The organism is Bifidobacterium sp. ESL0682 (assembly GCF_029392815.1).
In the GTDB taxonomy this organism is placed as follows: domain Bacteria; phylum Actinomycetota; class Actinomycetes; order Actinomycetales; family Bifidobacteriaceae; genus Bifidobacterium.
On sequence record NZ_CP113942.1, the window covers coordinates 920688 to 978358 of the forward strand.

At 54.2% G+C, this 57671-nt stretch carries 34 protein-coding genes, 1 tRNA gene and 10 pseudogenes (2 of these 45 cut by a window edge); 34 read left to right on the forward strand and 11 right to left on the reverse strand.

From position 1 onward, the window contains the following. The 7 genes and pseudogenes from OZX57_RS03905 to OZX57_RS03935 all read left to right on the forward strand — a co-directional run. Positions 1-1365 carry the 3' portion of a CTP synthase gene (locus OZX57_RS03905; RefSeq protein ID WP_277162795.1) on the forward strand. It extends 315 nt beyond the left edge of the window, so only the last 1365 of its 1680 coding nucleotides appear in the window; the start codon falls outside the window, past its left edge; the stop codon is at positions 1363-1365. A gap of 317 nt (positions 1366-1682) precedes the next feature. Next, positions 1683-3179 (forward strand): Fe-S cluster assembly protein SufB, encoded by a 1497-nt coding sequence (sufB, locus tag OZX57_RS03910; protein WP_277162796.1) that lies wholly within the window; start codon positions 1683-1685, stop codon positions 3177-3179. Between the two features lie 3 nt (positions 3180-3182). Further along, entirely contained in the window at positions 3183-4406 is a 1224-nt protein-coding gene (gene sufD / locus OZX57_RS03915; RefSeq protein WP_277162797.1) for a Fe-S cluster assembly protein SufD, read from the forward strand. Beyond that, positions 4407-5183, forward strand: coding sequence for a Fe-S cluster assembly ATPase SufC (gene sufC / locus OZX57_RS03920; protein WP_277162798.1), 777 nt, complete (start codon positions 4407-4409; stop codon positions 5181-5183). A 304-nt stretch (positions 5184-5487) separates the two neighbouring features. Beyond that, on the forward strand, positions 5488-6759 hold the full coding sequence (locus OZX57_RS03925) for a SufS family cysteine desulfurase (protein ID WP_277162929.1): 1272 nt from the start codon (positions 5488-5490) through the stop codon (positions 6757-6759). 2 nt (positions 6760-6761) lie between these two features. Continuing rightward, a pseudogene (gene sufU, locus OZX57_RS03930) lies at positions 6762-7320 on the forward strand (Fe-S cluster assembly sulfur transfer protein SufU). A 185-nt stretch (positions 7321-7505) separates the two neighbouring features. Next, positions 7506-8081 (forward strand): metal-sulfur cluster assembly factor, encoded by a 576-nt coding sequence (locus OZX57_RS03935; protein ID WP_277162799.1) that lies wholly within the window; start codon positions 7506-7508, stop codon positions 8079-8081. Positions 8082-8162: 81 nt separating this feature from the next. On the opposite strand, the gene glgC is transcribed toward OZX57_RS03935, so the two are convergent. From glgC to OZX57_RS03950, 3 genes and pseudogenes are all read right to left on the reverse strand, one after another. Beyond that, positions 8163-9404, reverse strand: a complete 1242-nt coding sequence (gene glgC, locus OZX57_RS03940; protein ID WP_277162800.1) for a glucose-1-phosphate adenylyltransferase — start codon at positions 9402-9404, stop codon at positions 8163-8165. Between the two features lie 187 nt (positions 9405-9591). Beyond that, positions 9592-10523, reverse strand: a pseudogene (locus OZX57_RS03945) (RNA methyltransferase). A 151-nt stretch (positions 10524-10674) separates the two neighbouring features. Continuing rightward, positions 10675-10763 (reverse strand) — tRNA-Leu (locus tag OZX57_RS03950). A gap of 234 nt (positions 10764-10997) precedes the next feature. On the opposite strand from OZX57_RS03950, the gene OZX57_RS03955 reads away from it, so the two are divergent. The 7 genes from OZX57_RS03955 (at position 10998) to era (ending at position 18025) form a co-directional block, all read left to right on the forward strand. Then, positions 10998-12383: a polysaccharide deacetylase family protein gene (locus OZX57_RS03955; RefSeq protein ID WP_277162801.1), complete on the forward strand. Its 1386-nt coding sequence runs from the start codon at positions 10998-11000 to the stop codon at positions 12381-12383. 157 nt (positions 12384-12540) lie between these two features. After that, a complete protein-coding gene (locus OZX57_RS03960) occupies positions 12541-13338 on the forward strand; it encodes a 16S rRNA (uracil(1498)-N(3))-methyltransferase (RefSeq protein WP_277162802.1) in 798 nt (265 codons plus the stop codon). A 97-nt stretch (positions 13339-13435) separates the two neighbouring features. Continuing rightward, entirely contained in the window at positions 13436-13768 is a 333-nt protein-coding gene (locus OZX57_RS03965; protein WP_277162803.1) for a histidine triad nucleotide-binding protein, read from the forward strand. Between the two features lie 7 nt (positions 13769-13775). After that, a complete protein-coding gene (locus OZX57_RS03970; RefSeq protein ID WP_277162804.1) occupies positions 13776-15062 on the forward strand; it encodes a PhoH family protein in 1287 nt (428 codons plus the stop codon). Then, positions 15059-15625 (forward strand): rRNA maturation RNase YbeY, encoded by a 567-nt coding sequence (gene ybeY / locus OZX57_RS03975; RefSeq protein WP_277162805.1) that lies wholly within the window; start codon positions 15059-15061, stop codon positions 15623-15625. The genes OZX57_RS03970 and ybeY overlap by 4 nt, the downstream gene beginning before the upstream one ends. Positions 15626-15639: 14 nt before the next feature. After that, positions 15640-17046 (forward strand): CBS domain-containing protein, encoded by a 1407-nt coding sequence (locus tag OZX57_RS03980; protein ID WP_277162806.1) that lies wholly within the window; start codon positions 15640-15642, stop codon positions 17044-17046. After that, positions 17039-18025, forward strand: a complete 987-nt coding sequence (gene era / locus OZX57_RS03985; protein ID WP_277162807.1) for a GTPase Era — start codon at positions 17039-17041, stop codon at positions 18023-18025. The genes OZX57_RS03980 and era overlap by 8 nt, the downstream gene beginning before the upstream one ends. Before the next feature lie 273 nt (positions 18026-18298). Here era and OZX57_RS03990 read toward each other — a convergent pair whose 3' ends face one another. Next, positions 18299-20341 (reverse strand): AMP-binding protein, encoded by a 2043-nt coding sequence (locus OZX57_RS03990; RefSeq protein ID WP_277162808.1) that lies wholly within the window; start codon positions 20339-20341, stop codon positions 18299-18301. Positions 20342-20583: 242 nt separating this feature from the next. Beyond that, complete coding sequence (locus OZX57_RS03995) at positions 20584-21621, reverse strand: alpha/beta hydrolase (RefSeq protein ID WP_277162809.1); 1038 nt, start codon at positions 21619-21621, stop codon at positions 20584-20586. A gap of 250 nt (positions 21622-21871) precedes the next feature. Between OZX57_RS03995 and OZX57_RS04000 the strand changes: the two genes are divergently transcribed. The 4 genes and pseudogenes from OZX57_RS04000 (at position 21872) to OZX57_RS04015 (ending at position 26997) form a co-directional block, all read left to right on the forward strand. After that, positions 21872-22537 carry a 50S ribosomal protein L25/general stress protein Ctc gene (locus OZX57_RS04000; protein ID WP_277162810.1) on the forward strand — a complete coding sequence of 222 codons (666 nt, stop codon included), beginning with the start codon at positions 21872-21874 and terminating at the stop codon, positions 22535-22537. A 271-nt stretch (positions 22538-22808) separates the two neighbouring features. After that, entirely contained in the window at positions 22809-23936 is a 1128-nt protein-coding gene (locus tag OZX57_RS04005) for a branched-chain amino acid aminotransferase (protein WP_277162811.1), read from the forward strand. Positions 23937-24193: 257 nt separating this feature from the next. Beyond that, a pseudogene (locus tag OZX57_RS04010) lies at positions 24194-24906 on the forward strand (TRIC cation channel family protein). Between the two features lie 177 nt (positions 24907-25083). Further along, a complete protein-coding gene (locus OZX57_RS04015) occupies positions 25084-26997 on the forward strand; it encodes an ABC transporter ATP-binding protein (protein ID WP_277162812.1) in 1914 nt (637 codons plus the stop codon). A 249-nt stretch (positions 26998-27246) separates the two neighbouring features. Here OZX57_RS04015 and OZX57_RS04020 read toward each other — a convergent pair whose 3' ends face one another. Together OZX57_RS04020 and rpsT are read right to left on the reverse strand one after the other, a co-directional pair. Beyond that, entirely contained in the window at positions 27247-27411 is a 165-nt protein-coding gene (locus OZX57_RS04020; RefSeq protein ID WP_277162930.1) for a helix-turn-helix domain-containing protein, read from the reverse strand. 106 nt (positions 27412-27517) lie between these two features. Next, on the reverse strand, positions 27518-27778 hold the full coding sequence (gene rpsT, locus OZX57_RS04025; RefSeq protein ID WP_277162813.1) for a 30S ribosomal protein S20: 261 nt from the start codon (positions 27776-27778) through the stop codon (positions 27518-27520). Between the two features lie 279 nt (positions 27779-28057). Between rpsT and lepA the strand changes: the two genes are divergently transcribed. Continuing rightward, positions 28058-29950 (forward strand): translation elongation factor 4, encoded by a 1893-nt coding sequence (gene lepA, locus OZX57_RS04030; protein ID WP_277162814.1) that lies wholly within the window; start codon positions 28058-28060, stop codon positions 29948-29950. Between the two features lie 48 nt (positions 29951-29998). On the opposite strand, the gene OZX57_RS04035 is transcribed toward lepA, so the two are convergent. Next, the gene (locus OZX57_RS04035) at positions 29999-31306 is read right to left on the reverse strand and encodes an ATP-binding protein (protein WP_277162815.1); all 1308 of its coding nucleotides are present in this window, start codon (positions 31304-31306) and stop codon (positions 29999-30001) included. Between the two features lie 430 nt (positions 31307-31736). On the opposite strand from OZX57_RS04035, the gene hemW reads away from it, so the two are divergent. The 10 genes and pseudogenes from hemW to metF all read left to right on the forward strand — a co-directional run bounded on the left by hemW (position 31737) and on the right by metF (position 48486). After that, a complete protein-coding gene (gene hemW, locus OZX57_RS04040) occupies positions 31737-33062 on the forward strand; it encodes a radical SAM family heme chaperone HemW (RefSeq protein ID WP_277162816.1) in 1326 nt (441 codons plus the stop codon). A 209-nt stretch (positions 33063-33271) separates the two neighbouring features. Continuing rightward, positions 33272-37856 (forward strand): annotated as a pseudogene (gene gltB / locus OZX57_RS04045) (glutamate synthase large subunit). After that, positions 37856-39397: a glutamate synthase subunit beta gene (locus OZX57_RS04050; RefSeq protein ID WP_277162817.1), complete on the forward strand. Its 1542-nt coding sequence runs from the start codon at positions 37856-37858 to the stop codon at positions 39395-39397. The pseudogene gltB and the gene OZX57_RS04050 overlap by 1 nt, the downstream one beginning before the upstream one ends. A 129-nt stretch (positions 39398-39526) precedes the next feature. Continuing rightward, entirely contained in the window at positions 39527-39979 is a 453-nt protein-coding gene (locus OZX57_RS04055) for a tripartite tricarboxylate transporter TctB family protein (protein ID WP_277162818.1), read from the forward strand. Between the two features lie 78 nt (positions 39980-40057). Continuing rightward, positions 40058-41281, forward strand: a complete 1224-nt coding sequence (glgA, locus tag OZX57_RS04060) for a glycogen synthase (RefSeq protein WP_277162931.1) — start codon at positions 40058-40060, stop codon at positions 41279-41281. Positions 41282-41701: 420 nt separating this feature from the next. Beyond that, positions 41702-42562, forward strand: a complete 861-nt coding sequence (locus tag OZX57_RS04065) for an ATP-binding cassette domain-containing protein (protein WP_277162819.1) — start codon at positions 41702-41704, stop codon at positions 42560-42562. A gap of 44 nt (positions 42563-42606) precedes the next feature. Then, entirely contained in the window at positions 42607-43554 is a 948-nt protein-coding gene (locus OZX57_RS04070; RefSeq protein WP_277162820.1) for an NAD(P)-dependent oxidoreductase, read from the forward strand. Positions 43555-43839: 285 nt separating this feature from the next. Continuing rightward, positions 43840-45030: pseudogene (locus tag OZX57_RS04075) on the forward strand (hypothetical protein); the annotation flags it as partial. Positions 45031-45214: 184 nt separating this feature from the next. Then, positions 45215-47557 (forward strand): 5-methyltetrahydropteroyltriglutamate--homocysteine S-methyltransferase, encoded by a 2343-nt coding sequence (metE, locus tag OZX57_RS04080; RefSeq protein WP_277162822.1) that lies wholly within the window; start codon positions 45215-45217, stop codon positions 47555-47557. A 77-nt stretch (positions 47558-47634) separates the two neighbouring features. After that, on the forward strand, positions 47635-48486 hold the full coding sequence (gene metF, locus OZX57_RS04085) for a methylenetetrahydrofolate reductase [NAD(P)H] (protein ID WP_277162823.1): 852 nt from the start codon (positions 47635-47637) through the stop codon (positions 48484-48486). Here metF and OZX57_RS04090 read toward each other — a convergent pair. From OZX57_RS04090 to OZX57_RS04100, 3 genes and pseudogenes are all read right to left on the reverse strand, one after another. Then, positions 48470-48904 carry a hypothetical protein gene (locus OZX57_RS04090; RefSeq protein WP_277162824.1) on the reverse strand — a complete coding sequence of 145 codons (435 nt, stop codon included), beginning with the start codon at positions 48902-48904 and terminating at the stop codon, positions 48470-48472. The two genes, metF and OZX57_RS04090, sit on opposite strands and share 17 nt — an antisense overlap. A gap of 172 nt (positions 48905-49076) precedes the next feature. Further along, positions 49077-49934: an ATP-binding cassette domain-containing protein gene (locus OZX57_RS04095; protein ID WP_277162825.1), complete on the reverse strand. Its 858-nt coding sequence runs from the start codon at positions 49932-49934 to the stop codon at positions 49077-49079. 40 nt (positions 49935-49974) lie between these two features. Continuing rightward, positions 49975-51131, reverse strand: a pseudogene (locus OZX57_RS04100) (ROK family transcriptional regulator). Between the two features lie 196 nt (positions 51132-51327). Between OZX57_RS04100 and OZX57_RS04105 the strand changes: the two are divergent. The 5 genes and pseudogenes from OZX57_RS04105 to OZX57_RS04125 form a co-directional block, all read left to right on the forward strand. Next, positions 51328-52499 (forward strand): annotated as a pseudogene (locus OZX57_RS04105) (sugar-binding protein). A gap of 85 nt (positions 52500-52584) precedes the next feature. Then, positions 52585-54140 (forward strand): annotated as a pseudogene (locus OZX57_RS04110) (sugar ABC transporter ATP-binding protein). Positions 54141-54192: 52 nt separating this feature from the next. Continuing rightward, positions 54193-55368: pseudogene (gene mmsB / locus OZX57_RS04115) on the forward strand (multiple monosaccharide ABC transporter permease); the annotation flags it as partial. A gap of 109 nt (positions 55369-55477) precedes the next feature. Further along, positions 55478-55735 carry a carbon starvation protein gene (locus OZX57_RS04120; protein ID WP_277162826.1) on the forward strand — a complete coding sequence of 86 codons (258 nt, stop codon included), beginning with the start codon at positions 55478-55480 and terminating at the stop codon, positions 55733-55735. Positions 55736-55784: 49 nt separating this feature from the next. Further along, positions 55785-57671: pseudogene (locus OZX57_RS04125) on the forward strand (bifunctional [glutamine synthetase] adenylyltransferase/[glutamine synthetase]-adenylyl-L-tyrosine phosphorylase) (it continues 1319 nt past the right edge of the window).

Here is a 57671-nt window from a genome sequence, read left to right on the forward strand (position 1 = left end):
ATTTATCAGTCTGTGTTGGACAAGGAACGCGCCGGCAAGTACCTCGGCCAGTGCGTCCAGGTTATCCCGCATGTCACCAACGAGATCAAGAGCCGTATGCGTGCTCAGGCCGCAGACGACGTTGACGTGATCATCACCGAGATCGGTGGCACCGTCGGCGACATCGAGTCCCAGCCGTTCCTCGAGGCTGCACGCGAGGTCAAGCGTGAGCTTGGTCCGCACAACTGCATGTTCGTCCACGTCTCGCTGGTTCCGTACCTGCCTGCCGCCCATGAGCTCAAGACCAAGCCGACCCAGCATTCCGTAATGACCTTGCGCCAGCTCGGCATCACGCCGGATGCTCTCGTTCTGCGCAGCGACCGTCCGTTGAACCAAAGCATCAAGGATAAGATTTCCCTGATGTGCGACGTCGACGAAGAGGGCGTGGTCAACTGCGTGGATGCTCCGAGTATCTACGATGTGCCGAAGATCCTGCACAACGAGGGTCTTGATTCCTACGTGGTTCGTTTCCTCGAGATGTCTGGTCATGACGTCGATTGGGCCGAATGGGACGACCTGCTGGAGCGTGTGCACCACCCGAAGGAAGAGGTCAACATCGCCGTCGTCGGTAAGTACATCGACTTGCCCGATGCCTACCTGTCCGTCATCGAAGCTGTCAAGGCCGGTGGCTTCGGTAACTATGCCAAGGCCAACGTCAAGCTCGTCGCAGCGGATCTGTGCGAGACCGAGGCGGGTGCCGATGCCGAACTGCGTGACATGGACGGCATCATCGTGCCCGGTGGTTTCGGTGTGCGTGGCATCGACGGTAAGATCGGCGCGCTGCGTTACGCTCGCGAGCACAAGTTGCCTGCCTTAGGTCTCTGCCTTGGCCTGCAGTGCATGGTCATCGAGTATGCGCGTGACGTGCTGGAGCTCGAGGACGCGGACTCTTCTGAGTTCGAGCCTGACTGCAAGAACCCGGTCATCGCCACGATGGAAGAGCAGAAGGATATTCTTGCCAACGGCGACATGGGCCATACCATGCGCCTCGGTGCTTATCCTGCAGTGCTCAAGGACGATTCGTTGGTCGCCAAGCTGTATGGCACCACCAACGTCAGCGAGCGTCATCGTCATCGCTATGAGGTCAACGTGGCCTATAAGGATCGCCTGCGTGAAGCTGGTCTCGAAATCTCGGGTGAAAGCCCCGACGGCGAGCTCACGGAGTTTGTGGAACTACCACAGGATGTGCACCCGTTCTATGTCGGAACGCAGGCCCATCCCGAGTTCAAGTCCCGCCCGACCAAGCCGCACCCACTGTTCCAGGGTCTGGTTAAGGCCGCGCTCGACCACCAGGCAGCCCGCAAGAGCCAGTCTGAAGAGGACTGAATCTAAGCGCTGAGAAGGACTCCGATTCTGTCTCATCAATAGATGTGACAGTTATCGAGATTGTCTAGATTGAACGTATGAAGACCCCGCTTCGGTGGGGTCTTCTGCTATAAGGAACAGGTGGTAGGGAACGGCCGACGAAGATAATAGCGATAGCGGCAAAAGCTGTGTAAGTACACAGAATTAAACGATATATACAACACATGTGAATTAAATCACTTTCATTATCAGCGTTGTTTTTCATGCAACCCTAGTAATAAAAGTCCAATTCTGTTAGGTTTATATAGAGTGTAGTCAATGATGGGAGGCAGCGTACGGTGGTAGAAAAACAAACGCCAAACGCCGCGTCTGATACGGAGATGAGCCAATATGTGGCTGATCGTGAACGTGTCAACGAGGATAAAATTAAACAGGATGACGAGATCATCCAGGAATTCGGTGAGTACAACTACGGTTGGCACGATTCCGATGCGGCCGGTGAAGCCGCGAAGAAGGGCATTGACGAGAATGTCGTCCGTGCCATTTCGGCAGATAAGCACGAGCCTGAATGGATGCTGGAGATGCGCCTCAAGGGCTATCATGCATTCATCGATAAGCCCATGCCCAAGTGGGGCGTGGATCTCTCTGACTTCGATGCCGACGATTTCAAGTACTATGTGAAGCCGATTGACAAGCCCGCCAAGAGTTGGGAAGAGCTGCCTACGGACATTCGCACCACTTATGACAAGCTGGGTATTCCGGACGCCGAGAAGAAGCGTCTGGTCTCCGGTGTCGCCGCGCAGTACGAGTCCGAGGTCATCTATAACTCCATCCAGGAGGATCTCAAAAAGGAAGGCGTGATCTTCACCGATACGGATACCGCATTGCGCGAGTATCCGGATTTGGTCAAGAAGTATTTCGCGACCGTCATTCCCTACGATGACAACAAATTCGCAGCGCTCAACACGGCGGCATGGTCCGGTGGCTCGTTCGTCTACGTCCCCAAGGGCGTCCATGTCGATATCCCGCTGCAGGCCTACTTCCGTATCAATACGCCGAACATGGGTCAGTTCGAACGCACGCTGATCATTGCCGAGGAAGGCTCCTACGTCCACTACGTCGAGGGCTGCACGGCTCCGATCTACGCGACGGATTCGCTGCACGCGGCCAACGTCGAGATCATCGTCGGCAAGAACGCACGTGTGCGCTATACGACGGTGCAGAACTGGTCGAACAACGTCTACAACCTGGTTACCCAGCGTGCCTACGTCAAAGAGGGCGGCACCATGGAATGGGTCGATGGCAACATCGGCTCCAAGGCAAGTATGAAGTACCCGTCCTGCATCCTGGCCGAGCCGTATGCCAAGGCCTCCACCATGTCACTGAGTTTTGCCGGCAAGGGCCAGTATCAGGACACCGGCGCCAAGATGATTCATCTGGCACCGCACACCAGTTCCACCATCGTGGCCAAGTCCATCTCGCGTGGCGGCGGACGTTGCGCCTATCGAGGACTGGTCAAGGTAATCGACGGAGCCAAGGCCTCGAACTCTTCGGTGGTCTGCGACACCCTGTTGGTCGACGACTATTCGCGTTCCGACACATATCCGCACGTCGACATCCGCGAGGACGACGTGACGATGGCACATGAGGCGACTGTTTCCAAGGTCTCCGAAGACCAGCTCTTCTACTTGATGAGCCGTGGCCTGGAGGAGAAGGAAGCCATGGGCATGATCGTGCGCGGCTTCGTCGAGCCGATCAGCCGTGAGCTGCCTATGGAATATGCGTTGGAGCTCAACAGGCTGGTCGAGTTGCAAATGGAAGGATCGGTGGGCTGATCGATGGCCGAACAAGAAGTGAATATTCCAGTAGCGGATCCTAATGATCCCTATGCGATGCCGGCAGCCATGCCGTCCAGCGCCGACAACGAGCGCCGCTCGTTCGAGGTGGACGACTTCAAAATGCCGACACGCAAGCAAGAGCCCTGGCGTTACACGCCGCTCGAGCGCATCGAGGAGTTCTTCGATGTTTTCACCCTCAGTGGTGAGACGGAAGTGTCTGTCAGCAATATCGATGGCACGCCGATTGACGAAAAGAAGGTCACCAAGTCGGTCATCGACCGTACCGCGGCACCTTCCGGCACGGTGATGAAGCCGAACGACCGTGTTTCGGCTGTCGAATGGAACAGCGGTGACAAGACCGTTATCGTCTCCATCTCCGGAGAGCTGGACCAGCCGGTTCTGGTCGATGTCGAGGGCCATGGCACCGATCTTGATTCGTTGCACTTGGTGCTGCAGGTCGCCGATCGTACGCACGGCGATATCGTTGTGCGTCATGGTGGTCTGGCCCGTCTTGCCGAAGGTGTTGAAATCATCACCGGCAAGGATTCCCACGTTTCCACGACTTTCGTGCAGGAATGGGAGAAGGGCTCCAAGCATGTAGGCAACCAGCGCATCCACGTCGGTGACAACGCCTCGCTGCGTCACGCCGTGGTCACCCTCGGCGGCGACATCGTGCGTCTGCGCATGGATCAGGAATTCGGCGGACCACAGGGCGACCTCAACATGCTCGGCATCTACTTCGCCGAGGCAGGCCAGCACTTGGAACATCGCACGATGGTGGTTCACAACTATCCAGAGTGCAAGTCCCGTGTGGTCTACAAGGGTGCACTCGATGGCAAGAACGCGCATTCGACCTGGGTAGGCAATGCTCTCATCAAGCCGCAGGCGCCGAACACCGACTCCTACGAGCTCAACCGTAACCTGGTGCTCACTCCCGGTCCAGTGGCCGATTCCGAGCCGAACCTCGAGATCGAGAACGGCAATATCATCGGTGCCGGCCATGCCAGCTCCGTCGGCCATTTCGACGACGAGGAGCTCTTCTACCTGCAGTCGCGCGGCATCACGGAATCCGAAGCCCGCAAGCTCGTGGTCCGTGGCTTCTTCGCCGACCTGATCGAACAAATCGGTGTGCCTAGCATCGCCGAACACCTTATGAATGTCATTGACCGTAGGCTCGCGCGCGGTGAAAGCGCCGACATGCAAGCGGTATTGGAGGATAAGTAAATGTCTACATTGGAAATCAAGGATCTCTACGCATCGGTGGAGACCAAGGAAGGCCGCAAGCAGATTCTCAAAGGCGCGACCCTGACCGTCAACTCCGGCGAGACCCATGCCATCATGGGTCCCAACGGTTCCGGCAAGTCCACGCTGGCCTACACACTGGCCGGCCACCCGAAGTACTTCGTTGACTCCGGCGAAGCATTGCTCGATGGCGAGGACATCCTCAAGATGACTGCTGACGAGCGTGCCAAGGCAGGTCTGTTCCTGGCCATGCAGTATCCGGTCGAGGTGCCGGGCGTCTCGATGACCAACTTCCTGCGTACCGCCAAGACTGAGGTCGACGGCAAGGCTCCGGCCATCCGCACATGGAGCAAGGAACTGCAGGACGCCATGAAGAACCTGCGCATGGACAAGAAGTTCGCTTCCCGTTCCGTCAACGAAGGCTTCTCAGGTGGTGAGAAGAAGCGTGCCGAAGTGCTGCAGCTCGAGCTGCTGAAGCCGAAGTTCGCCATCATGGACGAGACCGATTCCGGCCTCGACGTCGATGCGCTGCGCATCGTCTCCGAAGGCGTGAACCGTGCCAAGGACAACACCGGACTCGGCATCATGCTCATCACGCACTACACGCGAATCCTCAAATACATCAAGCCGGATATCGTGCATGTGTTTGCCGGCGGTAAGTTCGTCAAGACTGGCGGACCGGAATTGGCTGATGAACTCGAAGAGACCGGGTATGATCAGTATCTGCCGGAAGGATCTACGGAATCGGCTTTGGCTTGATTTTCTCTTTCTGATGAGTTAGTTTTGGCTGGCTTTCGTGATCATCTCGCTTTTTTGCGGTTGGTCGCGGATGGGAAGGAGATGTCATGTTTCGGAACCCTCAAGGCCGGTAGGCCAAGCTTTATTCCTCAACATGACATCTCCTTCCCATCCGCTTATGTAACGTTTAGCGGTCAGGTTTATTTTTAGGGGCTTTGGCAGATTTCGATACATCGAGTATCGAAATCTGCATACTTCGCTTGAAACACAATATTAAGATTGTTTGAGAAGTCATTAGAGCTGTGGCTGAAGATTGAAGGCAATGATGGTGGATTTTTTGAAGATCAGGGATCAGTTTCCTATTTTGGGGCAGGAGATCCATGGGCATCCACTGGTGTACTTTGACTCTGCGGCTACCGCGCAGAAGCCTCAGTGCGTGATCGATGCCGAGAGCAAGTTTTATGAGACCATCAATGCCGGGGTGCATCGTGGTGCTCATGAGCTCGCTTCACGGAGCACGGTCGCCTTTGAGGAGGCTCGGGCCAAAGTCGCCAAGCTGGTCGGTGCCAATGCTGACGAAGGGCAGGAAGAGATCGTTGTCACTGCTGGAGCTACTGCAGGGCTGAATCTGCTGGCTACTGCGTTTGGCAACGCCTCACTCGGGCGTGGTGGGGAAGCGGCTAAACGGTTCGCTTTGAAGCCCGGGGATGAGATTGTCGTCTCCAAAGCTGAGCATCATTCGGTGCTGTTGCCGTTCCAAGAGCTGGCTTACCGCACTGGAGCCACATTGAAGTGGTTCGATTTGACTGAAGACGGGCGGATTCGTTCTGATACTGCTGATGAGGTCATCACAGATCGCACCAAGATTGTCGCGATTACGCATATCAGTAACGTCACCGGGGCCATTACTGATATCGATCCCATCATTAAGCGCGCGCATGAAGTCGGGGCCATCTTTATTCTTGACGCCTGCCAGTCGGTACCGCATCTGAAACTCGATTTCCATAAGATGGACGTTGACTTCGCTGCGTGGAGCGCTCACAAGATGTACGGGCCCACCGGTGTCGGCTTCCTCTACGGCAAACGCGAGCTGCTGGAAGCGTTGCCGCCGGCCAGTTTTGGCGGATCAATGGTCGAACTGGCCTGGATGGACAAGCCAGCCGAATATATGGCGCCGCCGGAACGCTTCGAGGCCGGTACCCAGCCCGTTGCACAGGTCGTCGCCGCAGGAGTAGCCGCCGACTGGATGCGCGAGATCGGTATGGAGAACGTGGAAGCCCACGAAAAGGCGATTACTGCGGAGCTTTTGAAGTTGAACGATGTTCCTGGCTTCCGTGTGCTCGGGCCAGTGGAGAACAAGGACCGTATCGGTACGGTGTCGTTTGATGTCGAAGGTGTGCATCCCCATGATGTCGGCCAGTTCTTCGACGCACAGGGCATTGCGGTGCGTGTCGGCCATCACTGCGCCCAGCCGGTTCATCGTCATTTCGGGTTGTTCGCTTCGAGTCGCGCTTCGACCGGCGTGTACAATACCGTCGAGGAAGCCAAGCAAGTAGTCGAAACGGCGGGCAAGGTCCGTTCGTTCTTTGAGGTGTGAGCATGAGTGATTTTGGTATGAGCGGTGATGATCTCGAGCAGATGTATCAGGAGGTCATTCTTGATGCGTCCAAGCATCCGCACGGCAAAGAACATTTCGCCGAGGATGTCACGAAGGAACCAAGCCAAGGCAGTGATAGCGGCGAGACTACGGTGCGTGCCAGCCACGAATATTGCACGCCAGGGGAGTCCCACCAGTTCAACCCGACTTGTGGCGATCAGGTGACCGTCCACGATCGAGGTTTCCGAATCCGAACCACATAAAATCGAGCGTTTGGTATGGGACGGCAGCGGCTGCTCCATCTCCACGGCCAGTCTGTCGATGATGGTCGATCTGGTTGAGGGCAAGACGGTCGATGAGGCCATGCAGCTCGAAGGTGTCTTCCAGAAGCTCATGAAATCACGTGGTGCCGGGCTTGACAGTGATGCTGATGAAGAGGCTCTTGGCGATGCCGTAGTATTCCAGGGTGTTTCGAAATATCCGATGCGCATCAAATGTGCACTGCTTGGCTGGGCTGGTCTGAAGGATTCGCTCGCGAAAGCGTTGGCGGCGGACAAGTAGAAAGTTGTTGGTCTATCAACAGGCCGCATAATAGTAATCGGCAAATGCCTGGCAAATCACGGGCAGGCAATACACGTAAATGTGCTGACTTAATCGAATGGAACAGCTGATTAAGCTATCTGCTTGCGTCAGCGGCATTGAATACATGACATAATGGTGGTGGTTGCACCACAGCAGGAGGCAATATGGAAAGCCAAGACAATCTCGTCCCGACACCGCAATCCTCGATTCTTGATTCGGCCACGAAGGCCCTCGGCAGCGAGGAAAAAGGTGAGGCAGCGCTTGCCAATCCGACTGCGGTGAGTTCGCTTGACAAGTTCGACAAACAGGATGAAACAGGTTCCGCAAAGACTGCTGATTCAGCTCAATCGGCCGGTAACACCGTTGAAGATGAAGAGACTGGTATTCCGTTGACTTCCTTCAACGACATCGGCAAGGCCACGGCTGCCGACGTGCGCGAGGCGTTGCATCAGGTCATCGATCCGGAACTGGGCATTGATGTCATCGATCTCGGCCTCGTCTATGGCATTGAAATCGACGAAAAGGGTCGTGCCATCATCACCATGACGCTGACCACTCCGGCCTGCCCGCTGACCGACCTGCTTGAAGACGAATGCGCGTCGACTCTGGCCGGCTTGGTTGAGGAATTCCGCATCGACTGGACGTGGCAGCCGCGTTGGACGCTCGACATGATTCGTCCGGAAGGCCGCGAACAGCTGGAAGCCATCGGTTTCAACTTCGACAACATGCCAAAATACTGATGATTTGAAATTGCGATATCAGAACGCCGGACCCATTTCATATGAGGTCCGGCGTTCTGATATATTTTTCAGTATTTTATGTCAGTCCTTGATTACCGTGCGCTTGGGAACGATGGTGATGCCATCCTTGACGGTGAATCCGCGTGCAAGATCGTGCTCATGGTCGATGCCGACGGTCGCGTTTTCTTCCAAGACAACGCTCTTGTCGAGAATGGCCTTGCAAACGCGAGCACGACGGCCGACAATGACGCCGTCGAAGAGGATGGAATCGACGACCTGCGACCATGAATTGATACGGACGTTGGGTGAAAGCACCGAATGCTGCACGTCGCCGCCCGAGACGATGACGCTCGGGGAAATGATGGACTCGGTGGCCCTGCCGATGCGGTTGGTTTCCGAACGGACGAACTTGGCCGGCGGCAGATTGCCGGAAAGCGTATAAATCGGCCAATCCTGGTTATACAGGTTGAACGGGGGATTGTACTCGATCAGGTCCATGTGGGCCTCGTAGAACTGTTTGATGGTACCGACATCCCGCCAATAGGCGCGGTCGTATTCGGTAGCTCCAGGAATCTCATTCTCGCTGAAATCGTAGACGCCGGCTTCGTGTCGCTCCGAGAAGTAGGGCGCGATGTCGCCGCCCATGTCATGCTTGGTGTCTTCGGCCTTTTCGTCGCGAGCCAAGGCATCGAAGAGCGCGTCGGTGCTGGCGATGTAATTGCCCATGGAGGCGAGAATCTGATTGGGATGACCCGGCATGCCTTCGGTAGTTTCAGGCTTTTCCTTGAATCCGCGGATCATGTGAGGGTGGTCAGGGTCGACATCGATGACACCGAACTGACCGGAGGCCTCAATCGGTTGCCGGATGCCTGCCACCGTGAATTCCGCGCCGGACTCGATATGCTGCTGAAGCATCTGGTTGAAGTCCATGCGGTAGACGTGGTCGGCGCCGACGATGACCACATAATCGGGCTGTTCGTCCTCGATGATGTTGATGGTTTGGTATACCGCGTCCGCAGAACCCAAATACCAATGTTTGCCGAGTCTTTGCTGGGCCGGCACAGGGGAAACGTACGCGTCGAGCAAAGGTGAAAAACGCCAGACTTTGGAGATATGGCGATCAAGCGAGTGAGACTTGTATTGCGTCAGCACGACGATTTGCGAATAACCGGAATTGACCAGATTGCTCAGCGGAAAATCGATGAGACGGTAGACGCCACCGAATGGCACTGCAGGCTTGGCGCGGTCACGGGTCAATGGCATCAGACGCGTACCTTCGCCTCCGGCCAATACGATGGCCAGTACTTTAGGATTCTTCGCCATTCAATACCTCCTGATCACCGTTTCCTGTCGGCCGCTTCCGATTTCTGGCCTCAGCACAGGTGCCAATGTGAATCGTTCTCACGCCACCTGTACGGCCGTGAGATGTTCATCTTTGCACACGACCTTATTCTAATCATCACTGTATCGGATTGAGCAGACGTGAAACGCCCGAGAATGAACGAAACGTCTAGTTTTGCTTGACTCTTGTGGCGTAGAAGGCAACAGCGCTGGAAGCGGCCACATTGAGACTGTCGACGCCATTGCTCATGGGGATCTTGACGGTCAGATCGGTGTTGGCGATGGTGCGGTGCGAAAGCCCGTCGCCTTCCGTGCCGAAGACAAGGGCGAGTTTGTCGATATGATCGTGTTCATCCGATTCGTTGTCGAGTCGTCTCGTCAATTCGTCAAGACTGATGGAATCATCGGTCAATGCCATGGCCACGGTGGTGAAACCGAGGTCGTTCAGTTCCTTCAGTCCTTGCGTCGGCCAATATTTGCGATCTTCTTCTTTGGTGTGTTTCCCAGATTCGGCGTCATCGACCTTCGCAGAGCCAGCAAGTGTTTCGGCATCGATACGGGTCCAAGGCACTTGGAAAACGGTACCCATCGAAACGCGCGCTGCACGGCGGTAAAGGGGTCTCCGCAGGAAGGCGTGACCAAAACCGCATCGACATCGAGTGCAGCCGCAGAGCGCATAATCGCGCCGACATTGGTGTGGTCGACGATATTTTCCATCACCGCAATCCGGCGGGCGTCCTTGCAAAGCTCAGCAACGGTTGGCAGTTTCCAGCGGCGCATCGCGGCCAGCGCTCCGCGATGGAGACGGTAGCCGGTCAGCTTTTTGAGTTGTTCAGGTGACGCTACATAGACCGGAACATTGTCGCCCCAGCGCTTGTTGATACGCTCGAACATATCCTCCATACCGGCAAGCCAAGGTTCTTCGACGAGCAGGGAGACGGGCTCACGTCCCGCCGCCAGCGCCCGGTCGATGACCTTTGGCGATTCGGCGATGAAAATGCCCTTTTGGGGTTCGAGTCGATTGCGCAGCTGTGCCTCGGTAAGGCTTACATATGCGGCCACCCGTTCGTCGTCGAAAGAATCGATGTTGATGATGCGCATGCGTTACCGTCCTCTTGATGGCGAAGCTACTGATGAAAACCGTGCCCTGGTTGCGACCGAGGTATTCAAATCGGATTCGAATCCAACTTGGGGAGTGGCTGGATACACTAAGACCCCTTGGAAACCAAGGGGTCTTAGTGTTAGGTTTTCGTGCCCAGGACGGGAGTTGAACCCGTACTCCTGTAAAATTATAGGAACTAGCACCTCAAGCTAGCGCGTCTACCATTCCGCCACCTGGGCAGGTGTCGTTTAAGCAACAGATAGAACTATACACCATTCCGGCGCCGTTTGGCATATCGGTGTGTCGAACGGCATTTATCGGATTCGCAATATCCGATTTATTTCCGTTGCATTGTCGCGAATATGGTATCCAGAGCTTGAATGATGGTTTCAAATCAAGCGGGCGAATATTCTTAACGGACACACGATAGAATAAGACCTTGTTCGTTGGATACACCGGAAATTGGGGACGATATGGCGAAAGCAGAGCAGTCGCGGAAAAGCAGTGGGAAACGTGGCGCACGTGTTGTCTTAGTCATATTGCTGGTGGTCGCGTTGGTCGTTGTTCTGGCAGTAGCACTCTTCAACCCTGCGTACTCCTATTACCGCAAGGGCATGGGCCAGTGCGTGCAGTGGGGGAATTCGTATAAGCTCTCTGCCGCACATTTGGATACGGTGATTTCGCAGGATACCGAGTTGGTCAGCCAAGCAGAATCGAACAGTGAATCACACTCAGAAACCGTATCAGGCCATACCCTTAAACAGGCGCAAAAAGCTTTGAAAACCGCGCAGAGTCAACGAAAGCAGGTTCTGGCTGAGGAATCCGCCAATCCTGTGATGGCATGCACGACCAAGCAATGGACGCCGAAGCTGAATGCTGAGACCGAACGCGAACGTGAATGGACAAACACGTTGCAACAGCAGATTGCAGCCTTGAACAAGGCCTTGCAACCGATGCTCGTCTTCCGAGACACCGACACCGAGGCTTCCAGAGCCGCTCAGATTGAACTGAAGTCTGTGGCCGCTGGCGTAGCAGGTTTTGCAACGTCTCAGAAAAATAGCATTGATACTGGAATCTTGGCACAGCTCAACAAGCAGATTGAACAGGCAAACACCGATATCGCAAAAGCCGTTCCGTACTCCGTGTGCAAACGCGATGAAGATGCGCTCTATAATGCAGCAGACAAAGCCGTGGCTGCGCGCAACAAGGCCAAAGGCATCGATTGTGGTACACAACATTGCGTGGCGGTGACCTTCGACGACGGCCCGGACCCAACATTGACACCGAAACTGGTAACCGACCTCACAGCCTCGAAAACCGACGCGACGTTCTTCGAGATGGGGCAGAAGGTGCAGGCAGATGGTGGAGCACTCGCGCGTCAGGTGTCGCAGGCCGGTTTCCCCGTAGAGAGCCACACGTGGAGTCATGAGGACCTGCCGGCCATCATGCAGAACCACCAAGAGCAGCAACAGATTGACGATACCGGCGAAGTCATCGGCTCGGCTACGGGACTTCCGGTCAATTTCGTTCGTCCCCCGCATGGAGCCACCGATGAAGTCAGCCGTACCTATATCGGACAACAGACCGGTGCCGCAATTGCCATGTATGGTGTGGATTCCTACGATTGGTCGAATGGGGCCACCTCGTCGTCCTTGACACGAAAGATCATGTCGCAGATCGAACCGGGGGCCATCGTCCTGATGCACGATATCCATCCGCATACTGTCGCGGCCGTGCCTGATGTTATTGCAAAACTTAGAAAGAAAGGCTATCGTTTCGTCACTATTCCGGAACTGACCGGCGAGTATCCGCGCGCCGGGGCGATTTACTATTCGCGTGACGATATCCTGCGGATGTGACAGCTTCCTGGATGTCGTATGCTTCTAGATCGTTTGTCTTTGTGGTGATTGTGTTTATGGACGATGCACTGTCTTATTGGGCGCTCGCAGATAAGTAAAAACTCGTTACCGATGTGAGCGCAAGACCGTTCGTCCGCGGTTCCGGTAGCCTTGAACTATGACAAGTCCACTTTTTGTATTTGATGCCGAGCATGACGATGTGCCAGTCAACCGCGACGAGCTACGTGCGGGTTGGACCATCACCCTGCCTCCGGCCATCAAGCGGCATGCATTGGGGGCCATGCGTCTGCAGAACGGCGACAAACTTCAGCTTTCCGATGGACGTGGCTTGCGCATCGACGCCGAAGTGGCTGATACGCAGAACGGATTGGTCAAGGTTTCGGAATTTACTGCCGAAGAACAGCCGATTACCAGGCTCGCCTTGGTGCAGGCGCTCGCGAAAACCGGACATGACGAACAAGCCATCGATATGGCCACGCAGATTGGCGTGGATGAAGTGGTGCCATGGCAGGCCAATCGTTCGATTTCCAAGTGGAAGGCCGGGCGAACCGACCGCAAATGGGATCAGACGCTCGTTGCGGCCACGGAGCAATCCCGCCGGGCGTGGAAACCGACGCTTGACGATTGCGTCTCAAGCAAGCAAGTGGTGGCGATTTGCCGCCGTGCCTGTGTTCATCACGAGCTAGTGATTGTCTTGCATCAAGATGCGACTACGACGTGGGATGGCATCGAGCAGAAGGTTGCCGAGCTTGAGCAGCGCTGTCTTGACGATGGGAAACCTCGCAGGATTTATGTTGTGGTAGGACCTGAAGGTGGCATCAGTGATGACGAAGTCCAGCAATTCACCGATGCGGGTGCCGAAGTATGCGTGCTGGGCAGAAATATCATGCGAGCTTCGACGGCAGGCCCGGTGGCTTTGACGTTGCTTGCACGTGCACTTGGTCGATTCGCCTGATGCTGCTGTATCGCCGAGCGTAAATTATCCGTGCGGGCTAATAGCATGGAGGAGTAGGGCGCAACTGCGTCCCGGAAGCTTTTAATAAGGAGCATATATGGCCGACGATTGCCTGTTCTGCAAGATCATTGCGGGCGAGGTCCCGAGCACCAAGGTGTACGAAGACGATACCACTTACGCATTCAAGGACGTCAACCCCAAGGCGAAGGTCCATGTGCTCATCGTGCCGAAGAAGCATTACGCCAATGTGGCCGAACTGGCCCAAGCCGATCCTGCCGAACTGGCTCACATTGTCGAGGTCGCCCAGTCCGTCGCCGACAAGGAATTCCATGGCGCCTATCGTCTCATCTTCAACACCGGTGAGGATGCCGGCCAATCGGTATTCCATGTGCATGCGCATGTGCTGACCGGCGAGACGATGGAAGAGTAGGAGAGCGGTGGCCAGCGCAAAACGAGTCATCACCATCCCCACCGAGCTTGACCCCGTAGCTGTATTGGGTCCGGCCGATGAGGTGCTTGCCGAAGTGCAGCACGCCTTCCCCGAAGTCAACGTGTTTGTTCGGGGCAATCGCATCGAGATTTCCGCCTACAACAAACGCGACGACATTGAGGCCGACAAGGTCTCCGATGTGCTCAACAACATCATCGATGCGGCGTACAGGACTCCTGCCGACGCGATGAACGTTCGACGGATGCTTGAGGCCCGACAGATCGGCAAGAAGGCCGGACTGATGGGTGACGGTGGTCGCGGGCACGGTTATGCGCAACATTCGTATACTCGCGGCTTCGCTGGTGCCGGCACCGGCTCACGGCCGCAATCGCATTCGTTCCAGAGCGATGAGGATTATTCCGAAGCAGGCAAGCGTGCCGGTGCAAACCGTCATGTTCCTGGAGTCATTGCGTTTGCCAACGGTGAACCGGTGCGTGCGAAAACCGCGGGTCAGGTTTTCTACGTTCGCGCCATCGATGCGAACACGATTACGTTTGCTATCGGACCGGCGGGAACAGGCAAAACATATCTTGCCGTTGCCAAGGCGGTGCGTGCGTTTGAAGACGGACGGGTAAGCCGCATTATCCTGACACGACCGGCTGTCGAGGCTGGTGAAAGCTTGGGCTATTTGCCCGGCACGTTGAACGACAAAGTCGACCCGTATCTGCGGCCGCTGTATGATGCGCTTTCCGACATGTTGGGTGCCGGCCAGATGCACCGTTACATGACCGATGGCACCATTGAAGTCGCGCCGCTCGCTTACATGCGAGGCCGTACGCTGAACGATGCCTTTGTTATTCTGGATGAGGCGCAGAACACGACCGAGCAACAGATGAAGATGTTCCTTACACGTCTCGGGTTTAATACGAAAATGGTCATTACCGGCGACGTCACCCAGATTGATTTGGCGGTGCCGCATTCGGGGCTCAAATCCATCGAATCAATCCTTGGTGATATCGACGGCATCAGCTTTGCGCATCTCGGCGCGAAGGACGTGGTGCGTCACGAACTGGTCGGCAAAATCGTGCAGGCTTACGATACACACGCTGAACATACTGCTAGTGAAGCCGGACGCAAGGCTGGACGTGCAATGTCCAAGTCTGCTAATGCCATGAAACAGCAAACGAATGCTGACAGTATCGTGAAGTCGCAAACAGAACCAGATGAGGGCACCCATTCGGTATCTGAATCTTTGAAAGACGAATCAGACCAAAGCGGAAAGGAACGCCGTTGAGCGTCGAAGTCACCAATGAGACGGTCTGGCAGATCGATCCGAAACTCTTCTCCGACTTGGGTTTGTGGGTGATGGAACGCATGCAGGTGAGCACGCAGTCCGACCTGACTATCCTGTTCGTTGACCCTGATCCGATTGCCCAGCTGCACATGCGCTGGATGCAGCTCGAAGGGCCGACCGACGTGATGAGCTTCCCGATGGATGAGTTGCGCCCAGGGGAGGACGGCAAGATCATGGAAGGCGTGCTCGGCGACATCGTTATCTGTCCGTGGGTCGCCCAGCAGCAGGCCGCGGCCGCCGGGCACTCGACGATGGACGAGATGATGCTTTTGACCGTCCATGGCATCCTGCATCTCTTGGGGTACGATCATATCGACCCGGAGCAGGAACGGCAGATGTTCGGTCTGCAGCGCCAGCTGTTGCTGACGTTCTTTGCCATCCGCGACGAGCCGGTGCCGCAGGCGGTGCTGCCGGCAGGTTCCTCCGACTTGCTGGCCCAATGGGACGCGAACCATGCTTCGGGTCGCAATGATGATCAACCAGCACATGGTGAAAAGAACTAGGAAGTACACAGAATATGGATACGTTGACCATTGTCACCGTGGTTGTGCTCATCATTGTGGCGGCGCTGCTGGTATGGCTGTCGCTGATGATGGCGTCGAGTGAATCCGCCGTCTCACGTGTCACCAAGGCCAGTCTCAACAATCGCATCATCGAGATTCAGACCGACGATGAAGACCTTGGCAAATTCGTGCAGGCCAAGCAAGTCCGCAAGGTTCATAAGGTACAACGGCTCATTATCGACCGTTATGCCACAGCCGGTTCCTGCGCGTTCTTCCGCATCTTCTGCAACGTGTTCGACGGAGCCTTGGTGGCGATTATCGTCATGTTGCTTTCCGAACCTTTGTGGGTCGCATTAGTCACAGGCCTGCTGTTTGCGCTGATTGTCGCTGTGGTATCTGTCCTGCTCCGCCCGCGTTCGGCAGGTGCTTCCAAACCGCTTGATGTGATGATGCGATTTTCAGGCATCATTTCGCTGGCTGTTGTGTTGACACCATTCGCCAAGGCCGGAGAAGGCAAGGAACAGCGTAGGCGAGACAAGGAAGACGAGCTTTCAGACGACGAGGAACTGGAGAAGATCCAGCGCGAGCAGGGACGTGCTACCATCGACCGGTTGGTGGAGACCGATGATTTCGATCCGGAAGTGGCCGAAATGCTGCGCAATGTGCTCATGCTCTCCGACACGTTGACGCGTGAAATCATGGTGCCGCGCACCGATATGATCTGTGTTGAGTCCGATTCCACGCTTGAACATTTCCTGCAGCTGTGCTCGCGTTCCGGCTTCTCTCGCATCCCAATCATCGGCGAGGATGTCGACGACTTGGTCGGCATCGCCTATCTCAAGGATGCCGTACGCGCCACGGCCTTCAATCCAGAGGCCCGCACGCGCGAGGTGAAGTCTATCTGCCGTCAGCCAATGCTCGTACCGGAATCCAAGCCGGTCGATGACCTGTTCCATGAGATGCAGCGGACACGTCAGCATGTGGCCGTGGTGGTCGATGAATACGGCGGTATCGCCGGACTGGTCACCATCGAGGACGCCATCGAACAGATTGTTGGCGAGCTTGAGGATGAGCATGATCGCATCCAGCACACCGAGCCAAAGAAGATGGATGAGCACAAGTGGCAGATGCCCGCTCGCACGCCCATTGCCGACCTTGAGGAGCTATTCGAAGTCGATATCGACGAGGATGACGTGGACACTGTCTATGGCCTCTTGACTAAGCTGCTTGGCCGTGTGCCGATCGTCGGTATGAGCGCGGTGACAAGAGGACTACGTCTGACTGCTGTCGATTCCGCCGGTCGACGCAAGAAGGTCTCCACCGTCGTGGTTGAACCGGTATCGTTGGAAACCGGAAATTATGAACATGAAACCGACGAAAACACGAAGCAGGACGCAAAGGAAAACGAAAAACATGACTGATAGCAAGAACAACGAACAGCAGACTGATGGCAAGGAACCGTATCGTTCCGGCTTTGTGGCGGTTGTAGGACGGCCGAACGTCGGTAAGTCCACGCTGATTAATTCGCTGATCGGCACACAGATCGCCATCGCTTCATCGCGTCCGGAAACTACTCGTAAGGCCATTCGTGGTATTCTCACCACTGACAACGCCCAGCTCGTGCTGGTAGATACTCCTGGCATCCACCGCCCACGCACACTGCTTGGTCAGCGTTTGAACGACGTGGTGGATGAGTCGCTGAGCGATGTGGACGAGATTGCGTTCCTCTTGCCCGCCGATCAGGAGATTGGGCCGGGAGACAAGCGTATCCTGAGCCGTCTGCGCAGCGAGTTCGCCCGCAAAGACGAGAAGACCGGCAAGTTTATCTGGAAAGTGCCGCTGATTGCCATCGTCACCAAAATCGACGAGCTCAACCGTCAGGAGCTGATGGCCAAGCTTATCGAGATCAGCCAATTCGCTGACTTCACTGACGTGGTTCCGGTCAGCGCTCTGGAGCGCGACAACGTAGCCGAGGTCAAGCGCGTGCTTGTCGAGAACATGCCTGAAGGTCCGCAGATGTATCCCGACGATCAGATTACCGAGGAAAAGCCTGAGGACACCATCGCCGAGCTGGTGCGTGGTGCGTTCCTCGAAGAGCTGGACGACGAGCTGCCGCATTCGTTGGCAGTGGTCGTGGACTCCATCGACCGCCCCGGCGAATCCGACAATCCAGAAACCGAGGACGGCAAAGCTCACGTCCTGGTTTCCATCTACGTCGAGCGCGACTCCCAAAAGCCCATCATCATCGGCCATCGTGCCGAGCACCTGGTGCAAGTCAAGAAGCGCCTTCGCACTGCGGTCAACCGCATCGTAGGACAAAAGTCCAAGCTCGACCTCCACGTCAAGGTCGCCAAAGGCTGGCAGTCCGACCCCAAGCAGCTGGAGCGCTTGGGCTTCTAATACACGCCGCACAAAATCATGGAAACCGGGCTCTATGAAGTATAGAGTCCGGTTTCCATCTGCTTGTAACAAATGAAGCAGCTTGGAAAATGGTTGGGCCGTTATTGGTCGTTGATACGAATAACGGCCCAATCGGTAATAGATTATTATTTATTGAGCTAGAGTGCTCAAATTTTGTCGCCTTTTACAGTGATGTCGTCGGAGCTAAAGAAATCGGCTAGTGACGAGGAAACCCCATCACCAGCCGATTTCTAAAATAGAAAGCTGTTTTATTTACTTCTTCTTGGTGTACATCTCCGTGTTGAGCAGGTTGGCGTAGTGCTTGATGACCGCGGGACGCTTCACCTTCATGGAGGCGGTCAGCATGCCGTTCTCCTGCGAGAACTCCTCGGGCAGGAGGATGAACTTGCGCACGGATTCGGCACGGGAGACGCCTTCGTTGGCCTTGTCGACCCACTTCTGCACCTCTGCGCGGACCACGGCGTTATTGCAGGCCTCTTCCATGGGCATATCGCGGTCGAGACCGGAGGCGTCAAGCCAGGAACGCAGCGAGGTCTCGTCGACGGTGATGAGCGCCGAGATAAACGGACGTTTGTCGCCGAGTACCAGGGCCTGCGAAACAAATTCGCAACGCTGGATGATTTCCTCGATCGGGCCGGGGGCGACGTTCTTGCCACCTGCGGTGATGATGAGGTCCTTCTTGCGGCCGGTGATATAGAGGAAGCCGTCATCGCTAATACGGCCGAGATCACCGGTGGCGTACCAGCCGTCGGGGGTGAAGGCAAGCTCGGTGGCTTCGTCGTTCTTGTGGTAGCGGTGGAAGACGCAGGTGCCTTTGACCTGGATCTCGCCGTCCTCGGCCAGACGAATCGAGAAGCCGGGGTAGGGGACACCGACCGAACCTTCATGGAACGGCGTGCCCTTCGGATTGAAGGCGCAGGGCGCGGTGGTTTCGGTCAGGCCATAGCCTTCGTAGGCGGGAATATCCGCACCACGGAAGAAGGCGAGCAGTTCGGGGTCGAGCGGCGCACCGCCGGCGACGAACCATTCGGCCTGTCCGCCGAGCACCTCACGCAATGACTTGTAGACGATTGGATCGAAGGCAGCGCGACGTGCGCGTGTGGCGAAGTTGGCCTTGCCGGTTTCGCTGATTTCCTTTTCGTATTCCTGTGCGGCGACCACGGCTGCGGCGAATGCGACACCTTTGGCGCCGTGTCCCGCCTTTTGCGAGGCGGCATTGTAGACCTTCTCCAATACGCGAGGCACAAGGATGGTGACCGATGGCTTGGCAACCTGAAGGTCGCTGATCAGTGTCTTGATGCCGCCCGCGATATAGATGCGCAGGTCGCTGGCAACGACAATGTAGTTGACCGCGCGTGCGAATGTGTGGGCTTGCGGCAGGAAGAGCAGTACGGATTTGCCTTTTTGCTTCAGCAGCTTCGGCATATAGTCGCGCAGATTCAGCGCGGTGGTGCAGTAGTGCTCGTGGGTCATCTCGACGCCTTTGGGTGCTGCGGTGGAGCCGGAGGTGTAGACGATGGAGCAGAGGTCGGTCTTCTTGATGGAATCGATGCGTGCATCAAGTGCCTCGTCGCTCACAGACTTGCCATAGTCGCGCAGTTCTTCAAGGGCACCGGCTTCGAGCGTGTAGATTTTCTCGAGCGTCGGGCAATCTTCAACGGCACCGTCGGCCTTCTCACGCATGTCATTGGTTTCGACGATTAGCAGACGCGAATCGGAATTGTTGACGATGTTGCGAATCTGTTCGGAAGAATCGGTGTCGTAAATGGTCGCCAACACACCGCCCACGGCCATTACGGCTGCATCCACGACATCCCATTCGTAGGAGGTGTGGGACATGAAGGAGACGCCGTCGCCTTTGTCAATGCCGTAATGCATCAGTCCTTTGGCAATGGCGCGAACATCCTCAAGAAATTCGTTGGCTGTTTTGGTCACCCAGGTGTCGTTGGCTTTGAAGGTGTAAAGCGGATCGTCGCCCATACGCTCCGCGCGCTCGGCATAGAGATCATAAATCGACATGTCGTCGTCAATGGGAGGGTTGCCGGCTGTGGTCACGGTCAGGAGGCCGGTTTGGTCATCAACGAACAGTTTGGTGGGGTAGCCGGGACCCCATTCATGAGTATGCGGCAGCGTCGAGAAATCGACAGGCTTGACGGTGGCGAGATGACGATCGTCGTTGAAGTCAGGGGTCTCCGGATCCTCGGTGTTGACCGGGTGCTCGAAACCGTTCCCCAGGTGGAAGGCTCTCTGGCTCAGCTTCAGCGTTTCCTTTTTCAGTGAGTTGATGACTGACACGTGCGAATTCCTCGACCTTCTATAGCGGCGTTATTTCATGCGATAAAGCCAATTCTATAGGGTTTGCCGTGTTTCGTCACCTTACGGTAGCGTAAGGGAAGCTATGTGTCGCAAGGCATTCAGGGTATTCCCGCACCTGCAAAAGCGGTGGTGCGAAACGGTGGTACCACAGGAAATAACCAAACAAATATGCTCTATAAATCTAAATTTGCTGTAACTGATTGAGATTTGTGATTGTGCTGTCAGTTAAAAATCACATATCCTGATATGCCTTTGGGCTTCTCAAATTGGAACGTCTGGCGCACAAACGCGGTTACGGTTTTCCAGTAGCGCTTGGGATCGGTTGATGCCGCCATCGCGTGCGCCGCTCCGGGAATCATCAGTTTTTGTTTGACGGTACTGGCGCAAGCACGGAAATTGCGGTCAAGGTTCGCCGGACTGACAAAATCGTCGGCCGAACCATGAATGAACAGCATGGGAATCGAGGTATGCCGCAATGCTTCAACACAAGAGGCCTCGCTGAAACTGTATCCTGCGCGGTGGCGAGCAATGGAGCTCATGATGCGGATTGCCGGTCTGGCAATGAATGGCGGTATGTGGTAAAGGTTTTTCGCGCTGTAAAGGAATTGGTCTTCGAGACTGGCATATCCGCAATCAGCGATGGCAGCCTTGACGTTGTTGGGTAATTTAGGATTGCCGACTGCGAGCATCACCGTCGCGGCCCCCATGGAGTTGCCGTCGAGCAGGATCTGCGATTTCGGATCGCTGGTGACGATGGCATCGATCCAACGTAACAGGTCGCGATGCTCGAGGGCGCCCATACCGATGTAGGTTCCGCCGCTCAATTCATGACAACGGCTGGCCGGAGTAAAAACAGTGAATCCGAGCTTGGAGAAGCGATGCGCATATTTCGCCATTTCGGCCGGCTCACCGGAATAGCCATGGCAGCAGATGGCGTAAAGATGCTGCGGGGGATTGGCACAATCCGGGTCGAGCACCCAGCCGTGAAGCCGAACACCATCAAAAGCGGTAATGGTGGCTTCACGCTTCGCATCCTCGAACCATTGCGCGGCCTCTGTCTCTTCTTGAGCGTCGTAATGGGGTTGCCGTGCAGCCAAGGTGGTGTCCGGTTGGCTGCTGTGGAACAGTGAATGTTTCCAACCGGGTTCAAGAACGAATCGGAAGAGATAATCGGCTACAGCGTAGAATGCACCTGCCGTGACGGCGCTCGCGCCGAGAAGCGTGCGGGCAACGGTGGTTGCATTCGAACGTTGGGTCATGGCCGGCTTCCTTCCCTTGGCTCGTAGAATTACTTCCATCATAATGCGACGGCGCACAATGTCCGATTGAACACATAATATGATTCATGTTGTTTCGGCAGATTTTATATCTGTCGCGCTTTGGCGAGGGGAAGCGATTCCCGTTATCGACTGGGCTGAATGTTGAAAGTCTCTTTGAGACTGCGATTTCGGCGCGTCGGTGCACCGAAACAATGCAGTACATAATGTAAATACATTCAAGGAGATTGTAATGGCAAACACCATTTCCATCGAAGGCGAAGTCCGCGACGAGTTCGGCAAGGGCGCTGCCCGCCGTATGCGCGTGGCCAAGGAGATTCCGGCAACCATCTATGCAGGTGGCAAGGATCCTGTGTTCGTGAAGCTGCCGATGCGTGAGACCACGCTGGCACTGCGTCGTACGAACGCGCTGTTCACCATCAAGTATGGCAAGGATTCCAAGATGGCCGTCGTTAAGGACGTCCAGCGCAACCCTGTCAAGCGCATTGTCGAGCACATTGACTTCTACGAGGTCAAGGCCGGCGAGAAGATCGAGGTCGACGTCCCCGTCTTCGCTATCGGCACCCCGAAGGGTGCGGCTGTCGCGTTCGTCGACATCCAGCAGCTCCGTGTGCGTGCAAGCGTCGATCAGCTGCCCGAGCGTATCGATGTCAGCGTCGATGGCATGCAGGACGGCGAGAAGGTCTTCGCTAAGGATCTTAACCTGCCTGAGGGCGTCGAGCTGGTCGACACCGAGGCCGATGAGTCCGTCGTTACCGTCGAGGTTCCTGAGGATGCCACTGCTACCACTGCAGTCTCCGCTGATGCTGCGGCAGCTGGTGCCGAGGGCGAGGAAGGTGCTCCTGCCGCTGAAGGTGCTGCGGCTCCTGCTGCTGACGCCGATGCCGACAAGAAGTGATGTCGCCTCTGACGCAATACGGACATTGCCGTTGATGCGGTAGTTCCGATTTTGGCCCGTACCTCCTATCTTGAAATGGAGGTATGGGCCATTTTGTTTGTGCTTGCCGCTTATAAGAGTGCTGGTTCGGCTCTTCATCTTTTCATAATGTGAACGATTTCACCCTACTTGTGTGGTTATGTGCGAAAGTAGCAGCATAACCAAGCGCCACAAGCGTACGGTAAATTAAAATTCTGGCCGCGAGAGTGGCTGAAGTAAAGAAGAAGTGCAAATGACTGAGCAATCCCATCATGATCCAGCAGCGTTGTCGCAATTGACAGAGCCGTTCACGGTTCTCGACAACCCGCATCCCGCTTCCGACGCCGAGCGCGCGAAGTTGATTGACAAGCCGGCTTTCGGCCAGCTTTTTAGTGACAACATGACCCATATGGTCTGGCATAAGGACAGCGGCTGGGGTGACCGTCGAGTCGAGCCTTACGGTCCTCTCGCTATGGATCCTGGTGCCTCCGTCCTGCATTATGCACAGGAATGCTTCGAAGGCCTCAAGGCCTACCGCCACGCTGATGGCAGCACCTGGCTGTTCCGCCCGGATGCCAACGCCGAACGTTTCGCCAACTCTGCCAAGCGCCTGTACCTGCCTGAGCTTTCCAAGGAAGACTTCCTCGGTTCTGTCGCCGCGCTGGTCAAGCGCGATGTCAACTGGGTGCCGACCCGCCGCGAGTACACGCTCTATATGCGTCCGTTCATGTTTGCCTCTGAGGCATTCCTCGGCGTGCGTGCGCCGGAAACCGTGGATTATTGCGTCATTGCCTCGCCTTCTGGCCCGTACTTCCCGAGTGGTGTCAAGCCGGTAAGCATCTGGGTGGAAGACAAGTGGTTCCGCACTGGCCCCGGCGGTACCGGTTTCGCCAAGTGTGGCGGCAACTATGCGGCTTCGATGCTGGGCGAATACCGCGGTGCCGACCACGGCTGCGAGCAGGTCTGCTTCGTTGACGCTGCCACTAAGACCTACCTTGAGGAACTCGGTGGTATGAACATGTTCACCGTCCACAAGGATGGCCACTTGGAGACTCCGTCGCTGACCGGCAACATTCTGCCTGGCGTCACTCGTCGCTCGCTTATCCAACTGGCGCAGGACGAGGGCCATGATGTCGTGGAGACCATGATCAAGCTCGACGACCTACTCGAGGACATCAAGTCCGGAGAGGTCACCGAGGTCTTCGCTTGCGGCACCGCTGCGATTATCACGCCTATCGGTCGCTTCAAGTCCGAGAAGTTCGACGTCGAGGTCAATGGCGGCAAGTCCGGCGATTTGACGTTGAAGCTACGTGACGAGCTGCTCGGCATCCAGATGGGCGAGATTGAGGATCCGCATGACTGGATGTGGAAGGTCTGCTGAGCTGGCTTTTCGCTTCGCTGACTGTTAGTTTTCAGACGACCTGTGGCATTTCCTGAAGTTTCGGGAGTTGTCACAGGCCGTTTTGTTTGTATATTGAGTGCTGATTGGAACAGCTTGGGTACACTGATGGTTTGTAAATAATAATAGATTTATTTGATTTATGCATTGCAAAATGAAGGGTGTTTTGTTGCTTCGTTTTGGCCGTTGTTTGGTATAGTGTTTCAACTATCCATACGAATCTATGAAGGATGTGCGGTATGCAATTGGCGCTGGAAAGTAACGTCTTTTTCTGGGCCATCGAATACATCGCGACCTTCTGCTGCGGCCTGTTGGGCGGGCTTTGCGCCGTCAAGAAAAAGTACGATTTCATCGCCATCCTCATGACAGTCTGGCTTACTGGCCTCGGCGGCGGCATCATCCGTGACGTGTTGCTGGGCATCTTCCCACCTGTGGGCGTCTCCGATAAAGGACTTGTCATCACCTGTCTGTTCGCCAGTGTCACCGTCGCCATCATCTACCCTGAAGTCGACCGGCTCAAATGGATCATGGTTGGCCTTGACGCTTTGGCGCTTGGTCTCTATGCCGTCAATGGCACGCAAAAAGCGTTGATTTATCACACGTCGGGTATGACGGCAGTGTTCATGGGCCTGATCACAGCCATCGGGGAGGCCTCATTCGAGACATCCTCATCAACGATGTGCCCGCGGTCATCCGCGACAGCCATTGGTACGCCGTGCCGGCCCTGATCGGCAGCATTCTCACGGTGTTTGTTACCCGCGCCTACCAAGGCGGGCGGATCCCGTTTACTCTTGAAGTGACCTTCGATATCGCCATCGTCGCCTTCGTCGCCATCCTACGCATACTGTCCGTACGCTTCGATTGGAAAGTGCCGGGTGCGATTAAGCGACATCACGCCTACTTGCCATTGCCGGCAAAAGATGAGGATGAGAAAACCGACAGCGACAAGTGAGATTCATTTTACTAAGTCCTGGTTGATGTGTGGAGTTCACATCCTTTTATGCTTGAGTGTCAGAGGTATTTTGTTGTCCGAGCAGGTTGGGAAAATCGATGTACCTGACACCAAACCTTCAGCTCAAGGACGTGACTGTCTGAATCACATCTATTGAATCGACTCAAGGGGAGCAGCATGCCGATTGGTGATAGTACGAGGGATGATAAGTCTTCGACAAAGGGGCGTTCTCGCATCTCGTCTCTGACGACATTGCGGAAGTCACTGCGGTTATTGATGGCAGTGGCACCAATATCCGTCATTGTCCTCCTCATTCTTACTGTGGTGCGGGCCCTGCTGTCGCCCCTACAGATTTTGGCCACAACACAGATCGTGAATTCCGTGGCTACAGGTTTGCTCCCGAAGGTTATCGATTCGGCGGTACTTTTCGCTGTGGTCCTAGTGGGAATGTTCGTTGCCGAGAACGTCATTAAATATCTATCCGACTCAATTCGAGAAAAACTATCTTACCGCGCTAATTGCAGTATCGTCGATAAGCTCACTACGCTCGAAACGCAGCAGTTCGAGGATGCGGAGACCTTCGATCGCATACAGCGGGCCGGAGGAGATACCGGCGGACATATTTTCAATATATTTGATGGTGCACGTGATTTTCTACAGTCGTTCCTCACTATTGTATCCGTATTCTCTTTACTGGTTTCATGGAACAAATGGGTGGCCCTTTTCCTTCTGCTGGCGCCTATTCCAGGTACCATCGGCACATTGATGGCCAGTTCCAAACAGTACAATATCGATTACCAGCGGGCAGGGGAACAACGCTTGTCGGACTATTATCGTTCGATTCTGACATCGGATAATGCAGCCAAGGAAGTCCATCTGTTTGGTCTGGGTGGTCTGTTGTCAGGGCGTTATAAGACGCTTATCGGTGGCTTTCTCAAACAGGATCTCGCCATGTCACGTACCTATCTGTGGATTGCGCTTGGCTTGGGGATTCTTACGACTCTGGCTAATATCGGGGCGGTCGCCGTGGGTGCGATTCAGGCTATGCATACAGGCAATGTCGGGCAGCTGGCCGGTTATATCAGTGCGACAGGGTCATTCGGGCAATCGGTATTATACATTTTGGTTTCGGTCTCCAGCATTTATCAGAGTCTGCTTTACGCCGGCAATTGGGTTCATCTCATGGACACTGAGCCGGCTGTGATCCGCTCCGGCGGCGAGAAACTCGATGACGAAACGCCCGTGACCGTTTCTTTCCGAAACGTAAGATTCGCCTATCCTGGTTCCACCAATGACAAAGAAATTCTCCATGGTGTCTCTTTTGATCTTCCCGCCGGTCAATGTTCGGCTCTTGTCGGACTCAATGGTGCGGGTAAATCAACGATTGCAAAACTGATTTTACGTGTCTATGAGCCCACTTCCGGGTCGATTCTCATTAACGGCAGGGATATCAGTGAGTATTCCCGTGCGTCATTGTACGAGAGGTGTTCTGCGATTTTCCAGGATTATATACGTTACGAGCGGCCCTTACGTGAGAATGTGGGATTTGGCGATTTGGATGGAATCAACGATGATGATGCCATTGAACATGCGCTTGATTTGGTGGGTATGAAGGGTCTGGGGCAGTCGCTGCCAGAGGGTCTCGGTACTGTATTGGGAAGACACTTCGAGGGCGGTTACCAACTTTCCATCGGGCAATGGCAGCGCGTCGCCCTGGCCCGAGCTTTGTTCAGGCGGCCGTCATTGCTTATTATGGATGAGCCGACCGCATCCGTGGACGCTCTTTCCGAGAAGAACTTCTTCGACTCACTGGATCGGGCGGATAGTACGGAGGAAGGGTCGCGGCGCACTACAATCCTCATCGCTCATCGTTTCACCACCATCACCCACGCCAGTCATATAGTCGTTCTGCGTGATGGTGATATAGTCGGAGAGGGCGATCACGAGACATTATTGTCCGATTGCCCGTATTACCGCGGTTTATACGAGGCCCAAGTGGTCAGTCAGCGGCACGAGGATCCTGCATCGATGCTGCGTCCGGAGAATATCGAAGGAATAGGCGTACGTATGGGGTCTGAAAATATTTCGTGACTTAAGGTATGCTTCATCTATCTGCGCTTATTTCGTGGTTGTAAGCATACCAAGTATTTTCCATATGAAATTGCGTGCAGCAATGAGAATAAGATTCGCCAGTGCATGTACTTCTCGTTGAAACCATTGATTGCCCGTAGATTCTACCATCGCATATCGCTGGAATTCCAGGTATTCGAATTTCTGTCACGCGGCGGAAGTCATAAAAACAGCCCGGAAACGTGCTTTTCGTCGTGTAGGCGGCATTTATTACGTCGGCTGTTTTGGTTCGTACTTGAGGATGTCGCCAGGCTGGCAGTCCAGCGCCTCACAGATGCCGGCGAGTGTGGTGAAACGGATGGCGGCGACCCGATTGTTTTTAATTTTGAAAGATTGATAAAACTGAAGATTGCTGAGTCTCGTCAGCAAGAGTATCGGTATCAAGGTTAGATATTGAGTGCATATACAAAAAGTCCTGTGGTTGCAAAACGTAACCACAGGACTTCACTGATCTAAAGGCTTTTGACCTCTAAGTCGTTTCTCACATCTTGTTGATGGCGACTGCGAGATTCGACTTGCGGTTGGCGGCCTGGTTCTTGTGAACCACGCCTGCACTGGCGGCCTTGTCGAGCTTCTGGCCGGCGAGCTTGAAAGCTGCCTCGGCGGCGGCCTTGTCTCCGGACTCGATGGCTTCACGGGTCTTGCGAATCGCAGTCTTCAGGCTGGACTTCACGGACACGTTGCGCTTGTGCGCCTTTTCATTGGTCAGCACGCGCTTCTTCTGCGACTTAATGTTTGCCACAATTTCTCCAAACAACGTTTTCTATAAGGACATACAAGACTTTAGAATAACACTTCATGCCGATATTTCCGACTTTTTAGCGGAATGTCATTGACTGCGGTAAGGGTATCTGGCTTACGTTTCTGTTTCTTGTATTAACGGCAATATGTGGCATGGTGGAACGAGGGTTGTCGGCGCTGTCTACTTTGCCCACCGCGGCCGATAGAATAAGGCCTAGTATAGAAACAGCGGGATCGGAAGATTCCGCTATGAAATATTTGTGGACAAGGAGTGACATCAGTGACTGAGGCGAAGAACAAACCGGGATTCACCGATCAATCGCTGATTCGTAATTTCTGCATCATCGCGCACATCGACCACGGCAAGTCCACGGTGGCAGACCGTATTCTTCAGCTTTCCGGCATCGTGCCGCAACGCGAGATGCACGACCGATTCCTTGACCGTATGGACATCGAGCAAGAACGCGGCATCACCATCAAATCGCAGGCCGTGCGCGTGCCGTGGACCTTTGATGGGCAGGAATACACTCTCGGCATGATTGATACACCAGGCCATGTCGATTTTACCTATGAGGTCTCGCGAGCCTTGGCCGCGTGCGAAGGCGCGGTGCTGCTGGTCGATGCCACGCAGGGCATTGAGGCACAGACACTGTCCAACCTGTATATGGCCATCGAAGATGATCTGACCATCATTCCCGTTCTAAACAAAATCGACCTGCCCAGTGCCGAGCCAGACAAGCATGCCGAAGAAATCGCGAATCTGTTGGGCTGCAAACCTTCCGATGTCTTGCGAGTCTCCGGCAAGACCGGTGAAGGCATCAAGGATCTGCTTGACCAGATCGTGCTGGAGATTCCCGCACCGCACGGCGACCCCAAGGCACCGGCACGTGCATTGATTTTCGATTCTGTCTACGACTCGTATCGCGGCATTGTCACCTACATCCGTATGGTCGATGGTGAACTCAAAAGCCGTGAAAAGGTGCATATGATGGGCATCGGCATGACGCACGATCCCATTGAAATTGGCGTGATCAGTCCTGATATGACTCCGACCAAGGCGTTGGGCGCCGGCGAAGTCGGCTACGTCATCACCGGCGCGAAGGACGTTAGCCAATCCAAGGTCGGCGACACCGTCACTTCGGCTATCCGTCCGGCGGCTGAGCCGTTGCCCGGCTATCGCGACCCGCACCCGATGGTCTATGCCGGCATCTTCCCAATCGACAATGCCCAGTTCCCCGAACTGCGCGATGCGCTCGACAAACTCAAGCTCAACGATGCGGCGCTGACCTACGAACCGGAAACGTCGGTGGCATTGGGCTTCGGCTTCCGCTGTGGCTTCCTTGGCCTGTTGCATATGGAGATCGTTATCGAGCGACTGAGCCGTGAGTTTGGTCTCGACCTCATCTCCACGGCACCGAACGTGACCTACGAGGTCACTGCGGAAGACGGCACTGTATACGAAGTCAAGAATCCGAGCGAATTCCCCGATGGCAAGATCAAGCAGATCGTCGAGCCGATGGTCGCGGCCGACATCATCGCCCCCAAGGAATTTATCGGCTCGGTGATGGACTTGTGCCAGGATCATCGCGGTGAAATGGGCACGATGGAATACCTGAGCCCAGAACGTGTCGAGATGCACTACCGCATCCCGCTGGCGGAGATTGTCTTCGACTTCTTCGATCAGCTCAAGAGCCGCACCAAGGGCTATGCTTCTCTCGACTATCACGAGGATGGCGAGCAGAGTGCTGATTTGGTCAAAGTTGACATTTTGATTCAGGGTGAGAAGGTCGACGCGTTCAGCGCCATCGTCCATCGTGACAAGTCGTATAGCTACGGCGTGATGATGACCAAGAAGCTCTCAAAGCTTATCCCTCGCCAGCAATTCGAGATTCCGATTCAGGCGGCCATCGGTTCGCGCGTCATCGCTCGCGAGACCATCCGTGCCCTGCGCAAGGATGTGCTCGCCAAGTGCTATGGCGGCGACATCACCCGTAAACGCAAGCTGCTGGAAAAGCAGAAGGCCGGCAAGAAGCGCATGAAGATGCTCGGCCACGTCGAGGTGCCACAGGAAGCGTTCGTCGCCGCCCTGTCCACTGGCGAGGCCGGTCCCAACCAGTCCATGGACATCGACACCAAGAACAAGATTCGTGCCGCCGAAAAAGCTGTGAAATGATTGAATAGAATATTTGAGTCCAATGGTTAACGTTGGACTCAAATATTGCTACAAGAACGCAACCATGTAAACAGGGCAGTAGATGATGTTGTCTTCTGCTGAAAGGTTGTCTTCACACAGGACGATGGCATGGTCAATGTCCCAGTTTGGGGCTTTCATCACGTTGCTCAGGGCGCTGTGACGTTTGTAATCTTTGCCTGATTTGACCTCAATCGGTATTGCTCCTGATATTGGTGTATCGATGACAAAATCAAGTTCCCCGTATTTTTTATTGCGGTAATAGTAAAGCTCGTGTCCGTGTACGTGTAATTCTTCGGCAACGACGTTTTCGTATATAGAACCGTAATTCACTCCAAGCTTGTCGCTGATGATGCTACGGGTGACCTGCATGCCGCATGAGGCGGCGAGTAGCCCGACATCGTTGAAAAAGAGTTTGAAGTATTGCCGATTTTCCGCCAGTTTAAGCGGTGTGCGTGGTTCCTTTACATTACGTACCGGCAAAGCGACACCGGCGTCGACCAGCCAAAGGAAATCGTCACGGTAACGTTCATATGTTCCTTTTGGAGCGATGCTGCTGAAATTGAATCGCTTTGATTGTGAGTTGAGTTGTGCCGGCATCTGGTCGAAGACCTCGCGGATTGCCAGTTTGTCATCTTGAGCATATTTCGTGATGTCTGCACGATAAAGGCGCAGGATGTCGTTCTGGAGGGTATTGACTTGACCAAGATTTTGGGTGTGCACGAATTCGTTGATGGCTTGCGGCATGCCTCCGACGATGAGGTATTGGTGGAAGAGATCCATTAGTCTGCTGTGTACGATGGGATTGACCGGTTCGCGGTTGAACAGTGCAGATTTTGCGGACTCGAAAACGTCGTTACCCACACCGTTCGCTTTGCAGAATTCCTCAAAATCAAGGGGAAACATATCGATGAGGTGCAGATATCCGACCGGGAATGAGCGAACGTCCTTAAGCTCAACTCCAAGCAACGAGCCAGAAAGTATAAAATCATAGCCTTTGCGTTGCGCCAGATACTTTATTGCCGTGATGATTTTGTCACATTCTTGCACTTCATCAATGAAAATCAAGGTGTTTCCTGGAACCATTTCTGCCCCGGCAAAGGCAGAAATAGCCATGAACAGTTCATTCGAGCCTTTAGCAGTATTGAAAGCATCGAGGATTTGCGGCTGTTTGATGAAATCCAAATGGACGAAGTGCCCGTATTCTTGTTGTCCGAATTCCTCAATGATAAAGGTCTTGCCGACCTGACGAGCCCCTGTAACAAGACATGCCTGTGAAGTGGAATTATTTTTCCAATCCAGTAGTTGCTGATAAGCCTTACGGAACAGTGCCATCATGAGCCTCCAAAGGATAAATACAACCTTATTTTGGCACATTTTAAGGATAAATACAACCTTATTTTCAGCAAGAATTAGGACTAATACAACCTTGGTGATTGAATAAAATACAACTCACAAATATGACTAAAACTAAGATATGCGCAACTTATCAGGGCTTGATAAGGAAGCGGATGATAAAAGTCAGAGGTATTCCAAGGTATTCTAGGTTGTTATTTTCGGATTTCGGTCGATAGGGTGAAGATACAAGCTGACGATGGCATTAACACCATTAACGGAGCAGTCAGTGATACAGGCCCGGTAAACTTGGCGCGAGTATTTCAATCGTTTGAGATGTACGGAATGAGTAGCTGATCGCAGAAAAGCTTATAAGTTGGATCTTACGCAAGCCATATAGGCCGGGCAGGGGCTCACGCTAGGGTAGAAGGCTATGTTCGAGGTTTATATTCATGTGCCGTTCTGCTACCGGAGGTGCGGGTACTGCGATTTCAACACCTACACGGCCGTCGATATGGGTGGCGGTGCGTCACGCGGCAACTACGCAAACCTTGCCATTGACGAGATGCGACTTGTCAAGGCATGGCAGGAACGGCATGGAATCAGTGAGCCGAAAGCGTCGACGGTGTTCTTTGGAGGCGGGACGCCGACACTGCTCCCAGCGCGGGACCTTGGGCAAATGTTGCGCGCGGTCAAGGACACGTGGGGTCTCGAGGACGGTGTGGAAATTACTACTGAAGCCAATCCTGATACGGTAGACGAACGATATCTGGAAACGTTGGCGGAGGCCGGTTTCACACGTATTTCCTTTGGCATGCAATCGGCTGTGCCGCATGTGTTGAAAACGCTCGACCGCACGCATACTCCAGCCAATGTGACCGCCGGAGTGAAAGCAGCGAACAAGGTGGGGTTGCGTTCCAGCGTGGACCTTATTTACGGGGCTCCTGGCGAGAGTATGGATGACTGGCGCAAGTCCGTCGAAACCGCCATCGAATTGGGTGTAAACCACATTTCGGCTTATGCGCTGACTGTTGAGCCCACTACGAAGATGGGCCGGCAGATCAGGGCTGGTACTATCGCCAAACCCGATGACGACGATGAGGCGGCCAAGTACGAGATTGCCGACGACCTTTTTCAACAGGCCGGTCTGCAATGGTATGAGATCTCGAACTGGGCACGTCCCGGTTATGAGAGTCGTCACAATCTAGGTTACTGGCGTAACGTCGATTGGGCCGGCATCGGTCCCGGGGCGCACTCGCACTATCGCACGTCGAATGTTGGCGCATGGCAGGAACATGTCGATTCCGGCGCTCGCGATATCGATGAAGACGGGTTCAGAAAGACCGGCACTGCTCAGATTGAACGCGGTGCGTCAGATGGTCAAGCCCAAACTGATGTTGAAAACAGTCTGCAAACTGATGCCAACCAGTTCGGTGTCCGAGCGTGGGATATCAAACATCCAAGAAAATGGGCCGAAGCGTTGCATGCTAGCAATGTGCCATGGGAAGGCAATGAGGCTATCACCCACGAGGAAAATCTCGAGGAAACGGTGATGCTGGGGTTGCGGTTGTGTGAGGGCATCGATATCTCCAGAATCGAACAGGCTTCCGGACATGTCGTTGACCGTGGAAAACTCAAAGAAATCGAGCAATCTGGCTTGATAGAAATCCATGACGACAATCGTATTGTCCCGACTCTGCGCGGTCGTCTTCTCAACGACACCGTGATCGAACAGGTGCTGGATATCTGCGGTTGGTAGCGAATAGTCGGGGGAATGTTCCGATGGCTATTCGTCATTTCGACAAGTGATGTCCACGATGTGGAAGATTTTGCTTTAAAGTAGACGGCGACACATTTCTGACATGACATGACGATATTCTATGAAAGCCGCTTTGGCTTTGCATGTATTTGCAATGCAATACAGCTCTTGCGGATGGCATCTGTTTTCGGAAGTTAGAGGTGATTGTGGTGACGCTTAAGACCCCACTCGATTTGACGATTCATCGCCCGCAAGGTATGTACGACCCGGCGGCGGAGCACGACGCGTGCGGTGTCGGCATGGTCACCACGTTGAACAAGCGGCCGGAACGGAAAATCGTTGATGACGCCATCGAAGTGCTCGTCAATCTGAACCATCGTGGAGCTGTCGGCGCCGAGGAGAACACCGGCGATGGTGCCGGAATCCTTATGGCCATGCCTGACGAGTTCATGCGTTCCGTTGTGGAGGCCGATTTGCCTGAAGCCGGTCATTATGCCGCAGGCATCGCCTTCCTTGACCGCGATTTGGCTGCAGCTAGTGAGCAGAAACGCCAGATTGCCGATATCGTAGCGCAAGAAGGGCTGGAAGTGCTTGCTTGGCGCACGGTTTCGACCAATCCAGACGGACTGGGGCTGCAGGCGTTGGCCTCCATGCCGGCATTCGAGATGCTGGTCATGGCTTCACCTCAGCAGGATAATCAGGATTCGTTGGGTGGGCTGGAGCTTGACCGCAAGGCGTTCCGTGTGCGCAAACGTGCCGAACACGAAGCCGGTGTCTATTTCGCTTCGCTTTCGGCTCGAACGATTACTTACAAGGGCATGCTGACCACGATGCAGCTGACCAACTTCTTCCCGGACCTCAACGATCCGAAGATGAAGACAACTGTCGCCATCGTCCACTCACGTTTCTCTACCAACACTTTCCCGAGCTGGCCTCTGGCCCAGCCGTTCCGTCTCATCGCGCACAACGGTGAGATCAACACTATCCAAGGCAACCGCAACTGGCTTTCCGCCCGTGAAGGCAAACTCAGCAGCAAGTTGCTGGGGAGTTCGAGCCGTTGCTGCCGATCGCCACGCCAGGGTATTCCGATTCCGGCACCTTTGACGAGTGTTTGGAACTGCTGCACCTAGCTGGGCGCAGCCTGCCGCACGCCGTGCTGATGATGTTGCCTCCGGCCTGGGAGAAGGACGACACGCTTGATCCTGACGTACGAGCCTTCTATGAATACAACAATTCTTTGATTGAGCCTTGGGACGGCCCGGCTGACATCATCTTCACCGATGGCACGCTGGTAGGTGCTCAGCTCGACCGCAACGGCTTCCGCCCTGGACGCTGGCAGATTACCGACGAGGGTTATGTCGTACTGGCCAGTGAGGCTGGAGTGTTACCGGAAACCGAACCGGAACATATCGTCACCAAAGGCAGGCTCGAACCGGGCAAGATGTTCCTTATTGACACCGCAGAGGGTCGCCTCATACCTGATGCCGAGATCAAGCATCAACTCGCCACCCAGCATCCGTATCGCGAGTGGATCGAGGGCAATGCCGTAAGTCTCAGTGATTTGCCGGCACGCGAGCATGTTCGTCATTCCAACGTTTCCGTTGTCCGCCGTCAGCGTGCGTTTGGCTACACACAGGAGGATTTGAAAATCCTGTTGCGTCCGATGGCCAATACCGGCAAGGAACCGATCGGCGCCATGGGCAATGACACTCCGCAGCCCGTGCTTTCCAAGAACAGTCGCATGCTCTTCGACTACTTTACCCAGAAGTTCGCGCAGGTCACCAACCCGCCGCTGGATTGGGAGCGTGAGGAAATCGTCACCTCGTTGGCCTCGGCGATCGGTCCGGAACCCAACCTGCTTGAGGATCTGGAGCTTTCCGCCAAGAAGATCGTCATTCCCAACCCCGTCATCGATTCCGATGAGATGGCCCAGCTGAAGCGCCTTGATCGAGCCAAGGTGCTCGGCGGCTACTACAAGCCGTTCGTCGTCCACGGTCTCTATCAGGTTGCTGGCGGCGGCAAAGCGCTTGAGGCTCGGCTTGATGAGATTTTCGACGAGGTAGACCATGCCATAGCCGAAGGCAAAAACTTCATTGTGCTTTCCGACCGCGATTCCAACCATACGTGGGGGCCGATTCCTTCGCTGCTCCTGACCAGCGCCGTACAACATCATCTTCTGCGCACCCATACCCGCACGCAGGTCTCGATGGCCGTTGAGGCGGGTGATGTGCGCGAAATCCATCATGTCGCGCTGCTGATTGCCTATGGTGCGGCCTGTGTCAACCCATACCTTGCTTTCGAATCCGTGGAGGATCTGGCTCGTGGCGGCTTCCTTGACGTAGATGCGAAAACCGGAGTCGAGAATTTGCGCAAGGCACTTTCCATCGGCGTATTGAAGATTATGAGCAAGATGGGCGTCTCCACCATCATGAGCTATCGCGGTGCGCAGCTCTTCGAAGCCGTGGGTCTCAATCAGGACGTCATCGACAAATACTTCACCGGCACCACCTCACGTGTCGGCGGCATCGGCCTCGACGAGATTGCCGAAGAAGTCGCTGTTCGCCACCGTGTCGCCTATCCGAACCAATGGACGGCGACCCCGCACCGCAGACTGCGTATCGGCGGGCAATACAAGTGGAGGAGAACCGGAGAGGATCATCTCAACGATCCCGAATCCGTGTTCCTTCTTCAACAAGCTACCCAGCGTGGCGATTATGGTCTGTTCAAGAAGTATTCGCAGCACGTCAACGACACGTCCAACAGGCTGATGACACTGCGTGGACTGATGAAGTTCACCGGCAATCGCAAGCCGATTCCGATTGAGGAAGTCGAACCGGAAAGTGAGATTGTTAAACGCTTCTCCACCGGTGCAATGAGCTACGGTTCCATTTCTCAGGAAGCGCATGAAACGCTAGCCATTGCCATGAATTCCATCGGCGCGCGTTCCAACTCCGGCGAGGGCGGAGAATCCGATGACCGCATCGCAGACCCGATGCGTTCCAGTCGTATCAAGCAGATTGCTTCTGCACGTTTCGGCGTCACGAGCGATTACCTCGTCCATGCAACCGACTTGCAGATCAAGCTCGCACAGGGTGCCAAGCCTGGCGAAGGCGGTCATCTGCCCGGAGCCAAGGTACCGCCGTGGATTGCCACGGTTCGCCACGCCACACCTGGCGTCGAACTGATTTCTCCGCCTCCTCACCACGACATCTACTCCATCGAGGATCTGAAACAGCTGATCTACGATGCGAAGATGGCCAACCCCAAGGCGCGAATTCACGTCAAACTCGTTTCCGAATTCGGTGTGGGCACCGTGGCGGCAGGTGTGGCCAAATGCCATGCCGACGTGGTGTTGATTTCCGGCTCCGACGGCGGTACGGGCGCGGCTCCGCTCAATGCCATCAAACATGCCGGTACCCCTTGGGAGATCGGCCTTTCCGAGACCCAGCAGACGCTGATTTTGAATGGCTTGCGCTCTCGTGTCGTGGTTCAATGCGACGGTGAGCTCAAGACCGGCCGCGATGTGGTCATCGCAGCGTTGCTTGGCGCTGAGGAATTCGGCTTTGCGACCACGGCGCTGATGTCCGAAGGCTGTGTCATGATGCGCGCCTGCCATCTCAACACCTGCCCGCAGGGCATCGCCACACAGGACCCGGAGCTGCGTGCTCGTTACACCGGCAAACCCGAATATGTGGTCAACTTCTTCATGTTCATCGCCCGCGAGGTACGTGAACTGTTGGCGCAACTCGGTTTCCATAGCATCGAGGAAGCCGTCGGCCATGTCGAATGCCTCGATCAGGACGAAGCCGTTGAACGCTGGAAATCCAATGGTGTTGATCTGACCAACGTTCTTGCACAATCCGGTCCGACACCCGGCACGATTCTGCACCAGACCATTCCACAGAACCATGAGCTCGACAAGGCACTCGATAACGAACTTATCGGACTGGTCAAGCCTGCGCTTGACAACCGTGAGCCGGTTCGTCTTGATGTGCCGATCCGCAATGTCAACCGCACCGTCGGCACGATGGTCGGCTACGAAATCACCAAGCGTTACGGTGCACAAGGCCTGCCCGATGACACCATCGATATGACCCTGCGTGGTTCCGGCGGCCAGTCCATCGGTGCGTTCATCCCACGCGGCGAGACTTTGCGCATCTGTGGCGAAGTCAATGATTACGCGGCCAAGGGGCTCTCCGGCGGACGTGTTATCGTGCGTCCGGAAGACGGCCAACTCAACTTTGACCCGCACACCAACGTCATCGCCGGCAATGTGACAGGTTTTGGTGCCACCAGCGGCGAGATGTATGTCGCCGGACGTGCGGGTGAACGCTTTGCCGTTCGTAACGGGGAGCCACGTTCGTCGTGGAAGGCGTGGGCGACCACGGCTGCGAATACATGACCGGCGGCACTGTCGTGGTGCTCGGCCCGACCGGACGTAACTTCGGCGCCGGCTTCTCCGGAGGCCACGCCTACGTGCTTGATTTGGATATGAACAAGGTCAATCCCGGGGCCGTCAAGTCCGGTTCTCTGCTCTTCGAAGCGTTGGATGACGCCGAAGCCCAGCATGTCCGCCAGATGGTCAAGAAGCATGCCGAGGAAACCGGTTCCGCTTTCGCACAGGCGCTGCTTGATGATTGGGAAGTCTCGCGTTCACGCTTCACCCACGTCGTGCCCAAGCAGTTTGTCGCAATGAGTGCGGCCATGGAAGAAGCTAAAGCGAACGACGTCGATTTCAACGCTCCCGGGGCATGGGATGATGTCTACGAGCATGTGATGGAAGGAGTGGACTGATGAGCGACCCCAAAGGATTTCTGAAAGTACGTACCCGCCACGAGGCGCAGGACCGTCCGGTCGCTGAACGTATCCACGATTGGAAGGATGTACACGCCCAATCCGGCTTCCAGCCATGGACCAAGGAACAGGCTGCACGCTGCATGGACTGCGGCACTCCGTTCTGCATGACTGGCTGCCCGTTGGGCAACATCATCCCGGACTTCAATGATCTGGTCCGTCAGGGCCAGTGGGAAGAGGCCTACCGGCGGCTTTCCATGACCAACAATTTCCCCGAGGTCACCGGTCTGATCTGCCCGGCGCCCTGTGAGCAGGCTTGCGTTTTGGGCATCCACCAGCCGCCGACGATGATCAAGGCCGACGAGCAAACTATCATCGACCAAGCTTGGAAACTTGATTATGTCAAGCCGATGCCGCCGCAACGCCTCACCGACATGACCATCGCCATCGTCGGCTCAGGCCCTGCAGGCCTCGCCTGTGCGCAACAGCTGACTCGCGCCGGCCACACCGTCGTCGTCTATGAGCGTGACGACGAAATCGGCGGTCTCATGCGCTACGGCATCCCGTCCTTCAAACTTGACAAGCACCTCATCGACCGCCGTATCGAGCAGATGGAAGCCGAAGGCACCGTCTTCCGTACCAATATGGAAATCGGCAAGGACGTGAGCTGGGACGAACTGCGTTCCCGTTATGATGCCGTGGTCGTTGCCATCGGTTCAGGTGTTCCTCGCGATGTGAACGTGCCTGGTCGTGAGCTTGACGGCATTCACTTCGCCATGGACTTCCTGCCCGATGCCAACCGACGTTGCGAAGGCAAGGAACCGATCAACGATATCGACGCCAACGGCAAGAAGGTTGTCATCATCGGTGGCGGCGATACCGGTTCGGACTGCCTCGGCACTGCTATTCGTCAAGGTGCCACCAGCATTACCGTTTTGCAGATCAATCCCAAGGAGCCGACGGTTCGCCCGGATAACCAGCCTTGGCCCACTTACGCGCGCCTTTACCAGCCCACTACCTCGATGGAGGAAGGCGGCACCTACGAATACAGCACCGATACCGTCAGTTTCACCGGTGTGGACGAAATCGAAACCGCCGAACGCGTCACCCTCGACGAAACCGGCTTGGCGAGCGGCTTTGTCGCCGATGAATCCGGTCACGTCACCGGCGTGAAGGTCGTTGACGTCAGAAACACTGATGGCGGACGACGTGAGCATATTCCGGGTACCGAACGCGTTATCGATGCCGATCTGGTTCTGATTTCCACCGGTTTTCTGCATCCGGATACCTCCACATTGCTGGAACAGATGCCCGTAGAACTTGATGGTCGCGGCAATGTCGCGCGGAACAAGAAATTCGAGACCAGCCAGGATGGCGTGTTCGTATGTGGCGATGCGGGCCGTGGCCAGAGCCTCGTGGTTTGGGCGATAGCCGAAGGTCGTAGCTGCGCTTCCGCGGTGGACCGCTTCCTCAACGGCACCACTGAACTGCCTTCTCCGATTGTCTCCACACAAAAGCCTATGGTGTTGCCGCGGGTCTGAGATGCTGAATGCCTGAAAGGCTTACCTAAGGGCAGTAATAGCGGCAAAAAACCGAGTGCGAACTGGCTTGGCAGAGGTCGGACTAAAATCTAGACATAGGTTGAAATTCAACAGCTGAAAGGAACTGAGATGCCGAATCGCGCCGAACGCCGGGCCCAAGCCAAGCAGAACCGCAAGGGGGTGCCGCAGCCTAATCAGCCGCAGAATCGTGGCCGCGGTGGCCTTATCGACGAATATTCGCTGCAGGAGCGCAGCCGTCGTCTTGAAGAGAACGGTGGCACCGAGTGGAAGCCCAAGGCCGAGAAGCTCGTGGCGCCGGCGGCGAATCTTGACCCGAACTACAGCGATCCGAAGGTCATGAAAGCGCCGCATTCGGTGCATCAGTGGTTCAGAATCATCAGCTGGACATTGATTGTTCTTTCCGCCATTGCGTTCGCGGTTCTGATGTGGGTTCCCAAGCATCCGATGTGGCTGATTATTACCGTTGCCGCCGTTTTTGTGGTCGGTGTGCTGAGTCTTTTCTTCACGGCTGGCAATTATCGTCACAACCCGAACCTTGACGATAACGGTACGGCCATCTGATTGCAGTTGGTTGAGGGTGCCGTTTCGTTGGCTTAGCGTTTGGCTCCTATTTCAGAGAAGTTGAGTTGATTGGCATATATGAAGATTGATTTGCTGACTCGCGAGTACCCGCCACACGTCTATGGTGGTGCGGGAGTGCATGTTGAGAAGCTCTCCAAAGTGCTCGCTGAACGTGCCGATGTGACGGTTCGTGCTTTCGATGGGCCTAGGAATTCGGCTGATATCCCACATGTTCAAAATGGTAACTTGCGTGTGGTGGGCTACGATGTGCCTGCCGAAGTCGCGCATGACAATCCCGCTCTGCAGGCGTTTGGTGTGGATTTGCAGATGGCCAACGATGTCGATGCCGATATCGTTCACGCCCATACCTGGTATGCCTGCCTTGCCGGAAGACTGGCCCAGCAACTGCACGAGATTCCGCTGGTCGTCACTGCGCATAGTCTCGAACCCTTTCGTCCTTGGAAACGCGATCAACTCGGCGGTGGCTACAATCTGAGCTCATGGGCCGAACGTGATGCCTTCACGCACGCCGACTGTGTCATCGCCGTTTCGGGCGGAATGAAACAGGATATTCTGACGGCCTATCCGTCCATTGACCCGGACAAGATTTCGGTGGTTCACAACGGCATTACCATGGCCGATTTCGCTACCCCGAAACCCGACGATCCGGCTTGGGGCGTCTTCAACCGTTATCATATCGACCGCAGCAGGCCGACATTGCTTTTCGTCGGTCGTGTCACACGACAGAAGGGATTGCCGTATCTGCTGGAGGCCCTTCATCTCATCGACAAGGATATCCAGGTTGTGCTGTGCGCAGGTGCTCCCGACACCAAAGAACTTGGTGAACAAGTGCACGCTGCTTTCGCTCGTCTCGAGCAGGAACGCGGCAACGTCATCTGGATCGAGGAGATGCTGCCACGTCCTGAACTCAATGCACTTGAACATGGCTGTGATGCATTCGTTTGCCCAAGCATTTACGAACCGCTCGGCATCGTCAACCTGGAAGCCATGGCTTGCGGCTTGCCGGTGGTGGCGAGTGCGACCGGAGGCATTCCTGAGGTGGTCGTTGACGGCGTGACTGGTTATCTCGTGCCAATTGACCAGAAGCACGACGGCAGCGGAACGCCGAACCATCCCGATGAGTTCGTGCATGATATGGCCGCTGCCATCAACAGACTCATGGCCGACCCCGAACGCGCCAAAGAAATGGGGCAGGCGGGATACGCGCGTGCCCGAGACGAGTTCAGTTGGGAACGCATAGCCGATGAAACGATGCATGTGTATCGGCAGGTTCTGGCTTAACCATATATTTTTGGTCATATTGCCATGGAATGTTAGATTTATATTGAAGCATTGATTGGGGTGTCAATGCTATTCTGGCAGTAAGTCCACTGACGGTTGTCTCTGGACTCGACAGGAAGGTATGAGATGTTCCAGTACATACTATACGGATGCATCTTTGTCGTCGCCGTGGTGGCAACAGCGCTGTGCTTTTCTGCCGCTTTCGGCAAAAACCGGAAGTTTCATACCGTTAAAATCGTCATAGGTGCTTGCCTTTATTTCTTTGTCGTGATTTTTTGGTGGCAAGTTTCCTCACCTGAGCCACCGACCTCTTCGTCAAAATATGGAATTCGGACCGGTTTCATGCCTTTCCCAGATTAGTGTTTGAAAGCAAGACATATTGATGCAATCGAATACATAACCGTGATGAAGGGGCAAAGGATGGGCGAGGCTGCTTCGGCGTTGAAACTGAGCAATGTAGAATTTCGCAGGAACCGTCGCGTCATTCTGACGGACGTGAACCTCGATCTCAAACAGGGTGAGAAATGGGTGCTCTTCGGTCCCAATGGCATCGGCAAATCCAGCCTTGTGGCGATGATGGCTACACGTGGTTTTCCTTCTGTCGGAACCGTTGATATCCTTGGCAACCGGCTTGGCAAGGTCAATGTATTCTCCTACCGGAATCGCATCGGCTTGAGTTCTGCGGAATTGTCACGCTCGTTCCCCAACGATGAGGATCCGCTTGACGTCATTTTGACGGCGCTCACCGCGACCACCGGCCGTTGGCGCGAACAGTTCACGAAGGCCGATTATGACAAGGCGCGAGGGTTTATGGCCATGTTCGGCATCGAATACCTCGAAGGCAAGCAGATGTTCAAACTTTCGGAAGGCGAGCGAACCCGGGTGCTCATCTGCCGTGCGTTGATGGGAGATCCCGACCTGCTCATTCTTGACGAACCGACCACCGGCCTTGATTTGGGTGGTCGCGAGCTGGCGTTGCGTGCGCTGAGTGACATCGGCAGGTACGACACCGATCGAACGGTGCTTTTGGTGACCCATCGTCTTGAAGAGATTCCGCAAGGCTTCGATCATGTCGCCATTATGGGACGCATGGCAGGCAATGAGACCGACGCCCACGCCGACAACGTCGCCGGAGCCGACCCGCAGCCTGGCACCATCATCTACACCGGTGACCTGGAACACGGATTCACCGCCGAACGGCTGAGCCATATCTTCGGTCTGCCGCTCAAAGTGAATCATGATCAAGGTCGCTGGTCGGCCTATGCTGTTGAGAATAAATAATTTCCGATAATGTTCATGGTTGAAGAATGTAAGGAGGGGCAGTAATGAAAGTTCTGTTATACAACATCCGTCCTGAGGGACAGAATTACGTTGATGAATGGCTGAAGAACCATCCAGAAGACGAACTAGTGACGACGCCGGATGACCTTACGCTCGAGACGATTGATATGTCCAAGGGCCACGGCTATGACGCCGTGAGCCTGCAGCAGGTTCCCGATGTTGCCGACGAGGAAATCTACCGGAAGCTGGTCGACTACGATATTCATCACATCGCGCTACGTACGGTTGGCTTCGACATCCTCAATCTCGATTACGTGAGGAAATATCATATTCTGGTCACGCATACCCCTGCCTATTCGCCGCGTGCGGTCGCTGAGAACACGCTTGCCTCGGTCATGTATCTGCTGCGCCATTACGGTCAGATTCTGGGCAACGAGCGCAAAGGCGATTTCGTGCGAGTTTCCGAGGAAATGAGCGATGAGATCTATCATAAGACCGTCGGTATCATCGGTGTCGGCCGTATCGGTTCGGCCGTGGCTGAACTCTTCCACGCTCTGGGTGCCACCGTTATCGGCAATGATCTGATTACCAACGCAGCCAATGAGGCGTTTCTTGAATATACCGATTTCGACACCGTGGTGCGCGAAGCCGATATTCTGACGCTCCATACTCCGCTCGAGCCGTATATGGTCGGCATGATTGGTGCTGAGCAGTTCAAGATGATGAAAGATACGGCGTTGATCGTCAACCAGGCGCGTGGCCCGCTGATCGACACGCAGGCCATGATTGCTGCGCTCAAGAACCATGAGATTGCCGGAGCTGCCATCGACGTTTTTGCCGAGGAAACCGGACTGTTCATGAAGCGGTTCGACAATGAATCCCAGCTCCCGCAGTTCTATCGCGAGCTTTCGGCGATGGACAATGTCATCGCACTCCGCATTCCGCCTACTATACCGAGACTTCGGTGCGCAATATGGTCATGCACAGCATGACCGACGTCAAGCGCGTGAGCGAAGGCAAGGAACCGGTTTACAAGGTGGACTGCTGAAACTTTGCCTGCTGCCTTGAGTCCCCAGCAAACGTTGTGTGGTCTTTGCCGTCTGATTGGGAATCGGTGAGTTGTAAAAAATAATAAATCCAAGCACGGTTTCGAAAGATTCGTGCTTGGATTTTCTGTTTGTTGCGGTCCATCGAGGCGACGTGAGAATATAAGGCAGGATGACGTTGTCAAGATATAGTCCGTCATCATGCAATATTACGTAGTGATAGGAGTCGGTATGCCGAGACGTGGGGCACTGCAAGCGGGGGAGAAGGTCCAGTTCACGGATCGCAAAGGCAAGAAGATCACTGACCAGCTTGTCACCGGCGGCTCCACCCAGACCGAACACGGCATCATCCTGCACGATGATGTCATCGGTTCAAGCGAAGGCATCGTTGTCACTACCGTTACTTCCAAGCGCGAGGCGCAGATCAGCGGGGGCACACCTGGTCATGACAAGCCGAAACCTTGGAAAGCCGCCCGTGCCATTGGCGGCTGGGACTATGCGGTAATGAGGCCGAGGCTTGCGGATTACGTGCTTTCGATGCCTCGTGGCGCGCAGATCATGTACCCTAAAGACATCGCACAGGTCATTCAACTTGGCGATATCCGCGCCGGCCTCAACGTGCTGGAATCCGGTGCCGGCAGTGGCGCGATGAGCCTCAACCTGCTGGATGCTGTGGGGGAGTCCGGCCATTTGACCACCATCGAGATGCGTCCCGAATTCGCCAAGATAGCCGAGGCCAACGCGACGCTCTATTACGGTAAACGCCCAGAATGGTGGGATTTGCTCACCGGCGATTTCGATACGGTCGCTGGAAAGCTTGCCGAAAGTATCGAATCTCAAAGTGATGACGCTGAAAAAGATGCCGTACTATCTTCAGCTCCGTTGGAAGACACCAGTGACGTTAAGAATGCGTTATCGGAGTCGACCAATGACTCTGCCGCCAATGCCAATAAGCCCTCGGTTTCTCTCTTCGACCGTATCGTGCTCGACATGCTCGACCCGTGGAACCGGCTCGAACAAGCCTATCGCGTCATCGCTCCTGGTGGTGTGCTGACTGCCTATATCACCACGACCACGCAGATGTCCCGTTTCTGCGAGGCGTTGCGCGAGACCGGTTGTTGGACCGAGCCAGAAGTGCAGGAGACCTTCGAGCGCACATGGAAGGCCCAGGGCCTCGCCGTACGTCCCGATCACCAAATGATTGGCCACACCGGCTTCCTTGTCGTCACTCGTGCGATGGCTCCTGGCTTCGAGGCGCTGCATAAGCGCGACCGCGCCACCAAAGACACTGTCACCGATATCGATTCCCTTACCGACGAAGAACGTGAATCGCGTCTGGCTGACCTTGAACTCCGTGACATCAGTGACCGCAAACTGCGCAAGGTCCTCAGAGATTTGTCTGATCAGCTGCATGAAATCAACGAGGATGAAAGAGAATAGATCCTGTGACGAACTGATTATTGGGTCGGACCGATGTCTGACAGGAATGGGCAGAAAACGCTTATATAACTTGAATCTATAACGACACCTTAAGTAGCTTGATGCCCTTTGAACAGAGATTTTTGCTAAGCTTTTCATTAGTCGTCTGTCAATCTCTGGAGGAATTATGTCAGCTCTTACATCGGTTTCCGGCTTCCCTCGCATTGGGCGCGATCGTGAACTCAAAAAAGTCATCGAAGGTTATTGGAAGGGCAAGGCCAGCCTTGATGATGTTCGTGCCACCGCCAAGCAGCTGCGCGCCGAGCATTGGAAGCTGCAGGCCGACGCCGGAGTCGAACTCATCCCCAGCAACGATTTCAGCTATTACGACCAGATGCTCGACACTGCCATCCTGCTGAACGCGATTCCCGAGCGGTATCGTCGTCTTTCCTTCGAGAATCCCGAGGATACGCTCTTCGCGATGGGCCGTGGCTATCAGGGCCCGGAAGGTGACGTCACTGCACTGCCGATGAAGAAGTGGTTCACGACCAACTACCACTATCTGGTTCCCGAAATTAGCACCTCCACCCAGATTAAGCTCAATTCCACAAAGCCGTTTGACGAATTCAACGAAGCAAAGGCGCAGGGCATTCTGACCAAGCCGGTGTTGATCGGCCCTTATACGTTCCTCAAGTTGGCGCGCAATCCGCAGGCAGAAGAGCTGGAACTTGACCGCGGTTTGGTTGATGCCGTTTCCGGTGTGTACGCAGAAATCATCCGCAAATTCGCCGAACTGGGTGCAGCTTGGGTGCAGCTTGACGAACCATATCTGGTCCTCGACAAGGAGGACGGCGATGTCGAGCTCTTCAAGGCTCTGTATTCTGCCATTTTGCCCGCACGCAACGATGCGGAGAGCGGCAAGAATGTCAAGGTGCTGCTCAACACCTATTTCGGCAACATCGCCGATATCTATGAAACCGTGAACCTCTTCGAATTCGATGGAGTTGGCCTTGATTTGCTCGAGGGACGCGACGAGAATCTTGCCGCAGTCGAAAAATACGGCGTCTCCGAGAACACGACGATTTTCGCCGGTGTCATCAACGGCCGCAACATCTGGCGCAACAATTACGCACAGAGCCTTGGACTGATTGATGCGCTGAAGACCAAGACAGATAAGGTCGCAGTGTCGACGGCCTCGTCGCTCCTGCACGTGCCGTTCAGTACCGAAGGAGAAACCGGTTTGAAGCCTGAAGTGCTCAAGCACTTCGCCTTCGCTGTCGAGAAGGTCGGTGAGCTGGTTGACGTGGCTAACTTGGCCGATGCCGATGATACGTTGCGCAAAGAATCGCAGACGTTGGCCGATAATCAGGCCCTGTTCGACGGTAGCCGTATCGTTCCCGACCAGGCCGTCGCCAATCGTCTCGCCTCGCTTACCGAAAAGGACTTCGTCCGTCAGCCGGCTCGTGCCGAGCGCAGGAAGTTGCAGCATGAGGATCTGAATCTGCCGGAACTGCCGACCACCACCATCGGTTCGTTCCCGCAAACCCGTGAGATTCGTTCGATGCGCGCCAAGGCTCGCAAGGGCGAAATCGATCAGAAGACCTACGACGATTTCATCGCCGGACAAATCGACGAGGTCATCGCCCATCAAGAGCAGATCGGTCTTGACGTCCTCGTCCATGGCGAATTCGAACGCAACGACATGGTCGAATACTTCGGCCAGCACCTCAACGGTTATCTCTTCACCAAGAACGCATGGGTGCAGTCCTATGGCACCCGCTGCGTCAAGCCTCCAATCGTCTGGGGTGACGTTTCCCGCGCCGAGCCGATTACGGTGCGCTGGAGCAAGTACGCCCAGAGCCGTACCAACCACATCGTTAAGGGTATGCTCACCGGCCCGGTGACCATCCTCAACTGGTCGTGGCCGCGCGAGGACATCAGCAACGAGTTGCAGACCCAACAGTTGGCGCTGGCCATCCGCGATGAGGTGCTCGACCTCGAGGCCGCCGGTATCAAGGTCATTCAGATCGACGAGGCCGCACTGCGCGAAAAGCTGCCGCTGCGCCGTTCCGACTGGCACAAGAAGTACCTCGACTGGGCGATTCCTGCCTTCCGTCTGGTGCATTCTGCTGTCAAGCCGACCACGCAGATCCATACGCATATGTGCTACTCCGAGTTCAACGACATCATCAAGGACATCGATAACATGGATGCCGACGTGATTTCGTTCGAGGCCTCTCGTGGTGATCTCGTCGTGCTTGACGCCATCCACGACGCGCACTTCGAGACTGAAGTGGGCCCAGGTGTCTACGACATCCACTCGCCGCGTATCCCGTCGACGAAGGAACTGATTGACCGTATCCACGCCATTCTTAAGAAGGCCGATGCCAGCCGTGTGTGGATTAATCCCGACTGCGGTCTGAAAACTCGTGGCAACGAGGAAACCTGGCCAAGCCTTGAGCATATGGTCGAGGCTGCCAAGATCGTTCGTGCCGAACTTGCAGATGGTTCGCAGGCCGTGCGCCGCTAAATAAGTATTCATTAATCCCAGTGTGTGGCCGACATCAGTACGATGCCGGCCACACGATTTGTCACAGGAGACAAGATATGCATTCGCCGATTTTCTCGTTAGAGGTGTTCCCGCCGAAAAGCCATGCACCCGTAGGCACTATCTATGACACCTTGGATGGGTTGGAAGGGGTCAACCCTGATTTCATCTCAGTAACGTATGGGCACGGTGCCTTGCACGATCGCAGTCTCACTGCGCGCATCGCCAATACCGTCCGTCATGAATACGGTATTCCTGCCGTTGCGCATCTGACGGCGCTTTACAGCGACAAGGAAATCGTCGATGAGGCGCTTGACATGTTCCACAAGGCAGGCGTCACTGGTGTGCTCGCTTTGCGAGGCGACCCCGTTGAAGGCAATGAACCGTGCGGTGTGTTTGAGCATTCCAGTGATTTGGCCGCTTATATCCATGAGGTCGATCCCGATATGAAAATTTTCGGTGCTTGCTATCCCGAATGCCATATGGAAGCATCATGCCTCGAAGAGGATGTCGACAACCTCAAAAAGAAGGTCGATGCGGGCGTCAGCCACCTGATCACCCAGCTGTTTTACAACAACGAGGACTTCTACCGCTTCCTCGACCTTGCACGTTCGAAGGACATCGATGTGCCGATTGAGGCCGGAATCATGCCGATACGCAGTGCAAAATCCGTCAACAACATGACCACACGCAACGGTTCCGAGATTCCTTCTGCCGTGCAACGCCTTGTCGACAAATGGGGCGACGATACTCCAAGCCTGCAACAGGCCGGTATCGTCTATGCTTCCGAGCAGATCGCCGATCTGGTGGCGCATGGTGTCGATGGCATTCACCTCTACACCATGAACCGTCCTGCTCTTGCTCGCCGCATCTGGTCCAACGTCGAGCCGCTGTTTAAGGTTGTCGAATAGGGTTTTTCAGTGGGAACGGTTTTATGGAGCGATGGCAATTAATGAACATGTCGATGTTTTTGCCATTGGTCTTCTTCTTTGTCCTGTGATGAGGACTTGAATTGACGGAACTAGAGTTCTCTTGTTTTTTGGGCTGAAATATGGCAAATCTGGAGAGAAACCAAGCGTGAATCGGCGGAATTTTGGCGATTGCTATGCCGACAATGGCCGCAATGAGTATGGTCCATGAAGCGACGTCCTGCTTGAAATAGATAAGCACAAAAAACAAGATGATGAAAGCGATGCTCAGCCATTGTTGCCAACGGTTCTGCTCTTCCGTCGTCTTGAAGGTTCGCATTGGCATTGCGCCGAAAAAGATGCCTAAGGCTAGACCTATAAGACCTGAACAAATCGCGACGATGAGATTAATGGTGTTCATAGTGCTCCTATTTGATTTTGTTGGCAAGCGTTAATTTTCCATAAAGTAGAATTTGCGAAATCCTACCTACGTGATGAAAATGCTTCAATGCATGCGTCATCGACGTGTTGAACGATGGTCAGAAGTTCGGCAGAAATCTGAGATATCTTAAGGCATTGTAGCAAATCGTCTTTCATTGACTTCCGTCGTCAAGATCTTGCAGTTCTTTGGTCCTGTCAATAAGCCTGTTACGTTTGACGGCATTCTGGTACTGCTGTAATCTTCCTTCAGATTCACATGGGCTAATTTCTCCGTCGACACCGGCTATTTCGGCGATGATTTCTTCATAGCTGGTGTTGTTTGTTTCATGTATTCCCTTGATCCGTCCGTGGCGTAGAACAATGATGCGGTCGCTGACCGCGAAGACATCGGGGAGGTCGTGTCCTACCAAAACAACCGAGCGAGTTTGCGACCGTAATCGCTTGATGTAATTTAGCACTTCCGCTGTTTGCATCATCGACAACGATGAAGTGGGTTCATCCAAGAGAATGAGCTTCGGGTTGTTGAGCATCGTTTTTGCTAGGGCCACTGTCTGCTGTTGACCTGTCGAAAGCGATGAAATCGGTTGTCCTACGCGGATGGGGGAGTCGAATTCTTGCAGGATTTTTCGTGCTTCGGTATTCATCGCCATGTCATCTCTCATGCCATGGGCGTCATGTAATTCCTGCCCCAGAAAAAGATTTGATGATACATCAAGGTTGTTGCAGAATTCCTGTCCTTGAAACACCGAGACGATACCGAGGTCGTTTGCTTCACGGATGCTGTGTATGCAGGTGGGCTTGCCTTGAAAATCAAGTTTTCCTTCGCTTGGTTGTAGCAAACCTGCCATCAACTTGATAATTGTTGATTTGCCGGCACCGTTGTCTCCGACGATGGAGACAACCTCTTTTGGCCAGATGTCAAAATTGACTGATTTAAGAGCTTCGATGAAACCAAAACGTACGGTTACATTGTGCATGCTCATCAATGGCACTTCATTGTAAACAGACATCTTTGCCTCTTTCGTAAAACTCGTTGGTGAGTAGTATATCCTAATTATGCTTTTCAATGTTTTGCAAAGCGAGAATCGCTGCGCCTAAAGCTGCTCCATTGACGGGATACTTTGCGGGGATTACATCGATGGGCTTCAAAACATAGGGGAAAAGCAATCTTTGCAATGCCTCTGAAAACGGGTCGATAAAATCCTTGCCCGCTAGGGAGAGTTTACCCCTAAAACAATCACCTCAGGGTCAACGGATATGCAGAGGTCTGCACAGACATTGCCTATGCGAACTGCCGCGTCGGAAATGACCTTACGGCACCCTGGATCCCCCTGATTCGCCAAAGACACCAGATCGGTCAGCGTCATATTGCCGTGAGTGACACTCAACAATGAAATCAGACGGTCTTCGCCGACCACCGTGTCGAGGCATCCTCGATTGCCGCAGGTGCAGATACTGCCCAAAGGGTCTACTTGTATATGTCCGATTTCACCAGCCATTCCTGTGACACCATGCCAAAGTGCGTCGTTGATAACGATTCCTGCACCCGTTCCTTCTCCCGCTTCGACACAGACGAAGTCGGGTTTGCCTTGGACTGCACCGATGGAGTTCTCACATGCGGCTGCTGCATTGGCGTCGTTTTCGACAATGACGGGCACATGGAATGTGTTGGATAGCGGGGACGCAATATCTAATCCTTCCCATCCCGGCAAAACTCCAGGCAAAGAGACAGTATGGGTCCTGTTGTTCACTGGCGCGGAAACGGCGAGGCCTATGCTGAGGATCTCACTGGGCTCGGCGCCGATGTTGTTGATGGTTTCGTTGACAAGTACAATGGCGCGTTCGATTGTTGTGTCGGCCTTGTGATTTTTGGCCAACGGAAGGTTGTGTTCTGCGACGACTTCTTTGGATGCATCGATAATAGTCAGTAGTAGGTCATGGCGGCTGATATGAATGCCGATACTCAGACCATGCTGTCTGACTAGTGTGACAAGCACTGCTCGTCGACCGTTGCGTACTGTGTTCTGGGTGGTGAGTTTATTCTCTTCCACGAGCTGACGGACCAAAGTTGAGATGGTGGCGGTGGAAAGGCCGGTTGATTCAGCAAGTTCGATTTGGGTCATGGCTCCAAAATGCTGAATATGTTCAAGTATCGTTTCGCGATTTGCTTTGCGAAGTGAAGTCTGAGAGCCAAATAAACGTGCCATATGTTCAAGCATAACCGATAAAGGGGCGGTTAACGCTACTTTTCCGGAAATATACGACAATACATTAAATTTGAGAACTGAAACTAAAAAAGTAAAAAATGCAGTATTGAATTTGACAACTTAACATAAAAAGGGCAGAATAATCATAAATTCCAGAATGGTCTGGAATCAATCCCTCAAAAGCGAAGGAAAAAACATGAAGTTACCAAAGAAGGCTCTTGCTTTGGCGCTAGGCGCGGTGATGTGTCTGAGTGTTGGAGCGTGTGGATCATCGCGTAGCGGCCAATCGGCGAATGGTGGAAGCGAAATCAAAAAAGGTGACACCATTGGTATCTCAATGCCGACCAAGTCCGAGGAACGCGCTGGAACAAAGACGGCAACAATCTTAAGAAAAAGCTCGAGAATGCGGGGTACAAGGTTATTCTTTCCTTTGCCGATGATAAACCTCCGCAACAGAACGCCGATATCGAGAATATGGTCAACAACAATGCGAAGATTGTCGTGGTGGCTTCCAAAGACGGAACTGCTGTCGGGCCAGCTGTAGAAAAGGCTAAAGACGCCGGAGCCAAGGTCATCGCTTACGACCGTCTCATTATGAATACCAAGGCCGTTGACTACTATGCGACCTTCCAACTCGAACAGACTGGTGTGCTTGAGGCTAACTATCTTATTGATAAGCTCGGGCTGAAGAAGGGCGCCAAAGGTCCGTTCAACATCGAGCTTTTCTCTGGCTCGCCAGATGACAACAACGCTAAATACTTCTTCAAGGGTGCTTGGCAGCTGCTGCAACCGTATTTCAAGTCTGGTGTGCTGGTCAGTCCCTCGAATCACGGTGGCGGCGTAAAGGCCGATTTCAAGCTGAGCGATTGGCAGAAGATTTCTGTGCAATCATGGAAAGCTGAACAAGCCCAGAAAGACATGGAGTCGATCATTGATTCGACGTATTCTCATGGTGAGAAGCTCAATGCGGTACTGAGCCCCTACGATGGCATCTCTCAAGGTGTTATCAATGCCATTCAGGAGAAACGCCCCGATATGCAGCCAGGCACTGATACTTGGCCCTATATCACTGGCCAAGATGCTATGGAAATTGCTGTCGCGAACATTGCCAAAGGAACCCAGGGGCAGACGGTCTTCAAGGACGTGAACAAGCTCGCCGATGCGGTCTATGACATGATTCTCGAGATTGCCCAGAACAAGAAGGTCACAGGACTTAACGGCAAATTCAATAACAACGATATCGACGTCCCTTCAAAGTTGCTGAATCCACAGAACATCACTAAAGACAATCTCGGCGAGCTGGTCAAAGCCAATTACCTTACTCAGGATCGGTTCAATGCCCTTACTCAAGGTACAGATGTCAAGTAAGTTGTTTGGTCATTTTCGGTGTATGAGGCGTGCTGTTTCCGTCTCATACACCATGGTTGTCGGCAATAATAAGGAGGTATGAGAAATGCCGCATGATGACATCATATTGAGCATGAACAACATCACCAAGAAGTTCGGGACTGTCAAAGCACTTTCAGATGTGAATTTGGAGGTTCGCCGTGGTGAGATTCATGCCATTTGCGGTGAAAACGGAGCCGGTAAATCCACGCTGATGAATGTGTTGAGTGGAGTCTATCCATTCGGCAGCTACAGTGGCGACATCGTCTTTGACGGAAAGGTTTGCAAATACAAGAACATCAATGATTCCGAGGCTGACGGCATCGTCATCATTCAACAGGAACTTGCGCTAAGTCCCTATCTGTCGATCGCCGAAAATATTTTCATCGGCAATGAACAGGCAAAGGCAGGGGTCATTGATTGGAATGAGACCCGCTCCGAAGCCGCAAAGCTTCTCGCTCGCGTAGGATTGCCGGAAAATGTCGATACCAAAATCATGGATCTCGGCGTCGGCAAGCAGCAGTTGGTCGAAATCGCCAAAGCACTTTCAAAGAATGTCAAACTGCTGATACTTGACGAGCCGACGGCTGCCTTGAATGATGAAGACTCGGCTCATTTGCTCGATTTGGTTCGACAACTCCGTAACGAGCAGGGCGTCACCAGCATCATCATTACTCACAAGCTCAACGAGGTTGCGGATATTGCCGATGACGTTACCATCATCCGTGATGGTTCGACAGTAGGGCAGATGGAGATAACGGCTGAAACTCCTCTCGACCAGGACGAGCTCATTCGTAAGATGGTTGGGCGCGAGTTGACCAATCTGTATCCAGATCATCAAGCCAACAAGCCAGGGAATGAATATCTGCGGGTCAAGGATTGGACGGTCCATCATCCTCTTGATGCCGATCGCATCGTTGTTGACCACGCGAATTTCTACGTACGAGCTGGTGAGATTGTTGGCCTTGCAGGTCTTATGGGTGCCGGACGTACAGAAATGGCAATGAGCGTTTTTGGACGGTCCTACGGTTCCCGTATTTCTGGAGAGGTTTACATCAAGGGCAAAAAGTCAATCTTTCCAATGTCCAATCGGCTATCGATGCTGGGTTGGCCTATGCCACTGAGGATCGCAAAGTCTACGGTCTGAACCTTCTGCAGAACATTCGCGAGAATGCTTCTATGGCTTCGCTGAAGAAAATGAGCAAATTCGGAGTAATGGACGACAACGTCGAGCGTAAGGAAGTCGACGAATATCGCGAGAATTTCAACATCAAATGCACCAGCATTGATGAGCCGGTAAGCTCGCTGTCCGGTGGAAATCAGCAGAAGGTCGTACTTGCCAAATGGGTGCTTTCCGACCCGGACATCCTCATTCTCGACGAGCCGACTAGAGGCATTGATGTTGGTGCAAAATATGAGATCTATGAAATTATCGACCGTCTTGCCGATGAAGGCAAGGCAGTCATTGTGATTTCCTCTGAGCTGCCGGAGCTGATAGGCATCTGTGACCGTATTTATACGGTCAGTCAGGGCGTCATCACCGACAATGTAGATCGGCGAGGATTCACGCAGGAATATCTAATGAAGGGTATGACGAAAGAAAAGGAAGTGGCGGTACGATGAGCTCTACAACTGTGCCAAAAACCAAAGAACCTATTGAGAAAAAGAGGGGAGCAGCAGCGTTCTATCGGCAGTTGCCAACAACGCCCGTCAATACGGTATTGTCGCTGCGCTGGTGGTCATTATTGTTGCCTTCGAGATACTTACTAAAGGGGTTCTGCTGAAACCCAACAGCTTTGTTTCGCTCATTCAGCAGAACGCCTATGTGATTATTCTGGCGATTGGTATGGTGATGGTGATCATCGCCACCCATATCGATTTGTCGGTTGGTTCGCTGGTTGCATTCATCGGCGGTGTTTGCGCGTTGTTGATGGAGCGACAAGGCATGAATTGGGTCCTTGCAATCATCGTCTCTCTGATTGTAGGCCTCATCATCGGTTGCTGGCAGGGTTTCTGGGTGGCGATTGTTGGTATACCTGGCTTTATCACCACACTGGCCGGCATGTTGATATTCCGAGGTCTCGCCACTGTTATCGTTGGCGAGTCCGTACCGATTACCTCCCTTGCCTTCCGTGGAATTGCGCGTAACTATCTGCCAAATATCTTAGGGTTCTGGGGTCCGTTTGACGGGTTGAGTATCGTCGTCGGTGTCCTATGCATCGTGGCTTATGTATGGAGCCAAATCTCCAATCGCAAGCGCATGGAGAAGGTTGGTCTAGTTGCCGAGCCAATGGTCATGACCGTCATCAAGTGCGTTATCATTTCGTTGGTCATCGCCTTCGTCACCTATCTCATCGCTTCTTCTGGCAATGCCAATCAAGGCGGCATCCCGATTATGCTCGTCATTGTCGGTGTACTCGTCGTGGTTTACAACTTCATCCTTACCCGCACCGTCTTCGGCAGGCACGTCTATGCGGTGGGTGGTAACCGCAAGGCCGCTATTCTTTCAGGCATTAATACGAAGCGGGTCGACTTCATCCTATTCGTCCATATGGGCTTCCTGTCAGCTGTGGCTGCGATCTGCATGTTGTCTCGTCTTGCTTCGGCAACGGCTCAGACTGGCATGGAATTCGAAATGGATGCCATCGCTGCCTGCTTTATTGGCGGTACTGCGGTTGCTGGTGGTGTCGGCACTATTCCGGGCGCAGTGGTTGGCGCGTTCGTGATGGGTGTTATTAACCAGGGTCTGTCAATCATGGGTGTTGACACTGCTGTTGTTAAGACCATTAAGGGTCTCGTGCTTCTGCTTGCTGTAGCTGTGGATATCATGTCCAAACGCAAGAAGAACTGAGCAGCTCTCTCTAACGATTGAACAGTGCATGTTGAATTTGCTCAAACGGTGATTCGCATGCACTGTTCGACGTAACCGTCATTGGCTGTTTGTTGGTCAAAGAATATTGATGTATGAAAAGATGAATCTGATGAAACTTTCTGAACATAGTCGTGGTTTGCTGTATGCGTTTATGTCTGCTGCATGCCTCATTTGGCTTGTCCAATCCAGCAGCGAAGCTTTCAAATCCGGTACGTTCTTTACTTGGCCCAATCTTATTTTTGTCTGCTGTATGGTTGTAATAATCGGTTATGGCATGTATGCCGCATTTCAAAGCTGGGCGACAACAGATAAAGCCGATAATCAAAAGAAGAATACTGAGGAGTAGACGAATTTACGCTGATTAGAAAAGCCTGCCCGGGTTGTAGATTGGGATTATGGAAGCTTCCAAGGAATTTGAAATCACGACCCATGACCTCATTCACGCTGGAGTGCAGAGTCTGGGAGAGGCACGAGATCGATTGAGGCATTTATCGTGCCTAGGTTTCGATGCAAAGTCCTTGCAAGCTGTTTTGGATGCGTTGCAACGGGCTTGTGACCCGGACGTGGCCTTGCAACATTTGGTTGACATCTTTGATAGTGAAGAAGAAAATGTTGTTGACGATTCGTCGACTTCTGCTTTGTCAAAAAGCAATTCGGCGATATCGAGTTCAGACCAGCACGAATCTTCTCTGACCGCACTGCTGAATGAACCGCAGGCGTTGTCCCGACTTATCGCCGTCTTGGGGGCTTCGGACTCACTTGGTGGTTTGATGCGTTCCAACCATGATTTTGCCCTTGCATCAGGCTTTGATCCTTGTGGGAGTCTTCAGTTTACCCGTCAAAAACGAATCGAATATATGGCAGCCGAGGTTGAGGCGGCGATTTCGAAGCAATCTGATTTGTCTGCTTCCTCTCTGGCTGCCGGAACCGAAGCGTTGCGCAAAAATTATTATTTACAGCTGGCGGCCATCATGGCGGAGGATGCGGCCGCGGACGATCCTGTGAAGATACAGCCACGGATCAGCGCGATGTTGTCTGATTTGGCCGATGCCGCCATCTCTTCGGCGCTCGCCATTGCTAAGGCCAACGTTCCTGACAGTGGATGTTGCGGGTTCACGGTTATTGGCATGGGCAAACTTGGCGCCCAGGAATTGAACTATGTTTCTGACTGTGACCTGGTTTATGTGGTCGAGCCTCTGGCATCATCGGATGACGGACGGCAAATCGACAACGCAACGCTGACCAGGATTGGCACGAAAATCGGAACCTTATTACAAAAAATTTGCCAGTCGGTGATGCCGGGAGTCGATATGCCGCCGCTTTGGCAGATTGACACGGCGTTACGGCCGGAAGGCAAAGACGGTCCGCTGGTTCGGACTATCGATTCCTGCCGTGTCTATTACGATAAGTGGGCAAGCAACTGGGAGTTCCAGGCGTTGCTCAAAGCTCGTGTCGTTGCCGGTGACGAGGGATTGGGCAAGGAATACCTTGATATGACCAGACCGTTGGTCTGGTCGGCTTCGAAACGAGACAATTTCGTTTACGACTGCCAGAAGATGCGCAGGCGCGTCGAAGACAATATCGCGCCGGATCTGCGCGAACGTGAGATCAAGCTCGGCAAGGGCGGACTGCGTGATGTCGAATTCACCGTGCAGATGCTCCAGCTCGTTCATGGCCGTTCCGACGAATCGTTGCGCGGCCGTTCCACATTGGGTGCATTGCAGTCGCTTTCGGAGGGTGGCTATGTCGCCCGCCCGCAGGCTGCAAGGCTTGATGAGGATTATCGTTTTGAAAGAGTGTTGGAACATCGTGCACAGATGTGGGAACTCAAACGGACACATCTTTTCCCTGATTTAGGCAAGGCCAATGAGGGTGGGGTCGATATCGTTCGCAACGCAGACCCACGGGCGATTGACGACAATCCTGATTTGCGTCGCCTCAGTCGAGCCTTTGGCCTGTTGCCGGACCAGTTGGTAGACAGATACGACAAGGTAAGGCGTGAGGTCCGTCGTCTTCATAGCGATATTTATTATCGGCCGATGCTGCCTATCAATGCGCAGCTTGACGACGACCAGGTCACGTTGAGCGACAAGGCAACTCGCGAGCGCTTCGAATCCATCGGTTTTGCGGATCCTGACGCAGCGATGCGTCATATCAAGGCGTTGACCGAAGGTGTCTCCCGAGCCGCCAAGATTAACCGGATTCTCCTGCCGTCGATTCTGCAATGGCTGGCGCAGGGGCAGAACCCCGACATGGGGCTGCTGCAATGGCGTAAACTCGAG

Excerpts from the sequence above, each read along its gene's own strand:
- sufD (WP_277162797.1), top strand. The coding sequence starts at position 3,183 with ATGGCCGAACAAGAAGTGAATATTCCAGTAGCGGATCCTAATGATCCC.
- sufC (WP_277162798.1), top strand. The coding sequence starts at position 4,407 with ATGTCTACATTGGAAATCAAGGATCTCTACGCATCGGTGGAGACCAAG.
- OZX57_RS03925 (WP_277162929.1), top strand. The coding sequence starts at position 5,488 with ATGGTGGATTTTTTGAAGATCAGGGATCAGTTTCCTATTTTGGGGCAG.
- OZX57_RS03935 (WP_277162799.1), top strand. The coding sequence starts at position 7,506 with ATGGAAAGCCAAGACAATCTCGTCCCGACACCGCAATCCTCGATTCTT.
- glgC (WP_277162800.1), bottom strand. The coding sequence starts at position 9,404 with ATGGCGAAGAATCCTAAAGTACTGGCCATCGTATTGGCCGGAGGCGAA.
- OZX57_RS03955 (WP_277162801.1), top strand. The coding sequence starts at position 10,998 with ATGGCGAAAGCAGAGCAGTCGCGGAAAAGCAGTGGGAAACGTGGCGCA.
- OZX57_RS03960 (WP_277162802.1), top strand. The coding sequence starts at position 12,541 with ATGACAAGTCCACTTTTTGTATTTGATGCCGAGCATGACGATGTGCCA.
- OZX57_RS03965 (WP_277162803.1), top strand. The coding sequence starts at position 13,436 with ATGGCCGACGATTGCCTGTTCTGCAAGATCATTGCGGGCGAGGTCCCG.
- OZX57_RS03980 (WP_277162806.1), top strand. The coding sequence starts at position 15,640 with ATGGATACGTTGACCATTGTCACCGTGGTTGTGCTCATCATTGTGGCG.
- era (WP_277162807.1), top strand. The coding sequence starts at position 17,039 with ATGACTGATAGCAAGAACAACGAACAGCAGACTGATGGCAAGGAACCG.
- OZX57_RS03995 (WP_277162809.1), bottom strand. The coding sequence starts at position 21,621 with ATGACCCAACGTTCGAATGCAACCACCGTTGCCCGCACGCTTCTCGGC.
- OZX57_RS04000 (WP_277162810.1), top strand. The coding sequence starts at position 21,872 with ATGGCAAACACCATTTCCATCGAAGGCGAAGTCCGCGACGAGTTCGGC.
- OZX57_RS04005 (WP_277162811.1), top strand. The coding sequence starts at position 22,809 with ATGACTGAGCAATCCCATCATGATCCAGCAGCGTTGTCGCAATTGACA.
- OZX57_RS04015 (WP_277162812.1), top strand. The coding sequence starts at position 25,084 with ATGCCGATTGGTGATAGTACGAGGGATGATAAGTCTTCGACAAAGGGG.
- OZX57_RS04035 (WP_277162815.1), bottom strand. The coding sequence starts at position 31,306 with ATGATGGCACTGTTCCGTAAGGCTTATCAGCAACTACTGGATTGGAAA.
- hemW (WP_277162816.1), top strand. The coding sequence starts at position 31,737 with ATGTTCGAGGTTTATATTCATGTGCCGTTCTGCTACCGGAGGTGCGGG.
- OZX57_RS04050 (WP_277162817.1), top strand. The coding sequence starts at position 37,856 with ATGAGCGACCCCAAAGGATTTCTGAAAGTACGTACCCGCCACGAGGCG.
- OZX57_RS04055 (WP_277162818.1), top strand. The coding sequence starts at position 39,527 with ATGCCGAATCGCGCCGAACGCCGGGCCCAAGCCAAGCAGAACCGCAAG.
- glgA (WP_277162931.1), top strand. The coding sequence starts at position 40,058 with ATGAAGATTGATTTGCTGACTCGCGAGTACCCGCCACACGTCTATGGT.
- OZX57_RS04065 (WP_277162819.1), top strand. The coding sequence starts at position 41,702 with ATGGGCGAGGCTGCTTCGGCGTTGAAACTGAGCAATGTAGAATTTCGC.
- OZX57_RS04070 (WP_277162820.1), top strand. The coding sequence starts at position 42,607 with ATGAAAGTTCTGTTATACAACATCCGTCCTGAGGGACAGAATTACGTT.
- metE (WP_277162822.1), top strand. The coding sequence starts at position 45,215 with ATGTCAGCTCTTACATCGGTTTCCGGCTTCCCTCGCATTGGGCGCGAT.
- metF (WP_277162823.1), top strand. The coding sequence starts at position 47,635 with ATGCATTCGCCGATTTTCTCGTTAGAGGTGTTCCCGCCGAAAAGCCAT.
- OZX57_RS04090 (WP_277162824.1), bottom strand. The coding sequence starts at position 48,904 with ATGAACACCATTAATCTCATCGTCGCGATTTGTTCAGGTCTTATAGGT.
- OZX57_RS04095 (WP_277162825.1), bottom strand. The coding sequence starts at position 49,934 with ATGTCTGTTTACAATGAAGTGCCATTGATGAGCATGCACAATGTAACC.
- OZX57_RS04120 (WP_277162826.1), top strand. The coding sequence starts at position 55,478 with ATGTATGAAAAGATGAATCTGATGAAACTTTCTGAACATAGTCGTGGT.